The following is a 55,598-nucleotide window of genomic DNA, read 5'->3' as shown; positions in this document are numbered from 1 at the left end:
GAAGCCGAAGCCCTTCAAGTCCATGGTGACCACGGCAAAGGAGGATAGGGAGTACCGGAGGGAACTGGGACAGGGCAGCACGATGAAGACGATCCGGAAGATAGCGACGGCACCCTTTGTAGGATTGGCCTATATCGCAGCCCTTCCCGCGGCCTTTCTGTTCGCCCTTGGTGTTGCGGCAGTGAACGGACTTCTGAGTCTGGCAGGGAAGGAGGCGTCCTTTGGCTGGAGACCCGTTGAAGCCTATCTGACCGGCAGTAAGAAGAGGAAGGAAGAGAACAAAGAGCATGAAAAGAAGGAGGAGAAGTAGGCCAGAGGCCTCATTAAGAAGTGGAGAACCCGCAATCCCCGCGTTCCTGATTTCACCGGGGATTGCGGATGATCAAAGATCCGACCGCGCCTCTCTTATCTTCTCAACTGACTCGCTGAAGGACAGAGCTCCCGTTTCCGTAATCGATGATCAACTTCTTACCGTCGATTTTAAATGTGGCGTTTACAACGTAGTCTTTCGTGCTCAGAATGAGCGTTGACCCGACGATGCGATAGCGCTCCGTTGTCGTCTCTACCTTCCCGTCCAGATTTGTCTTCGTTGTTACAACAGTGCCGTCTTTCCTGAAATGTGAAACAATCGACTTATGGGACTTCGCGGGGGTAGGCACGATGCTGACGACCTGCCACGTCGTACCGGCAAGAGGCCTTAACTCCCCTTCCGTTGCCTGTTGGCGCCTTGCGGCATCCTTCTTGTCCTCTTCATTGCCGATGAGATAGCCGATACCGGCGCCAACACCCGCCCCGATCAGGGCTGTTGCACCCCACGACCCGTGCATGTTGGCAAGTCCGCCGATGAGAGCGCCCGCTCCTGCGCCCGTTGCTGCTCCTGTCTGGGCCTGCGTGGCGCATCCGGCGCCCAGTGATACGGTGACAAGCATTCCAAAGATGCAGATGATACTCACGAACTTCTTTCCTCTCTTCATTTCCGTCTCCTTTTCTATGGTTAGTGCCTGACCTTCATCAAAGACCGAATCAAAGGAAAACATCACGTCCCGGTTAAATCTACTAAAACTATACGGGTGCCGTCAAGGGCATGCCCTCCCTGAGAAGGACTCTTCGCAGATATGATAACTTCTCCTCATCGCAGTCTTTTCGGGTCTTCCTCATCTCACCGGCTGTTTGTCTTATCGAAAATCTCTCTTTCACCTTTTGTGATATAGTTAAGAGCGGCAAGGCTGTCGCTATCTCAAGATAAGAGAGGGGGGAATTGAAATGAAATGCCTTTCCAGGGTAGCAAGGTTAATCCCGCTTTTCATGGGTATGCTGACCGTTCTTTTTCCGATAACCGCACATGCCGGCGGGTATTTTCTTGTGGACAGGGACGGAAGAGTGATTTCCGAAACTTCGGAAAAGGTTATCGAAATCGGTTCTTCCGGGAAGAGAGTAGCCTACCACGACGGCGGCACCAGAGTCTTTGACGTGGAATGGGATGCGTCAAAGAGAACGTTGGTCGTGAAAGGCGACAATGTCTACCTCCGGATTTACAGCACCGGACAGATTGAAAAACTGACGACTATCTACGAAGGAGAGAAGCAGCAGATGCCTATCTTCGTAGAGCCGAATGTTAATTTTATGCCGAGACAGAATCCCCCCCGTAAGTGAAGGAGCTCATGGATGACCGACAAGCGACCATTAACTCATGAAGAACTGAAAAAGCTGCACAAGCCTGTCAGGAACGTCAATGTTGAGCATAGAAAGAGTCTGACCCCTTTGGAGCTCTTTGCAGTCTGGATCACGGACAAGGTTGGCTCAATGGGATTTTTCATTCTTATTCTTGTTTGGACCTTTGCCTGGCTTGGATGGAACACTCTGGGGCCGAAGGAGTGGAGGTTTGATCCGTTCCCGGCCTTTGTCTTATGGCTTTTTCTATCCAACATGCTGCAGATATTCTTGATGCCGCTCATTATGATAGGTCAGAATCTCCAAGGTCGTCACGCAGAGGCAAGGGCAGAATCGGATTTTGATATCAATGTAAAGGCCGAAAAGGAGATCGAGACCATTCTCCTGCATCTTGAACAGCAGAACGATCTCATCCTGAGAATCCTTCATCATTTGGAGAGTGATGGCCTGAAGCAGAAGGACTGAATTTCGAAAGACGGCTGAGCCAGGACGGTTCGAATATCCTCATCGATGGAAGCCTCCTTTGTCTCCCGTGGTCATCAGCTTTACCCCGACTTCCTGTGTCACCTGCAACCTCTCAGGCGTTCTCATCGTCTGCGTAATTGAACTTTACGGGCACGGTGTTGTCGGTAAATGACATATCAATGAGAGAAGTGCTACTATTAAGAGTAATAAGTTGATGAACACAGCCGTTGACGCAAGGGGGCAACGAGGCTCCCAACCTGACCGATGAAACAATAACGGAGGAAGAATAGAGACGACATGAACCGGAAAATCTTACATCTCCAGAGGCGCCTTTACCTCGTCCCGGCCATGATTCTTGTCGTGGGTCTGAGCAGTGCCGTTGTGATCTATCTGACATCTGAGAAGGATGGGGACAACGTTTTGGGTTATGACGTAGGAGGTGGATACGTTTATGAGAACATGCGTGAAGATTCCAAGACATATATGCGCAACATGGAGCTTTATGGCGGACGGGCGAATGTCCTTGCGAGCGAGTTAAGTCACTGGTTTGTCGGATTGTGGCATGGAAAGTCACTCGGATTGACCGTAGCCTGCATTACCATTCTTATAGCCGCCGGTGTTTTCTTTGTTGCCAAGAGAGATCTTGAATAGAACGGGCAAAATACCGGATACTTCAACTATGATACTCGGGCGTCGGGGACTTTGAACACCTGTTGATGGCTTAACCTCATGCTGCTCTTCCCTGCAGAGACTCCCGAGAAGCTGTTCTTTTTCTTTTCTTCGTTGCGGATGGCCTTCGCAGTCTTTCCTTTGTATCTCTTGAGCCTCTGGAAGAGGCCCTTTTTGTATGCCGGGCTCCTCCTGCAGATAACGTATATCGTCTCAAGGGGCTTGGGTCTCGGAAGGCTGCCCTTGGTGGGACCCCACGACACCCTCACCTTCATTGCAGCGTCTATCGTCGCCTTCTCACTTCCTTTTCGGAACATTCCGAGGAAGAATGAGCGATTCTCTTCCGCAGCTGCTCTGACGGCAGCTGCTTTTACGATATTCGGCCTCATCTCAAAACAGCATAATACTCCCCTTCCACCCGTTCTCAAAACCCTTTGGTTCGAACTCCATGTTGTCCTGGCATTTCTCTCCTATGCCCTTTTCGCCTTGGCCGCTATTTTCGGATACCTTTTCCTTCGGGGGCAGGAACCTTCATTTGAAGGCTTTCAATACAGGACGATCCTTGTCGGATACTGCCTCTTCTCTTTGTCGATGATAGTCGGGGGAGTGTGGGCATATCTTGCGTGGGGAACGTACTGGCTATGGACTCCCAAGGAGCTCTGGACAAGCATCCTCTGGCTTTATTACACCGCCTATCTCCACGCCCGGCTGAGAACGTGGTGGAATGGGAAACCTGCTGTCATTCTTGGCATGGCAGGTTTCGGAGTCGTTTTGTTCACCTATCTCGGAGTGAGTCTGTTAATGAAGAGTTCTCATACTTTTTAATCGCTCAATTGTTAAGGAGGCTACTTGTAAAACCATACACTTGTCATGCCCGCAAGCGGAGCGCGTCGGGAATCTTTCTGAAAAAGAAGAGAGATTCCGAACAGCCGGAATGACGGAATACTGCCGCACGCAGTTTCAGTCGTGACCGTTTTCGTATTATGTATAAGCTCATAAGACACACGTTAGGTTTCTTTGTATCCCTGAGGACGACTCTCTGGTCCCTCCTCTTCCTGCTCATCATGCTCCTGGGAGGAGCATGTATCATGCCTCTGAAAGAGGAATTCCAGTCGATCCATTCCCTTCCTCTTTTCGGATGGATGAAGGAGCAGCCGCTGGGCATAACCTGGTGGTTATGGGCCTCGGTAGGTCTCCTCTCTGTCCTGACGGCGAATACCCTTTTCTGCAGCATCGAATCGGTCATCAGGAAGAGAAGGAATGCTCAATGGCTCCTCCTGATCTCGCCCCAGATAATCCATATCGGCTTTCTCGTTATTCTCCTTGCCCATTTCCTGAGCGCAATGGGCAGCTTTAAAGGTATGGCAGTAGCTCGGGAGGGTGCCTCTTTCAATCTCCCGAACAATACGACCCTTCAGGTCAGGAGCATAACCATATCCGTCGACTCTTATGGTTACGTGAGTGATTGGGCAGTTGATGTCGCATACCTCTCTGAGGGAAGGATGGTGCATGAAGAGCTACTTATGCCGAACAGACCGTCTCTCCGGGAAGGACTAGGGGTCTACGTGAAGGATCTGAGGGCATCCCCGGAAAAAACGGTCCTCCTTGAGATTACAAGGGAGCCGGGCGCACCATGGGCGCTTGCCGGAGGGGTACTCTTTCTCTCCGGAACAGTGATGCTTGTTCTACTCAAAACGGGACGCGAAGGGAGGAGTGAGGCGGGCTAGAGAATCCTCCTACTTTGTCGGGGGTATGGCCGAAGTATCAGGACCTTTCACCATCGCTTTCAGGGTGAGGACCGTCCTGGGTCGATCCGTGGCGTTACTGAAGACCTCGACTGTCTTGACGAGAATGCCTCTTCTCTTGGCGGTATCGACCCTTGCCGTTATTTTCCCTTTTTCTCCCGGCTTCAGATGGCTTGAACTAGCCATCGCTGCAGTGCATCCTCAGGATGCCTTTACTCCTGAGATCATGAGGTCCGAGGTTCCTGCGTTTTCGAAATCGAAGACGTGCTCCAACTGCGTCCCCTCCTTCACCTCTCCGAAATCATGGATCTCATCTTGAAAGTGTATGGAGGGCTGGGCATAAGCCATGACAGGGAAGAGGATCGCGCAAACTAGAATAATCTTCTTCATGTCACATTATACCATATCAACGAGTCGCTCACATGCAGAGAGTCGCCATTCTGCGCGGAAATCGTCAAGAAGGATCTGCCGTCTGGTGACAGCAGCATTACAGATAACCTTCGATCATGATATCATCTCCCAGGCGTCTGACGCGCATATCCTTGAGCGAGAAGGCGTCTTCAAGTCTCCTGAAGTCTTTTCCGCCAACTGCCGGGAAAGATTCTCTGGAGCCGATAATCTTGGGCGCGATGAAGAAGATCACCTTATCGACGATTCCGTCCTCAAGGGCATGGGCATTGAGGGAGGAGCCGCCCTCAATCATTACGGAAGTGATCCCTCTCTCGCCAAGCCTCTCCATGAGCCAATGAAGAGCAAGCTTTTCTCTAAAATATAGCAATGATGTTCCTGATAGGGCGAGGTTTTCTAACTTGTGAGCGAGCACGGACTTCCTCGCCGCATCGGGCTCTTTCGCAACAATGATCGTTTCAGGAGGGACCTTGAGTATCTTCGCATCGAGAGGAATCTCGATGTTAGGGTCAATGACGACTCTTACCGGGTTCTTCCGCTTTCCCTTCAGTCTTACTGTGAGTTGAGGATCATCTGTCTTGACAGTGCCGATTGCGGTCATGACGGCGTCAACGCCGCTTCTCAGCTTATGGACGACGAGCCGTGCCCTCTGTCCCGTTATCCATTTCGATTGGCCTTCGGGTGTCGCGATCTTGCCGTCGAGGGTCATGGCGACCTTCAACGTGACAAAGGGTTTACCCGTAGTTATGTATTTGATATAGGATTCGTTTAGCCTTCGGGCCTTCGCCTCGGCTATCCCCGATATGACCTTGATGCCCGCCTCTTCTAATTCCCTGATTCCCCTGCCCGAGACCTTCGTATTGGGATCTCTCATGGCCACGATGACCCTCTTGACGCCCGCTCCTATGATCGCCTTTGTGCAGGGCGGCGTCCTCTTGTCGGTGTGGCAGCATGGTTCAAGGCTCACATAAAGCGTGGATGCCCTCGCATCCCTTCCGGCCTTTGAGAGTGCAAGGGCCTCTGCATGAGGAGTACCCGCTTTTCTGTGATAATCTTCGGCGATAATCTTCTCATCCTTGACGATGACGGCTCCGACCATGGGGTTCGGGCTCGTCATCCCCCGCGCCCTCGCTGCAAGCATGATAGCCCTCTCCATGAAATGTTCTTCAGTCAGTCTGTCGGCCATTTCTCAACTCTGTGAGAGTATACCATAGGAACGGATTCTGTTTTGCGGGCCGGCAGGAGCAGAGGAGGTATCTCTTTGCCGAAGCGATGACGGACGACTGCAGTAGAAGGCAGCCAACTCAACCTGTTCGCCGTAAGAATGACGTGACTGTGAATCGCCTCCGATAACGAGCGTTTGACAAGAAGAGTATTTCCCTTTATCCTAATACCCATGGAGAACGGAATCAGTCTGTGGCATCGGACAGTGGCAGAATGGCTGAGAGGCGCGGGTTCGTGGGCGCTCTCGACACTGAAGACGCTGGGGCGTATGTACATCTTTTTGCTCTACTCCCTTGCCTACGTCTTTGTCCCTCCTTTCAAATACAGAATCTTTCTGAGACAGATACAGTTCATCGGAACAAAATCCATGGTTGTCATCTTCCTCATGGGATCTTTTACCGGGATGGTACTTGCCCTACAGATATTCCATACCCTCAGAAAAGTCGGCTCAGAGGCAATGCTCGGTCCTGCTGTCGCCCTCACCCTCATCCGCGAGTTAGGCCCGGTGCTGTCTGCACTCACGATTACGGGAAGGGCGGGTTCAGCCCTTACAGCCGAGATCGGCATCATGAGGATAACCGAGCAGATAGACGCCCTAACGTCGATGGCGCTTAACCCGATGAGGTATCTCGTTGTCCCGAAGATCGTTGCAGCAATGATCACGTTCCCCCTCCTTACTGCCATGTTTGATTTCATCGGCATATGGGGTGGATATCTGGTGGGGGTAAAGCTCCTCGGCCTCAGCTCCGGGACCTATTTCTCGCAGATGAAGCAGTTTGTCGACATGAGGGACATTCTTATCGGATTCTACAAATCCTTCAGCTTTGGAGTTCTCGTATTATGGATATGCTGCTATAAAGGCTTTTACACAGGGTACGGCGCAGAGGGGGTGAGTAAGTCCACGACAGAGGCCGTCGTCATGTCCTCTGTCCTAATCCTCATATGGGACTATTTCCTCGGCACCCTGTTTATCTAGGAAGGGCGTATGATCGAGATTATTGAACTCACGAAGTCTTTCGGGCCGCAGAAGGTCCTCGATGGCGTCAATTTGACGATTCGTGACAAGGAATTGATCGCTATCATCGGGGAGAGCGGAGGCGGAAAGAGCGTCCTCCTCAAACATCTCATACGCCTTCTCAGGCCCAATTCAGGGAAGGTGCTTGTCGATGGCGAGGACATAACGAGACTCAGGAGAAGAGCGCTCGACAGAATACGACAGAACTTCGGCGTTGTTTTTCAGGGAGGAGCCCTCTTCGATTCCCTGACCATTTACGATAATATCGCCTTTCCCGTAAGAGAGAAGACAAGGCTTTCGGAATCGGACATTCATGACAAGGTGGAGGAAGCCCTGCTGGATGTCGGTCTTAAAGGCATCGAAGAAAAATACCCGGACGAGATAAGCGGCGGCATGAAGAAGAGGGTCGCCCTTGCGAGGGCGCTTATAACAGAGCCCAAGATAGTGCTCTTTGACGAGCCCACGACCGGTCTTGATCCGATCATGCTTCATGCTATTCATAAGCTCATCAGCGACACCCATAAAAAATACGGCTTCACCGGCGTTATGATCAGCCATGATATCCCCGAGATCTTCTCCATTGTCGACAGGATCGCCTTTCTCTACAAAGGCAAGATAGAGGTGATCGGCACGCCCGATGAGATCAGAGCCTCCGGAGATCCTATTGTGAGACAGTTCATAACGGGAAGCCTGACAGGGCCTATTGAGATTGTTTATTAAGATCGAGGACGAAAGACGAGATTACCTTTGGAAGGAAGGATAGAGGGGAGAGCGAAAATCGGAGCAGAGGAGGACGATTATGCATAGGAAGACGTTTGATCTCGATATGGCTGTGGGTCTTTTTCTGGTGATAGGGATCATCTGCCTCGCTTATATATCGATAAAGCTGGGGAGGCTTGAAGTGATCGGCACAAGGTATTATACTGTCTATGCAGATTTTGCAAAGGCAGGGGGAATCAAAGCGGGCTCGAGCGTCGAAATAGCGGGCGTTGAAGTCGGAAAGGTGAAGAGCGTGCGGCTCGACAAAGACTATCAGGCTCGGGTGGCATTGAATCTGAACACGGCTGTGAAGATCCAGGAGGACGCCATTGCCTCAGTGAAGACAAAGGGACTCATTGGAGAACGGTATGTAGAGATTACGCCGGGAGCGTCCGATGCCATGATCTCTGCGGGCGGCAAGATTCGGGAAACGGAATCGGCCATCGATGTTGAGGAGATCATCTCGAAGTACGCCTTCGGAAAAGTTTAAATGAGGAGGAAACTATGAGGACAGATGGAATGACATTCGGTTTTCTCGTGCTTTTTTGTCTCTCCCTCTTGTTATCTGCTCCTTCAAAGGCGAATGCCGGGGAGCCTACGGATCAGGTGAAGCAGACCGTCGATGCCGTCCTTGACATTCTGAGGAACAAGGAACTCAAGAGACCCGAAAAGACCGAGGAGAGACGGGCGAAGATCAGGAATATCGTCTCGGGAAGGTTCGATTTTGAAGAGATGGCAAGACGTTCCCTTGCCCAGAACTGGAAGAAGAGGACGCCCCAGGAACAGAAGGAGTTCGTGGCCCTGTACACCGACCTCCTCGAGAACACATACATAAAAAAGATCGAGCGGTATCAGGATGAAAAGGTGGCCTACCGTGACGAAAAGACCGAAGGCCCGTATGCTACGGTAAAGACGAGCATCATCACGAGCAAGGAAGTGGATATACCGATAGAGTACCGGCTGCTGAAAAAAGGGAACCTGTGGATGGCCTACGATGTCGTGATCGAAGGGGTCAGCCTCGTTAACAATTACCGGAATCAGTTCAATGAGATCATCCGCTCGCAATCATATGAGGAACTGGTGAAGAGGATGAAGAGCAAGTCCCTCAAGGAGCCGACGTCTTAAGGAGCAGGAACAAGAGCAGGAGCTGGCGCGGGCTTTTCCTGCTTTATTTTATTCCGTCGGTATTCGGTGTAAGCGTCCTTAAGCGATGTATAGGGGTCAACGGCCGATTCCTTGAGGTCCTCATATTCGCCGATCCTGAGGGAAAGGGCGTTCTCATATTCGAGGGCACGGACTGCTAGTGACGTTCCCGTAGGCTTGATATAGGTGATTGGATTGAGGAATGTGTCGCCTGCCATTCCCACGGAGTCCCTCAAGGAAGAGGGCCCGAGAATAGGCAGCATAAGGAAAATTCCCTCGCCGACGCCGTAGACTCCCAGTGTCTGTCCCAGGTCTTTGTCCGAACCTTTGAGATCGGGGTTTTGAGATGCAACATCGAACATTCCGGCGAGACCGACGGAAGAGTTTATCAGGAAACGCGCGAGTTCGACGCCTGCGTCCTTCATTTTCAGCTGGAGAAGGGAATTGACGATGCGGACAGGGGCTGTCATGTTATGGAAGGCGTTACGAATGCGGACCCTACCAAATTCAGGGACAACAAGGCTGTATAGCTGTGCTACCGGTTTGAAGATGATAAAATAGAGTTTGTCGTTGACGAAGTAGAAAAGGCGGTTCAATGGCTCAAGAGGGTCGGCCATGGGTTTCACTTCGACGAATTCTTCCTCGACCGCTTCCTGGGTTTCCGCCGACTCTGCCGGGGCTGCGTTGACCGCCGCAGAACCTTCTGTTTCGCCCTTTAAAGTATCCTGTTCGGTCTTCGAGGTATCTCGTTCGATGTTCGAGACATCCTGTTCGGCCTTCGGGATATCCCGAAGTTCATCCGCTCCTGCGGACAACGGCAAGAGAAGAAAGATCAAGAAAACAAGCCATAGCAAGGAAGACCTTCTCATCGGCACCATTCTTGTTCCGCCTTTCATCGTGGTCGTTCCCGCGAAAACCGGGACCCAGGGACACACCGGGTTTCGGATTAAGGGGACGACGAAATTGTTTTCAGCAGCCCCTGCTCAAGACCTTGACGACGCGGGCAGAGGCAGATGCTTCAACTTTTATTTTACCTTATTGCCAAAAAAAATCCAGCATTTTCCACGATACATTCTCGAGCCGTAAATTGATTATCGTCAGAAAGATGGGTTATAGTAGATTATTCATAGGAGGTAGATATGCCGATATACGAGTACGAATGCACGGCCTGCGGAAGGCATCATGAGATGATGCAGAGGCACTCTGACAGCCCCCTTCTTCTATGTCCTGACTGCGGAGGCCATATGAGGAAACTCATATCTCCTACTTCCTTTGTCCTGAAAGGCTCAGGTTGGTATAAGACTGATTATGCCTCAGGTGACAGAAAGACGAAGCAGGATGCCGAAGGGGAAACGACTCAGAAGACGGGAGCGACTTCTGAGGATAATGCCGGAAAAAAGTCTGAACCTCCTTCCAAGTCAGAGGACAAATCTGAGAAGAAACCCGAAGTCGCTGCCAAGTCTGAGTGAGTAAAGTCCATGTCCACATCCCCTACGACAAGATAGGGAAGTACCTCCCCCTTCTCAGAAAGGAGAGACTGAACCTCGAGATATACTTTTCTGCTGCATCCCTCGATTCTTTAAGAGATGGCAGTATCGAGGCGCTGAAGCATAGTCTTGAGTATAAGCCCTCTCTCTCCATGCATGCCCCTTTCATGGACCTCTCGCCGGGAGCGGTTGATTCCAAAATCAGGACAGTTACTGTCGAGCGTTTCTCACAGGTGCTGGGCATCGCAGAGGTCCTTAGGCCTGAGACTATCGTATTTCATTCCGGCTACGAAAAGTGGAAATATGCTCATAGGATTGACCTTTGGCTAGAGGGGAGTCTGAAGACGTGGCGGCCGTTCATAGAAAAGGCGGCCCGACTCAATCTTAAACTTGCGATCGAGAATATCTTCGAAGACGAACCCTCTAATCTTCAGGCTCTCATGAAGGAACTCTCTTCGCAGAATTTCGGGATATGCTTTGACACCGGTCACTGCAACCTTTTCTCAAAGGTGCCTTTGAGAGAATGGCTCGATACCCTCGGCAGCTTCATCGTTGAGCTCCATCTCCACGATAACGATAAGAGTTTCGATGCACACCTTCCCGTCGGCGACGGCACCTTCGATTTTGAGACACTCTTTGCTGCAACAAGGGAAAGGGAATGTGTTTACACTATTGAAGCACATACACCCGAGAGAGTCCTGAAGAGCATCGAGCGTCTGAAGAGGTTTACTAGAGTTTCCCCATCTGGTTTCTCAGACGAAACCCCCTGAGAACGGGTAAGCCCGCTCCTTTATACTGGACCATTACTCTGTGTGTCTCGCCCATTCCCTGGGGCATGATCAAGCCCTTGATCTGTGCAATCTCAAGGGGATCGGGCAGGCTTCCATAGAACTCTGTGATGACTTCATCGATACCGAGTGAGACGAGATACGTTCCCTGGGGGCAAAAACCGAGGGTCTTCAGACCGAATTCATCGCCCCATTTTTTCAAGGAGGAGAAATTCACATGTGCCGTGATGTCTTGCTCTCCGACATGCTGATAGGGATCTTCATTGATCTGGTGCTCATAATAACAGAGGAGGGTGCCTCTGCTTCTGTCATCGCCGTAGTAATCCCACGCAGGGTAGCCATAGTCTATCGTCAAAACGAAACCATCGGAAAGCTTCTCTCCGACCTCCTTAAGCCACGTTCTCAGTCTTAGATTCACCTCTGTCCTCATGCCCCTGGGGAGTTCAACGCCGAACTCCCTGAAGTACTCCTTCACTTCGCTGCTGCAGGGGACTCTCTTCTCGACGAGGCTCTTTCCCTCTGCAGAGACATAAATCTCCATCAGATCATCGGCCATCTCAACAAGCCTGACTGGAAAGGCGTCAAGAAGCTCATTCGAGAGGAAACAGCCCCTGACGGCTCCGATTTCCCCGATGTGAGAGAGCCAGGTCATCTTGTCCACGAAATCTCTGAGCAGTTCACGCTGCCTTTCTCCGAGCGAGGGGTTGATTTCGATGATGGTGTACTTGAGATGTTCAAAGAGACTCTTTTCTCCCTCTGTGTCTTGCCCTTTCCCGCCTTCTCCCCTGAGATATTCCAGAAGGTCCTTTGCAAGATGTCCCATCCCTGCACCCATCTCAACGACGCTGAAGAGGTCAGGACGACCCATCAAAACCCACATCTCTTCCAACTGCCTTCCTATCATAGCACCGAAAATCCTATGGAGATGGGGACTCGTATAAAAATCTCCTGTCCTGCCGATCTTTGCCGAATCCTTTGCGTAGTAACCGAGGGAAGGGTAGTACAGGGCCATATCCATGAACGCTTCAAAATTCATGGGACCCCTCGAAGCTATCCTTTCTAATATCCTTTCCTTCAGGGAGGGCATGGGAACGCACCGTGAGTCTTCACGGATTTCCTTGAGCAGATAAGAGGTACAACATACGGCTCAATGCGCAATTACTCATTGCGTTATAGAAGCCATCTCGTCACTGAGAAATATACGATAATTTCTCTCTTTTCTTAAGGCATTGTTTCCCGATTCTGGAAGAATGTGCTCATGGTAAAGCCGGAAGGGGAACGGATTTGGTCTTCACAGGAAAAAGAACCACCGCCTTTTCGGTCTGAACTTTGACAGAGACCTGTTTATTTCATTGAGGGCTTTATGGATGCCATCCTGCTGTTTTCTCGTCTCGATGACCTCGCTCGAAAGAAAGGCAAGGCTGTCTTTCATCTTTGAAAGGGTTCGGTTTATCTCGTCGAGGCTCTCCGCCAGGGAATTCAATTTTTCGTCGGGGAAGAAGGAGCCTTGCGACGCAACAGGGAGTGAGGCAGTTGCGACCTCTTCCGTGAATGTCTCAGGCTCTTGTAAAGGGATCGCTTCCTCAACGTCCAGCTCGCTCTTTTCGTGGATCCTGATCGCTATCCCTTCATCTTTGGCAGGAGCGATATCCACTTTATGCTTTCGGGCAATGTCCTTGACAAGGGTCTTTGTGATAACGCGGAAGGTCTCCATCACTCCCTTGCCTTTGACCGCTTCCGCCTCGGTAAATTCAAAGTGTCTTTTGTTCAGATCCCTCTCCAGTTCCTCAAGAGGCAGGACATTGGGAAGGTCACGTTTATTATACTGAATGACCATGGGAATGGAGTCGGGATCGATGTTGTTCGCCACAAGGTTTTCCTTCATGTTTTCGAGACTCTCAAGGTTCTGCTCCCTCATCTCCCTCTGGGAGTCTGCGACAAAGATGATGGCATCTGCGCCTTTCAGAACGAGCTTTCGCGTCGCGTTGTACCGTATCTGCCCGGGAACGGTATAGAGCTGGAACCGGAGCGTAAACTCCCGGATCTTTCCGAGGTCAACGGGCAGGAAATCAAAGAAGAGTGTCCTGTCGGCCTCTGTTGCGAGGGATATAAACTTCCCGCGGGATGCAGGATCGAGAACGGAATAGAGGTGCTGGAGATTCGTTGTTTTTCCGCTCAGGCCGGGGCCGTAGTAAACAACCTTCAGGGTGATTTCTTTTGTTACATAATTGAAGAAGGCCATTTTTAAATTATAGCATAAACACCGTTTCTCGTATAATTTTTCACCCGGTACATGGCCTCATCGGCAAGACGAAGAAGATCGTCCTTCGACTTTGCATGTTCCGGGTATGAAGCAACACCGAAACTGGCAGTTATTCTAATGGAAAGGCCCTCCTTCTTCAGGAAGACATTCTGTTCGACTTCCCTGCGTATCCTTTCAGCAACCCCTTCGGCTACGTCAGGACCGGTCTGGGGAAGGACGATGACGAATTCATCGCCGCCGTATCGTGCGACGATATCAATGGAACGGAGGTTCTTCAGCAAGAGTTGGCCGATTTCCACAAGGAGTTTGCTTCCCGTCAGATGTCCGTGATGATCATTCACCTCCTTGAAGTAGTCGATATCCATGAAAATGAGCGAGACGGATACGTGGGAACGCTCAGATCTCTGTATTTCCACTTCAATGGTCCGGTTCAGATAGCGGCTGTTGAAAAGTTTTGTCAGATCGTCGGTAACGGAAAGATCGGCCATCTTCTGATAGAGTGAAGCAACCTTTATGGCGAGGGCGGCATAATCAAGGGTCCGCATGAGGAGATCAAGATCGTCTTTGGTAAAGGGCCTTCCTGCTGCCTTGCCGACGAATTCTATTACTCCTAGGGTATGATCGGCCGTCTTGATCGGGACTGAGATGAGTGAGACTGCATGGGAGCCCTTCTGTTGAGCTGAATAATGCATGCAACGCTTGTCCTGTGAGACATCGGGGACAATGACGGGAATCCCCTCCTTAAACACCCAGCCGGCGACCCCTTCCCCGCGCCTCAATTTCTGCTCCTGCTGTTGTTTGCTTTTTTTATCATCGGTTCTTTCGAGGACAAGCTCACCGGTGTCCTCATTGAGCAGAAAAACATACCACGCTGCCGCCCCGAGGGCCTTCTTTACGTTCTTCATGATGACCCCGAGCATATCGTCGATGGCGATATCGGAAATGAGGATCTTCCCTATGACCTCGAGAAGATCGAGCTCCGACCTCGAGCAGGAGAGTTCCTCCTTCAGACGTATGCTGTCCTGGAGATTTGTCTTCTGTGAGATGAGATGTCGGGCAAGAAAAGAGAGTTCTCTGTCATCAGGGTTCCTCGTCGGCAAGGTAAGGGGCAACTTCAGCCACGGAGCGAGCCCCCTTGAGGAGCCGTCGGAGGATACGATAAGCTTCGGCACGTCAGAGAGTCGTTTCGAGAAATCCATGAAAGAGCTCTCCCTGCTCTGTGTCTTGTCGATGACGAGCAGGGTGGCCCCGCCCTTAGCCGTTATCTTAAGATCATTGATGGACTTGAGTTTTGAAAGGGTACCGTGTTTCTTAAGGAAGTCGAAGTTCTTGTTGAGGAGTTCTTTCCCTATAATGAATATCTCAGGCATTTACACCGCAACACTTCTTGTATTTCCTACCGCTCCCGCAGGGGCATGGGTCGTTCCTCCCGATCTTCTTGCCCTTGGTGACAGGCTGGTTACCCTCGGAGCCTTCACCCCTGTTATACCGTACGGTCTGCTTTCTCAGGACTTGCTCCTTTCTCACGGCCTCTTCGCGTATCTGTATCTTGAAGAGCCTGGAGAGGGTTTCCATCGAGATCCTCTCCGTGAGCGCCGCGAACATGTCGAAGGCCTCTCTCTTGTATTCCGTGAGGGGGTCTCTCTGGCCGTAGCCCCTGAGCCCTATCCCCTCCTTAAGATGGTCCATCCCAAGGAGATGGTCCTTCCACTGGGTATCAAGGACCTGGAGGAACATCATCTTTTCAAGATAACGCATCATGTCTGCGCCGATACCAGTTTCCTTCCCTCCGTACGCAGCCTTTGCGGCGGACAGAAGGGCATCCCGCAACTGCTGACGGTCCTCGGGGACCTCTTCAAGGGGCACAGAGAATATTCCGAAGAAGGCGTCTTTCAGGCCTTTTATGTCCCACTGCTCAGCATGTCGCTCTTCAGGGCAGTAGATGCCCATGAGCTCGTCAGCTACGTCCTCCAGGAGATCGATGATTCTCTCCCTGAGGTTTTCTCCCTGGAGGATTTCACGCCTGAAGCCGTAGATTTCGGTCCTCTGTTTATTCATGATATCGTCATATTCGATGAGATGCTTTCTGATGTCAAAGTTATGCGCCTCGACACGCTTCTGGGCATTCTCAATGGCCTTCGAAACCATCTTGTTTTCTATCGGGATATCCTCATCCATGCCGAGCTTGCCCATGAGGCCGGAGATCCTGTCGGAACCGAAGATCCTCATGAGGTCATCTTCGAGAGACAGGTAGAACCGCGAAGAGCCGGGGTCTCCCTGCCTGCCTGAACGTCCCCGAAGCTGGTTGTCTATCCTTCGTGCCTCATGACGCTCTGTTCCAAGAATATGAAGTCCGCCGGCTGCTATCACCTGCTCTTTATCCTTGCTGCACATCTCCCGTGCCTTCTCAAGGGCGCGCCGAGAGTCCTCCTCGGTCGGATCTTTCTTGTCGGCCAGAAGGTCTTTTACGAGACCTCCCGGATTACCCCCGAGGACGATGTCCGTGCCCCTGCCGGCCATGTTTGTCGCTATCGTGACCGAGCCGCTCCGTCCCGCCTGTGCGATGATCTCTGCCTCTCTCTCATGGTATTTTGCGTTCAGCACCGAATGGGGGATCCCCTTTTTTCTGAGCATCGCGCTCAGCACCTCTGACTTCTCTATCGAAATGGTTCCGACAAGGACAGGCTGTCCTTTCTTGTGCAATTCCTCTATCTCCGCTATGGCTGCCTTGAATTTGGCGGCTTCGGTCTTGTAAATCGAATCCTGGTGGTCGGCCCTTATCATCGGTCTGTTCGTGGGGATGACGACTACTTCGAGGTTGTAGATCTTTGCGAACTCCTCGGCCTCGGTATCGGCGGTGCCCGTCATACCGGCAAGTTTGTTGTACATCCTGAAGTAGTTCTGAAAGGTGATCGTGGCAAGGGTCTGATTCTCGCTCTCGATCTTGACCCCTTCCTTTGCCTCTACGGCCTGATGGAGCCCGTCGCTCCACCGCCTTCCGGGCATGAGCCTTCCGGTGAACTCGTCGACGATGAGGACTTCGCCGTCCTTTACAACATAGTCAACGTCCCTCTTGAAGAGGGTATGGGCCTTAAGGGCCTGGAGCACGTGATGGACGATCTCGATGTTGGAGGGGTCATAGAGGTTTGATATGCCGAGGGAGCGTTCAACCTTCATATTCCCTTCGTCAGTCAGGATCGCCGTCTTCGCCTTTTCATCGATGGTGTAGTCCGCATCCTTCCTGAGCTTCGGGATAATTTTGTCGATTCTGTAGTACTTGTCTGTCGAATCCTCGGAAGGGCCGGATATGATGAGCGGCGTCCTCGCCTCGTCGACGAGGATGCTGTCGACCTCGTCGACGATGGCGTAATTCAGCTCCCTCTGGACATAGTGGGATATATCGTATTTCATATTATCCCTCAGATAATCAAAGCCGAATTCATTATTCGTTCCATATGTTATGTCTGCGTTGTAGGCTGCCTGCCTCTCTTCGTCGGTAAGGCCGTGGACGATGACGCCGACACTCATGCCGAGGAAATTGTAAAGGGGCCCCATCCAGCGTGCGTCCCTTCGGGCAAGGTAATCGTTGACCGTGACAACGTGGACGCCCCTTGAAGAGAGGGCATTGAGGTATACCGGCAGAGTGGCGACAAGGGTCTTTCCTTCGCCGGTCTTCATCTCCGAGATCTTTCCTTCATGGAGCACGATGCCGCCGATGAGTTGCACATCAAAGTGCCTCATGTTCAGGACCCTCTTTGATGTCTCCCGCACGACAGCAAAGGCCTCGGGGAGGATTTCATCAAGAGTCTGACCCTCTTCGAGCCGCCTCCTGAATTCTGCGGTCTTGTCTTTCAGCTCTGATTCAGTGAGGGAGGCGACAGCGGCTTCGAAGGAATTGATCCTGTCGACCATGGGCCAGAGCCGCTTCAGTTCCCGTTCGTTCTTCGTTCCGAATATTTTCTTAAGCAATACTTGAACCATAAGTTAATATTATCCGATAATTCAGGATAATTGCAAGGAACTGCTTGACTTTTTTACTGTAACGTCGTTCTTATGGGCAGTGGGTTGAACCGCCGGTATTTTATTGAAGCATTCCTTCTTCGATAGTCATTCCGGCCCTGTCCGGAATCTTTCCCCCTCCGCAGTTGCCGCGTTCGCATTTTGCCTGTATACTTTGGTTGATCAGGGCTTACATATCCAAACACGTTTTTGGAAAGAAGGTTCACTGTGGAGAAGATATACGGGGCTTTCGGCTTCAAGGCTTGCGCGAACATTCTCAAATCCACCGGGAAAAGCGCCCCATTCCCTCATTACATCCTCAACGCACGATACAAAGCGCGGCGAAGACGTTAGGGCTCGGATTAATGTGCTCTCTGAAATTCCCGAGCGCTGGAGAGCTTTTCTCATGAAGGCGGCCGCGGAAAACAAGAAGAAGAAGGCCCTCGTGGACGGACAGCCCGTTCCCGACCGCAACGAAGAGTACCTCCTGTATCAGACCCTTGTCGGCGCATGGCCGATCGACCCTTCAGTCCGCGATAATCGAGGGATCTTTAAGGAGCGCGTCAAGGAATATATGCTCAAAGCGGTGCGGGAGGCGAAGGTCAATACCAGCTGGATCAATCCGGCCCCTCAATACGAGGAAGCCCTTCTCTCGTTTATTGAGGCGATCATGGAAGCAGTGCCCCGTAACAAATTCATGAGAGAGCTTGAGCCCTTTCAGAAAATGATCGCCGCCTCCGGCATGCTCAACTCCCTTTCACAGGTCCTGCTCAAGATCACTTCGCCCGGCGCACCTGACTTCTACCAGGGGAGCGAGACATGCGACCTCAACCTCGTGGACCCCGACAATCGCAGGACCGTCGACTATGATACGAGGATGGAGATGCTCTCGGAATTGAAGCGGAGGGAGTCCCTCATCGGCCAACTGAAGCTGGCGCGGGAACTGTGTGCCTCCCCCTTCGACGGCAAGATAAAACTTTACCTAGTATACAAGGCCCTGAACTTCCGGAAGCAGAAGAGGGAGGTCTTTGAAGGGGGAGAATATATCCCTCTGGAAACGGGAGGTCCAAAGGCATCTCATGTCTGTGCCTTTGCACGGAGACTGGACGAGGAGGTAGCGCTGGTGATTGCTCCCAGATTCTTTGCCTCCCTTGCTTCGGGTCCGAGAGCGCGCATGGTGAGCAGGGCCGTATGGAAAGACTCTTACGTCCTGCTGCCCTTTGATGGGAACGTGACATCATACCGCAACGTCTTTACGGGGGAAGAGATCAAGGGTTCCCGTAAGGGCGGCAATACGGTCTTGCATTTGAGAGGGGCTCTCTCGGATTTTCCGGTAGCGCTGCTCGCGGGGGGGCGCAGAGAGTCTTTTCGTGTCGGCAGGGCACCCGACTGACGGTTACTCCTTTGCATGGATCTGGCAGTAGAGTTCGTTCTCGGCGCATTCGGCGCACTCAAACTGAAGGATGATGTGGTTGATCCCCATATCCATGAGCAACGTCTCGATCGCTTTCCGAATCCCTTCAGCCTCGCTTAACTTCTGGTCATGGACCCAGATATGGGCTGTAAAGGCAATTTTCCTGTGGGCGACAGACCAGATATGGACGTCATGCACGCCCATCACTTCAGGCATATTGCAGATCTTCTTTGCGATCTCTTCTGCATGGAAGCCGGCAGGCGTCATCTCGAGGAATATGAGGAGGGCCTCTTTCACCACCCTTGTGCCCCCTGTGATAATGACGATGCCGATGATGACACTGGCAAGGGGGTCTGCGTAAGGCCATTTCGTAAAGTAGATGACGAGACCGGACAGAATGACACCGAGGGACGACAGGGTGTCTCCCAGTACATGGAGCCAGGCACTCCTGATATTCAGGTCTTCATGTCTATGGCCGATGATCAAGGCCATGGCGATGTTGCCGGCGAGTCCGAAGGCCGCGATCCCGAGCATCAGCGGGACATCAACGGAGGGTGGCGCCACAAAACGTTGGTAGGCTTCATAGAAGATGAATCCTGATATGGCGAGAAGGCTGATACCGTTTGCCACTGCCGCGAGGAGACCGACACGCTGGTACCCGTAGGTTGCCCGATAATCTGAAGGTCTTCGGCTTATTTTCATCGCGATTATGCTCAAGCCGAGGGCGAAGGCATCGGTCAGGACATGTCCGGCATCACTGAGGAGAGCAAGACTGTTGCTCAGCAGTCCTCCCGCAACCTCCGCAACGAGGATCAGAAGCGTTATCGAGAAGGATAGGGTGAGACGTCTTTCTCCATCGTGGTGCATAAGGAAATTATAGCGTATTTATCTTGTGGGCGAGACACCCGGCGCCGAAGCCGTTGTCAATGTTCATGACGGCGATACCCGGGACGCAGGAGTTCAGCATCGCAAAGAGAGCGGTGAGGCCTCCGAGGCTCGTTCCATAGCCGGTTGACGTCGGCACTGCGACGACCGGTCTATCGGTGAGTCCGCCGACGACGGAGGGCAGGGCGCCTTCCATTCCGGCGACAACTACAATGACCCTCGCTGAGGAGAGAAGGGTTCTCTTGTCGAGGAGCCGGTGAATGCCTGCGACGCCAATGTCGTATTCTGTTGCTGTCTTGCTGCCGAGAAATGCGGCCGTGACCGCCGCCTCTTCAGCAACGGGTATATCGGATGTCCCTGCTGAGACAACAAGGACAGAGCCCCTCCCCCCGATGTCTGTCCCGATTGAGATTGTGCCGGAGGCGGGATGGAAGAGGGCATCCTTCATATCGAGGCTCTCATAGATCTCCTTCGTCGCCTTTGTTATGAGAAACCTCTTGCTCTTCTTATACATGGACAGGGCGATGGCCCTGATGGCTTCGGCAGTCTTGCCCTTTGCGAAGATTACCTCCGGAATTCCCTGTCTCAGATGCCTGTGATGATCGACCTTTGCAAAGGAGATGTCTTCATAGGGAAGGTCTTTCAGCTTTCCAAGGGCCTTTTCGGGAGACAACTCTCCCGATTTGACGGCGGAGAGGATTTCCCTTACCCGGGAGCTATCCATGAAACTCGGTCTTGAGAGTACGGTTCATCAGGTCGTTTGCGGCGAGGGCGGGCGACTTGTCTTTGTAAAGGACCATATAGATCTGTTCTACGATCGGCATCTGCACGTCGTATTTTTGAGAGAGTTCGTACGCCGATTCTGCGGTGGCCACTCCTTCGGCCACGCTCATCGTCTCAGCAAGGATATCGTTCAGCTTCATGCCCTGACCGAGTTTCTTGCCGACGGTATAATTCCGGGAAAGATGAGCGGTGCAAGTGAGGATAAGGTCCCCAAGTCCGCTGAGACCCGAGAATGTCTGCTCTTCGGCACCCATGCTTATGCCCAGGCGTTCGATTTCAGCCAGACCCCTTGTCAGGAGTGCGGCCCTTGCATTGTGTCCGAGTTCAAGACCGTCGCAGATGCCTGATGCAATCGCTATCACGTTCTTCAGAGCCCCGCCCAGTTCGACTCCCAGGACATCATCATGGGTATAAACCCTGAAATAGTGGGTATTAAAGATCTCCTGCAAGAGTAAGGCAGTAGACGCATCTTGGCAGGAGAGGGTGACAGCCGTCGGGAGTTTCCTTACAACCTCAAGGGCGAAACTTGGGCCTGAGAGCACGGCGACCTGATGACTCGTCACCTCTCTTATGATGGACGAGACGGTGAGAAGGGTTTTCTTTTCTATGCCCTTTGAGGCGTTGATTATGACTGCGCCGTCCGCGATGTATGGAACGGCACTCGTGATGATTTCTCTCGTGTATTGCGTCGGTACCACATTGAGTACATACCGGGCGTTCCTGAGGGCTGTGCTGAGATCATTCGTGATGGCAACGTCATCAGGAACGGTGACCCCTGGCAGATAGGTCCTGTTGACCCTCGTGATCTTCATCTCCTCACAGAGGTCCCTCTCATGTACCCAGAGCGAGATGTCATACCCTTTCTCTGCAAGGAGGCAGGAGAGGGTAGTCCCCCAGCTTCCGGCGCCTATGATAGATATGTAACTCATCGGACAGAATCCTCCATCTGAAAGAACGGTTGAATATAACAGATTCGTAGATAGGGATGCAATCGGAAAGGGCTTGTTTCCTTCTTTTTAAACGCTCGACACCTCATGGGAAGAAGTCTGATAACAATTATGAAAATATCGGTGGACAGAAACAGGGGATATTATTTTCAAAGTGAAAGAATGAAGCACAGTGATAGCTCATCATTAGTGATAAGAGAGTTAGAATTATTTTTTGAAACCGCCTCTCCCGGCGATATATTTGTTACGCATATTGAGGTAGCGGTTGGGTAAACTTCGTCTATTGTCCGGGAGAGAGGTCTGTGCGATTCTTGCCCGGCATGGCTTCACCGAGGTGAGAAGGAGAGGAAGCCACATCGTTATGCAGAAGACAGTACGATTACTATTCCAGTCCCTGGCACATCATGAGATCAGAATTGGCACCCTGCAGTCTATCATACGGCAGTCCGGCATCCACCGCTCTGAATTTGAATGATGAAATGCCGCCGCATAACGACTGCCATCCGCACGAGTGATTTGTTAGCAGCCTAATTTTTTGCCTCCACCAGTTTTCCAGTCACAAATTTATGAATTATACTGGAAACATATGTCTGATAAGGCAAGCCTTCGCTCACCGCCTTCTTTTGCAATTCAGTCAGGTCTCTTTCGGAAATTCTTATATTCAGCCTTTTATCTTTTTTAAGAGTATTCCGTGCATACTTCATCAGTTCGGCTTTTCTTTTTGAAAGGTTCTTAACCGGAATCCATTCGCCTTTCTCAAAACTGTCCAAAATTTCCTGTTCTTCTTTAGTTAATTTAGCTTTCATTTCTCTCCTCCGAAATAAATATCTGTTGCCTTTCTACTGGGGATAATGGTTTTCAGAAATATTTCTTCTGCATCCTCGACATATGGGACAAGATAAGCATAATTATTTATTCCGATTACCATTATCCGCTGTTCCGGATACCTTTTCCGATTCGGGTGTAGATAGTCATCTAAAATGTCGCCTTTTTCAATATAGAAAACAATATCCTCAAAACAAATGCCTCTTGATTCTTTAAGTTTCAGACTCTTTTCTGTATTCCAATTGATATGCTTCATCTATTGATAGAATAGCACATTGTGTGCCTTTTGGCAACGGACGATTTCATTAACGAGTTATTATAACTCGATAACTCCGGCATTCTTCATCCTTCGCAATCCACCATAGATGTCGTGTCGGGCGTAACTACTCGATGTCTCGTATAATCGCGGTCGGCTAATATAACTTTTGTAATGCTATCGAGTTTTCCGTCTAACATGAGTTCCCCCCAAAAAACATATTTTTTCTACTCTGACTATCCGACCGCTGTCAAGCAGAAACACTCTTTTGGAAAAAATGAATCCAGGCAGCAACATCATCTTCTCTGCTCATTAGCTATGATATACTGAAGAAAACCTTAAGCCGGCCATGATCACCACGGTGAGGAGAGAATGCCTGGGATAATAAGAGGTAATCAGGATAATAGGAGGTAATGATGCATAATCGGAAGTTGATGGGTGGCATCATCTTCTTGTTGCTTGTCTTTGCATTTTGTGCGTCGCTAGTCGGAGCATATGATAAGAGAGATCTTGAAAACTGGCTAAATGAGGCTGAGTCGACACTCGAAGGAACGGACAGCTATACTGCAATTTTTCATAAACGGGAGAGGATACAACAGAGACTGACTGACGAAGAAACTATCTTTCTTAAATTTAAAAAACCTTTCAAGGTCTATATGAAATGGATAAAAGAACCTTATAAAGGGCGCGAAGCGCTCTATGCCGAAGGATATAATGACAATCTCATAAAGGTTCGCGAATGCGGCATTGCAGGGATGATAACGCTAAATATCGATCCCAAAGGTACTTTAATTATGAAGGGCAGCCGACATCCTATTACGGATTCCGGGCTTGAAAACCTTGTCAAACTCATGAGAACGAACCTGAAGAAGAGCACAAACGCCCAAGAGGTTAATATTAAAGAGCACGGCGAGGAGAAAGTATACGGAAGGACTACGAGAAAGGTTGAGATCATCTTTCCCAAGGATAAGACAAAATATTATTACTGTTATCGGGCCTTGATGAATTTTGATGTGGAGACAAAAGTGCCGATCAGGGTGCACATCTATGATTGGGATGACTCCCTGCTGGAGAGTTACGGATATGAAGCTGTAAAGCTTCATGCGGGACTCACCGAAGCAGACTTTGATCCGAACAATTCAGAATATAGATTTTAGGCATGATAGGTTAAGCTGCGATTCTTGGAGCATTGTCTACTTCCTGAGCGGCCCTCTTGCGATAAAAGAATGTACCATGCGAAATATGGGTTTCGAAAGATTATCCGAAAGTGCTTGATTGTGTATAATATGAAACAACACAGATCAATCGTGACGTCTTAAGGAGAGGTGAATGACTCTTAATAGTTATGATGTACAGGCCTTACAAAGGATGAAAGGAATGGTCTTCCTGTTACTATCCTTTCTCCTTGTTCCAAGTCTTCTCCAGGCCGGCACAGAAGCCTATCCATATGGTAACGGCAGTACGGTTATCGGTTGGGTGAGAGATCACAGAGTGAGGGATGGGGAATCGTTGATCGAACTAGCGAGGGCATCAGGAATAGGTTATAACGAGATTGCTGATGCGAACCCCCTCCTTGACCCCTTTGTCCCGGGAACGGGCGCTCTGGTGACGGTACCTCACTCATGGATACTCCCTGATGAGGAATCCTATGACGGGATCGTTATCAATCTTTCTGAATTGCGACTCTACTATTTCTTCCGGCAGGGAGCGTCCCGACTCGTCATGACATTTCCCATCGGGATCGGCAGCGAGGGAAACGACACCCCTACCGGGGAGTTCAGGGTTGTAGAGAAGATCGTCCAGCCGGCCTGGCACGTTCCTGAATCTATCAAGAATGAAAAGCCGTGGCTGCCAGCCGTAGTCCCTCCGGGGCCTGATAATCCCCTTGGTTCTCACGCATTAAGGCTTTCATTGGGAACTATTCTCATTCACGGAACGAACAAGCCCTGGGGTGTCGGGAGAAGGGTCAGTCATGGATGTATAAGGCTCTATCCCGAGGATATCCCGAAGCTTTTTCAGGTTGCCCCCGTTGGTGTTAAAGTGACGATTGTTCGTCAGCCCGTAAAGGTGGGCCTCAGGAACCACAGGGTATATATCGAAGTTCATGATGATCATCAGGGAATGAATTATTTTCAGGAGGCCGTTCGTCTGCTGATAAAGAAGGGGTTTCTCGGACGTATTGATACCGGAAGACTCTATCTTGCGGCAGAAGAAAAGCGTGGTATACCTGTTGATATCTCGGGTGAAAGCATGGCCCCCCATGACGGAGCAAAGGACGTTCTTTCGGGAAGACGGAAATGAAAGGGGCCCGAAGGCCCCAATTCGCCGTTTGACTATAGCAGACAGTTCTATTTCTTCTGTTGCAGCTCAAAGGACTTTGCTGCCTTTGCGGCAGCTGCTTCAGCCCTGTTTGCAGCGGCTTCAGCTCTCTTTGCTGCATCCATAGCAGCGCCGGTGTCCCCTCTGTCACAGCATTTCTTAGCTTCCTCAGCCAGCGCTTTTGCTTCCATGGCCATCTTCTTCGCATCCTGCGCTTCGGCAGACGTCATGGGCATTGGCTCGCCTCCCTTTGCCATCCTGGCCTCAAGAGCCGAAACCCTCGCCTCAAGTTTGCTTATTCTGTCTACAAGAGGGTCAATCTGTTGTTTGACATAATCTTTTGAAGCGCATCCGAAGACGAGGGAAAACAGGACAAAACATGATACGAACAATGGTATCACCTTTCTCATGATATCACCTCCTTTCCGTTCCGTATTTACTCTCCGAGTACATTATATCACCAGAAGGCAACATTGCAAGAGGAAGAAGTCATGAGAAAAGAGGTCGCCTTTTCGAGACTTTTTGGTAAAATAATTTGGTAAAATAGCAGGTAAGGATTCCTGAAGATGAAGGAGGTATGGAATGGTTCCTATATGCAGCAAGTTTTCCGGAAGGGTTTTGGTGTCCGTCGCGCTTTTGATAGCAACGATATCTCCCATGACGGTCTCGGCGTCGGAAGATATGCGCGAGATTACGGAGGACCTCAATAGCAAGGACTGGAAGGTTCGTTTGGCAGGCGTCGAGAAGCTGGGCGCTTCCCGGGACGAAAGGTCGTTGCCCATGCTGATAGAAGTGGCCAACTTTGGAGGAGAGCATACCGAAGTCAGGGTCAGGGCAATTCAATTGCTCGGCGAGACCGGAGATCCAAAGGCACTGGAGAGTCTTCTTGACATCTTTAATGACAGTATGCTGAGCTGGGAATGTCCGGCCATAAAGTCTTACACTGCCACGGCCCTCGGCAACTTCAGGGATGACAAACGACTCGATGAAGCCCTCATCGGCGGCATCAATGACCGCGAACTTCTCACGAGAGAGGCGTCAATAAGGTCGCTTGGCAAGATCAGGAGTTCAAAGTCAGTTCCGTACTTGCTCAATGTGCTGGATGACGAACGTGTGAGCATAAAATTAAGCGCGATAAAAGCCCTGGAAGAGATCGGAAACCCTCAGGCAATTCCCTATCTGGAGCGTATAGCAGAGAAGGACAGTGATACGGTGGTGAGGAATCAGGCAAGGGCCGCATTGAGCGTCTTTCGTCATCATTCACAGCAGAATTAAGGACTGCCAGGTACATGGGCCGCTGGTGGCGACCCTGTTTTTGAAGGGATGTTCAGCTGCCAAAGGCCTCTGGAATTGGGGACGTTTTTCCCTGACGAATTTCTGGCTAACGGAGATGAGAAGTTAGGTATGGACCAGATCAAGGATATTCAGGAAATCGACGAGATCGAAGAGATAAAGGCTCGATTGGATGAGATTATGAAGATGCAGGAAACGATACTGAGCAGAATCGATGATATCGCCCGGCTGCTGGGTCGCCTTCTCAGTATGAAAGAACGGACAGAGGGAAAGAGTAAGGCCGGCAGGAAAGCAAGAAAATAAGTCGCAACGAAGAGAACGTCTGAGATCGGGCTCTCTCGTCCGGTCCGAACAGACATCTTTGTTCGATCAAAGGTATCGCAATACAAGGCTTCTCACCATACCCGCCTTCCCGAACATGTCAGTTTTATGCAAATGGAAAGTAACCTTACGGCTGCACTACGAGAATCTTTTGCACAATCTTAGGGTAGGTCGCGATGAACCGCAGTTCATCATCGGTCAGAGGTTTCTGGGTGTGGAGGTTAGCAAACTGGACGAGTTCGAGGATCTTTCGAGCCTCTTTGTCGTTGGGGAAGCTGATGCCGAGCTTGTCGTATACATGTCTGAAGCCCTTTATGCCGCCGTATTCCCCGGTCGTGATGATCCTTCCCGTCTCGATCAACTCAGGTTCGCCCCGCCCCACATCTTCTGGATCAAAGAGCTCATAGCTCCGCCTGTCCTTCAGGGCGCCATCTGCATGGATCCCTGATTCATGGGCAAAGGTATTGGCGCCGACACCGGGCTGGTTTATCGGTATGGGAATATTGAAGGCATAGGAAGCATATTTCGCGATTTTCCAGGCTGTTTTGAGGTTGATGTGTTCGTCTAAGGGTATCTTACCCTTTAATGCATGGGAAAACTTCAGCGCAAGGACCGTTGATACCAGGTCGCAGTTCCCAGCCCGCTCCCCGTAGCCATTAATTGTTGTGTTGATGTAGGAGGCAACATTGCTTTCTATCGCGCCCTGGGCGCCCGCCACAGAAACAGCCTCTGCCATGCCGAGGTCATTGTGGCAATGCATTTCGATGGGGAGTTTGGTAGCCGATGTGAGCGCCTTTATTCGCTCATAGAGGGTAATCGGATCATCGACCCCAAGGGTGTCACAGTATCTCATGCGGTCTGCACCGGCCTCTTTCCCTGCCAGCCCGAACTCAATGAGTTTGTCCAGGTCTGTCCGGGAGGCGTCTTCAGCATTCACCGCCACCGTTGCCGCTCCCATCTGCCTTGCCAGCCTTGTGGACTTGTACATCGATTCCACAACGTCCTTCCATGTCTTTCTGCCCTGGAACTTCCCCTGTATCATGAGAGGTGATGTGGATACGGAAAGATTGAGGTGGCGAAGATCCGGACAGTTCCTGAAGGAAAGTTCAACGTCATCAGGCAATGCCCTGCACCACCCCTGAAGATGGAGCCTTTTGATACCGCCTGCTCCTGCCAAATCGAGATTTGCGTTGATATAGTGTATCTCGTGCTTCAGCGTGGGGAATCCTATTTCGCTCTGATAAACCCCCATTTCGTCAAGGTAGATGTTCAGCATCGTTTTGGAGAGCTTCGGGAGCATAATTCTTGACGTCTGGACTCCGTCCCTGTTCGTCACATCGATGAGATAGACTTTGTTTTTCACGGAGCATTCGCAAGTGGTCATGTGCAACTGCCGCCGCATGAAGGTGCTCGTCAAACGGGGATCCCGCTCGTTCTGTTCCTCTCACCCCGAGTCTTACAGGAGGAGTTGAACGTCTCACGGATCTGCGTCGAGGTCCTTTCCGGCCCGACGAGAATTTCCACTTCGGGGCTTACAGGCTCGGTCGAGACCTGCTCCCACGAACCGGTCTGCAGGATCCTTCCGTGAGAGTACACAATAACCCTGTCCCCGAGAAATGCCGCTTCATTGCAGTCGTGGGTCACAAGAATGACGGGTATTTCGAACCGCTGTCTCACCTCCTTAAGAAAATGCCTCATCTCTGTGCGGAGGGGCTGGTCCAGGGCTGAGAAGGGTTCATCAAGCAATAAAAGGTCCGGATGACGGATGAGCGCCCGAGCAAAGGCAACCCTCTGCTTCTGGCCTCCCGATATCTCGGAGGGATAGCGGTCTTCAATGCCGGCAAGTTTGAAGGCCTCTATCATTTCCTGAGCCCTCAAGAGCCTTTCCTTTTTGAGCACCGCCGGCGCGCCGAAAAGAATGTTTCTCATGACGGTCATGTGGGGGAATAAGGCCAGATCCTGAGACACATAGCCGAAGGAGCGGGCCTGGGGCGGGGTGTCAATCCCCTCTTCGCTGTCAAAGTAAGTCTTACCGCCTGAGCGGATTCTGCCTTCGTCGGGTCTCAGCAGACCCGTGATTAGTTGAAGCGTCATTGATTTTCCTGAGCCCGAATAGCCGAAAAGCACCCCAAGCTCGTTGCCGATCTCCCACGCCACATCGAGTTTGAAACCGTTCACGTTCTTCTTGAGTCTGAGCGAGAGCCCCATTATATGCCTCTCTTTGAATATGTGTTCGCGAGATAGAGGAAGAAGCCGGACATGGCCGTGAGCAGGGCAACCATTGCGTGGGCCTTCGTCCACTCGCCGCTGCTTGCAAGGCCGTAGATGGCGAGCGGCATGGTGTCGGTCCTTCCCGGAATATTCCCGGCCATCATCAGGGTCGCTCCGAACTCCCCCATGGCCCGTGCAAAGGAAAGCACGGTGCCGGCAAGAATTCCTCTCTTTGCGAGAGGGATTATTACCTTGAATGCTGTGGAGGCCTCCCCGTGACCCAACGTGTAGGCGGCGTTGACGAGATTACGGTCCACCGATTCTATCGCAGCCCTCGCAGTTTTTATCATGAGCGGCAGGGCAACGACAAACGAGGCCAGTGCGGCCGCATACCACGTGAACATGATCGTAAAGCCCGTCAGCTCATAGACGGTCCTGCCGATCAGGCCATTCCTTCCGAAGATGACGATCAGGTAGTAGCCGGTCACCGTCGGGGGAAGCACGAGGGGCAACGTGAACAGCATATCGAGGAATTCCCGTCCCCTGAAGTCCCTCCGCGCCAGGAAGTAGGCAATGGCTGTTCCGGCAAGGACCACAAAGAACGTTGCGACCGCTGCCACCTGAAGCGAGAGCCTCATCGAAAAAAGCGTGCCGGTCTCCATGCTCACTTCATCCTTTCATGTCTATTGTTTCTTGAAACCGTACTTCTCAAGGATCTTCTGTCCTTCGGGTGACAGCACAAGGGCGATGAAGTCCTTCGCCGCCGCTTCGTTCCTCGTATCTTTCACGACCGCTATAGGATACACCACAGGCTTATGACTCTCCTCGGGAGCGGTCGCAACGATGCTGACCTCTTTCGGCCTGGTCATCGCATCAGTCGCATACACAACCCCTGCGTCAACTTCACCGCGAGCGACGTAGTCCAGGGCCTGGCGCACGTTCTCGGTGAGGATGAGTCGATCCTTTATCGTATCAAAAATTCTGTAATAGTGGAAAACCTCCTCGGCGTATCTCCCTGCGGGCACGGTTTTGGAGTTGCCGACGGCGATCTTCTTTATGCTGTCCGTCTTAAGATCCTCAAAGGATTTTATCGGCATTTTTGCAGTTGCGGGAGCCACAAGCACCACGGCATTAGCAGCAAAATCGGCCCTCGATCCTGAAAGGATAAGCCCCTTCTTTTCCGCCTCGTCCATATCTTTTTGCGCGGCCGATGCAAAGACATCAACAGGAGCGCCGCCTTCAATCTGTCTCATTAAGTCTCCAGAAGCTCCGAAGTTGAATGAAACTCTTAATCCTTTATGCTTCGATTCATAGAGCCTGCCGATCTCCTCAAAGGCTTTCTTGAGACTTATGGCTGCCGAGACGGTAATCTCCCGAGTCCTTTCGGCTACTGCAACGTGTTGCAGCATGAACGATACCGACATGAAAAAGAAAAGAACATAAAGATATTTGGCTTTCATAGGTCTCTCCTATCTTTTGATCTATCTGCAAAGTTATACGCACTCATAATGTTGTTTCCCCTCGGCTATCCCTTTGTAAATCACATCCCCGCATATTTTACACCCACCGTCCCTTTTAATCCTGAGTTTCCTGAATTCCATGTCAACAGTATTAAACAGAAGCACCTGGGAGGCAAGCGGTTTTCCAAAGCCGGTGAGCAGCTTTATCGCTTCCAGCGCCATGATGCAGCCTAACATTCCGGATACCGCCCCGAGAACGGGGAACCCTAGTTCTTCCCAATGAGGATCGTCTTCAGCATAAAGACAGTTCAGGCAGGGTGTCTCTCCGGGGATGACATTGAAGAGATACCCCTCCATGCCGTTCATTGCGGCCTCCACCATGGGAATATTTCTTCTCACACAGGCTGCGTTCAGAACGCGGCGTTCCGAAAAGTTTGGTCGTGCAGAGAGTGCAAGATGCACGCCTGAAAGAAGCTCCTCAACATTCTCCCCGGTTGTCCGTTCATTATAGATCTCGATGGCCACATCAGGATTTATTTCACGAATACTTCTCTTTGCCTGTATGACCCTGCTTTTCCCTATCCAGTCGTCTTTCATGAGTATCTGTCTGTTCATATTCGAAAGGGTGAGATTGCCATAATGGGCGAGCTTCATTTTCCCGATTCCCGCCACCGCAAGATAGACTGCGGCAGTCCCTCCCAGTCCACCGATGCCGGCAATGAGTACAGTGGAATCTTTCAGTCTCTCCTGGTGTTCATGGGTAAACCCACCGAGGATCAACTGTCTCCGGTACCGCTCAACTTCCCTTTCGCTCAGTTTTCTATCCATGACATCTGCCCCGTTGTTATGCTGGGTGCCTCAGGCAACCATTTCACAGTACTCCTCTCCAATTCTCGCGTTCAGGGCCTCCAGTTCCATGTCTCTATCCTCTCCCAGGACGCCGAAGGCATCAGCCCTGCATTGCCTGCAGTGGGTCATCTGGGGGATATATCTCGTGCACTCAGCACGCATCCTATCCACCATCCCACGGGAAGGCCCCTTAATATCCGCAAAATCGGCCTGGGGAATAAGAGGAAGTACATTCATGATTTCCGCTCCTCTCATCCCGGCGAGCCATGCAACGAGGGGTAGGTCAGCATTGTTGATCCCGGGGATAAAGACGCTATTGACCTTGACCATGAACCCCGCGTCAATCGCATTTCTCAGCCCCCGCGTCTGGTTGGCGACAAGACACGCAGCCGCCTCTTTACCAATATATTTTTTCCCCCGGTAAGATACCCATGAATATATTTTCTCTGCTGTCTCGGGAGTCACAGCATTCATGGTAATGGTGAGACTCTTCACGCCACATTTCATGAGTTCCGGCAGCCTGTCGGTGAGAAGAAGCCCGTTTGTGGATACACAGAGGGTAAGTTCAGGGAACTCCCGATTGATGGCGCCTAAGACTTCAAAGGTCGTATCGTTTGCGAGAGGATCTCCGGGGCCTGCGATGCCGATGACAGTGATCCGGTCGTTTCTTTCCATAAGGAGCAGCACCCGCTCCACCGCCTCACGCGGTGTCATGACTTTGCTGGTAATGCCAGGTCTTGATTCATTGGCACAGTCGTATTTTCGCACACAATACTTACACTGGATGTTGCATGCGGGGGCAACAGGCAGATGTATTCTTCCGAATGTGTGATGCGCTTCCTTTGAGAAGCACGGATGGGTCTTCCCAATATCCGGGTTCTTCTTGGTTTTTGTATTGCTGACCCCAATTGGTATCATGGTTCACCTCACTTTCGCGTTTCCTCCGACATGAGCAAGATGGATGCCTTCTCTTTAAGCCCTTGATTTTGCTCCACTACCAAACCGGAACATGATATACAGGGTGGACAGTTCTGTATTTAATGTAACAATTTTGTATGATCGCGATAGATGCATAACATAACCAAACTCCTGCCCGTTGTCCCGATTTATTCTCACATTGCATTTGTCCGCCCCCAGGCGTACAATGTGCGTATGGGAAGGGAAGTGCACAGAGATGGCATGGCAGTCTGTCATTCCGCGAAGGGCCGCCTCCGGATAAAAGTGCCCTTTATCCAGAGGCATGGAGAGAAGGCCGCCGACTTCAGCAAGAGGCTGGGAAGAGAGACTGGTGTGGTGCGGGCGGAAGCCAGGCCTCTCACAGGGAGTGTCATCATTTCCTACGACAGCGAGAAGACCACTCCGGTAGTCATTATCGAACTGCTGGAGAAGGTTCTCAAGGTCTCTGAGGAGAGCAGAAGAGATAACCCGGTCCGGGAATCTCGGCGGAAGATTCAACACGACCACGCTATTCACGGAAACCTGTTGCATTTTGGTGCTATAACCGGTTATTCGGTATATCTTCTGGTGAGAAGGCTTATCTTCAGGGCAACGGTGCCTCAGGGTCCGCTCAGTCTTACGGGCCTGGTGGCTGCCGCAGGTTCATTTCCCCTCATGCGACACGCCTGGAACGACGTTCGCGCTGGAGGAAAAGGCATCAGCCTCTTCCCGTTCCTTGCAGGTACCTGTCTCCTTGCCATTGTCATGGGTGAGGCTCTTACTGCCCTTGAGGTGATATGGATCAGCGGTTTGAGCATGCTCCTTGAGGACTACATAACCGACAGATCTCGAAGGGCAATACGGGATGCCCTCCAGGTCACCACAAGGAACGCCTTTATTCTCGTTGAAGGCAGAGAAAGGGAGATCCCGGCAGAACAAGTCCGACCTGGGGACACGGTCGTAATTCATACGAGCGAGAAGATCCCCGTGGACGGCGTCGTAGTGAAGGGAGAGGCCCTCGTGGATGAGGCATCCATAACGGGCCGCGCAGGACTCGAACTCCGCTCCATTGACCATAAGGTCTACGCCGGCACTATTGTGCACCATGGAGTAATTTACGTCCATGCAGAGAAGGTGGGCGAGGAAACCTATCTCAACAGAATACTGCGGCTCGTGCAGGAATCTTTGGCCAATCGGGCGCCTACCGAGAAAGCTGCGGATCTTCTCGCTGCCCGGCTGGTGCGCCTCGGTGCACTCGCCACAACAGCCACGGCCGTTCTCACAGGGAGTTTCATCAGGGCGTTCACAGTGTTGCTCGTCGTATCGTGTCCATGTGCGTCGGCCCTTGCAGCATCCACGGCGGTATCCGCCGCCCTCGCTAATGCCGCCCGCAGGCGAATACTCATCAAGGGAGGGCTTTATCTTGAAACCGCAGGAAAGACGGACTGCTTCTGTTTTGATAAGACAGGTACCCTTACCATCGGTCACCCCCAGGTGGTGAAGATACTTCCTAGAACACCAAGACAAAACCCTAACAGGCTCCTTGCCATGGCGGCTGCCGCCGAGGTACATAATATGCATCCTTTGGCTATTGCTATCGTGAAGGAGGCAGAGACCCGGGGCATCACCGTCCCTACACACGCGGTCTGTGAATTCGTTCTGGGCCGCGGAGTCAGGGCCAGGATGCAGAGAGAGACCATCCTCGTAGGTAACGCCCAATTCATGGAAGAGTCAGAAGTTGATATCACCTACTTCACCAGTGAGATGATGAGACTTGTGGATGCAGGTCATACGGTCGTCTATGTTGCACGAAACGGTGCGGTCCAGGGGATCATCGGGGTTGCAAATGCGATCCGGCCCGGCACCGTCGATGTGCTTAACTGGCTGAAGACAGATGGCGTCTCTCACCTCGTCCTCATTACCGGGGACACGGAGGCCGTGGCAAAGGCTCTGGCTCGGGACTTGGGGTTTGACGATTATAGGGCCGAGCTTCTGCCTGAGGAAAAGGCAATGTTTGTGGAAGGACTCGCGAGAGCCGGCCGCCGGATAACCATGGTGGGGGATGGAGTGAATGATGCTCTAGCCATTTCAAAGGCACATGTAGGGGTAGCCATGGGAGCCGGGGGCGCGGAGGTGGCGATAGAGGCGGCAGACATCGCGCTGCTGGACAGTAACATAGGGCGTTTGATCACCCTGAGACAGATGAGCATGCAGACACTCAGGGTCATAGAGCAGAACCACTGGCTCGCGGTCTCCACAAACATTGCGGGAGTCGCTCTGGGAGCGGCAGGTGTGATTACGCCGATCATGGGCGGCCTTTTGCACATCGTCCACACCGTGGGCATCATGCTCAATTCCAGCCGCCTCCTGAACTGGCAGCCCCCTGAGAAGATCGGGTCGCAAGGCGCCCTTTCGCCTGAGTAGAAGCGTCAGGAGAAATGGTCGATATTTTCCTCAGAGCACTCGAAAACGACGGAGAGTCCTGAGAAACTTTCTTTTGGCAACAGGCATGTTCTGCAGGTGAAAATGTGATCACCCCGGCCGCGCTCACAACTCAATATGGAGATGGCATCTTTTCGTGCAGACCCTGGAACATGCCTCACAACCGATGCAATTGCCCGGATAGGCAACGGACATTACCTTATTGCCCATATCGTCGCCATACTCATCTTCTCCTTCAAAGGGTTTTTCGATAAGTTCAAGGACCTCCCTGCTGCAGACCTTGTAGCAGCGGCCGCAACCGATGCATTTATTTGCATCGATTGATTCGATGAACCGCGGGGACCATGTCTGTCCCCCGCGCGTGTATCCTGTGATTGACATATCTTCCTCCTTCCAGATGAGCGCTTCATTCCCCTCCCTCGAAGGGCGGGGCATGGACGACCCACCCCTGCACCCCTCCAAGGAGGGGAATTACTAAGAAGTACATAGATAAGGGAGCATTGATATGAAATCTCCCCTCTTTTAAACTCCTTAGTGATACTCCATTATTCACTTCACGCTATTGCCTCTCCACCAGTCTCTCCGGTTCTCACCCTGAAGGCGCCTTCGATGGGTGAGACAAAGATCTTTCCGTCCCCCGCCTTTCCGGTCTGATTAACCTTGATGAGAGATTTGACAATCTTTGTAACAACATCATCGGGCACCACAATAGTGAGAAGCCTCTTGGGGACAAAGAGGGCCACCTTTGGCAGGGTGTGCTCGAGGGCGTAGGATGAGGGTGTCGGTGTCAGTTTGACTGCCGTACAGAAGCTGTCAGGCATTTCAGAGTCCATCTCTGCACACATGGCGCCCTTCTGCCTCCCTCTCCCCTCAACGCTCTGGATCGTTAATGACGGATATCCCAATTCCTCAATCACCTTCTTTGTCTCGGGAAGCTTGTCCCTTCGTATGATTGCCGTTATCTCTTTCATAGGGCAGCCTCGCCGGTCCTGACAGTATAGGCAGCCTCCACGGGGCTGACAAAGATCTTTCCGTCACCAATGAAGCCTGTCCTCGCCTTTTCCTTGATGATGGTAATCACTTTGTCGGCGTCGTCATTTGCCACGACAGTCATGATCATGATCTTTGGGAGCTCGTCATAGTGCACAGGTCCTACGGTCAGTCCTTTCTGTTTCCCCCGTCCGAAGACCGGTACCTTGGTGAGAGAGGGGAACCCTGCACCCTCAAGGGCAAGCACAACTTCCTGTTCCTTTTCAGGTCTGATAAAAGCTCTGATCATCTTCATCTTTTGTTCCTCCTTTGTTTGCTGTACGTACGCTTTTTTCCAAACAATCGCCGGCCTCTATTCCTGACCTTTACCTTGGAGTGCCTTCCTAAGCCACGGGGGCGGTGAGGTCTTGATCGTATCAAGGAGCTTCTTGAGCGATTCCTGAATTGAAACGATCTCCTTCACCTTGACGGGCATAATACCCTTTCTTATGAGACGAGATGCGGAGGGACCGCCGATTTCGGTGAGATAGATTATTTTGCAATCAGAGAGTTTATTGACTTTCTTCTCAACGATGTCATCGTGCGGTCTTCCCATGCCCTTTGTGTCCTCGACAGCGGTGTCCCTGCCGTCTGCGAATTTCCGCATTTCGAGGAAGCGAAAACCTTCAGCGGTGAGGTCGTAAACGGCAAAGGCGCCTGCCCTGCCGAAATGTTCATCTACCGCGACGCCATTTGTTGTCGCAAATGCCACTTTCATCGATGCACCTCCTTTGCGAACAGAGTGGCTGCTTCTTGAATTAGGGAGAGGGTACCCTTGTATCCAATGGTTATTTTGTTCGTGTTACCGAAGATCTTGTATACCGGGAAGCCCGCCTGCAGGAGGGGCATCCCAAGTTTTTCCGCCGTATGGGTGGCATGGGAGTTCGATATAAGGAGATCGAATTCGCCCTGTATGGAAGAAAGGTCGCCCATAATGACGCGGTCTGCATGAATATGCGCCGAAGCCCTCGACGCAGTGGGAACCAAACTCAGCGGTATCGTGCCACCCATCTCCGTTATCCATCGTGACGTCTGGAGTGCATGGTCCGCTTCGAGAGCAATACAAACCCTTTTCTTCGCAAAGACACCATGGCAGTCGCCCATGGCGTCAACAAGGATACGCCTCTGCCTCTCGTAGCGTAATGGTACAGGTCTTCCACTGAGCAGGCCCAATGTCTCCAGAAAAATGTCGGTATCCTTTATACCCGAGATGCCTTCACACACCCTGTATTCAATGCCGAAGCGTTCTTTTAGTAGCTGCGCAGCGGGCTCCATGGACATGCCGATTCCAATGGTGAATTCTGACGAACCGACGGAAATTATATCCCATATTTCCGTGCCACCTGTCGCAAGAGGTGACATCTCAAGCCTGCTTCCGTCGAGTGAGGAGAGATCGGGCAAGATGATCGGCCTGAGACCAAAGGACTCTGTTACTTCCCTCAGCTCGATGCAATCAGCAGGGGTCAGGTGTGGTCCTGCAAGGACATTGATCTGCCCTCTTGTGACCTCCCTTGCATGGCGCGGTGCGTCGGCAATGCTCAGGAGCGATGAGACTGCCGCACAGTAACCTGCCTCAATCCCTCCCTCATAGTCAGGGGTGGATACAAAGACAACTCTCGTTCCCGAGGGGTTGGCATTGAGTTCTCTCACTGATGCCGCGACATCATCTCCTTTGATTTCGGTGAGGCCCGATGTCAGAATACCGATAACGTCGGGCCCGTCTTTCTCGACGAAGCCCTTGACGGCTTTTGACAAGTTCTCATCGCTCCCCATGACAACGTCCTCCGCAAAGAGCTTGGTGCTTGCAAGGGCTATCGGTTCCCTGAAATGCTTAGTGAGGAGCACCTTTGCCAGGAACGTGCAGCCCTGGGCTCCATGGATTATGGGAAGGGCATTATGGATCCCCTGAAATGCCATGGCAGCACCAATGGATGGAGAATGTTTCAAGGGGTTCATGACAACAGCTTCTTTATTGTGGTGAACATAAGTCGTATGAGACTTATGGGACTTATTTTTTTCGTAGAAATGTATGCTGTTGCTCATCTGCTCCGCGAGGTTGACCAGGCCATCATAGCCTGCATAGGCGATATGCCTTTCCTGGTTTACATCAACAAAAGGGTACCCTTCTTTTATGGCAAGGTACTGGTTCCTGCCCCCTGCGACCAGAATGTCCGCGTTCCTTTCCGTAAGGAGTCTCTTAAGGTTTTTCGGCGTTATGTTCTCCACGAGAGGGGCGTCCTGGCCGAGGATATCCCTCATCTTCTCCTCGTCCTCATGGGTGCTCTTTTTTGTACCCACAGCGACGAGCTCGATACCGAGGTCCAGGAGGGCTGAGATGAATGACCAGCTCTTTACCCCACCGGTGTAGAGTACTGCCTTCTTGCCTCTGAGATGCCGGTAAGGCAAAAGCTTCTTCTCAAGGGCGCGTTCCTTGGTCTTGATTACTTCTTCAATCGCTTCCCCTGTTCTTCCATCCCACACTCCATGTTCCATACCCTTTTCCGCAATTGCCCTGAGGGCCTTTGCCATTTCGGTTTTCCCGAAGAAGGATACCTCAACATAGGGTATGCCGTACTTCTTCTCCATTCCTTGTGCAACATTGATAAGGGCCCTGCTGCACACGACTGCATTCAGGCGCGCCTTATGTGCATAAGTTATTTCCTCAAACGTCGAGTCGCCCGTTATCCTTGAAAGTACCCTGAAGCCTGCTTCTTTGAGCACGGGCTCGATGAGCCAGAGGTCGCCTGCAATGTTATACTCTCCAATAAGGTTAATATCATGGTCCGACATATTCTTTGCCGTGCCTGTGCCGATCACGTGATCGAGGAGCACTTCCCCCGCGATCCTGTTGCCAAGGTTCTTGGGTCCCACAAAGCCCGGCGCATTCACCGGGATGACGGGTATCCTGAGTTTTTTTTCGGTCTGTCTGCAGACAGATTCCAGATCCTCTCCGATCAGGCCGCTTACGCAGGTCGCATAGACAAAGATAGCCTTGGGATGCACCTTATCGTGGGTCTGGAGTATGGCGTCATGGAGTTTTCGCTCACCGCCGTAAACGATGTCCATTTCTCCCATGTCCGTAGTGAAACCCATCCTGTACAGGCCCCCCTTTCTGGAGAGGGTTCCCCTCCCTTCCCAGGAGTTGCCGCAGCAGGCTATGGGTCCATGAACGATGTGGGCAGTGTCGGCGATAGGCTGGAGAACGATCATGGCACCGTCAAAGGCGCACGACTCTCCTCCCCGGGATCTGCATATCCGGCCTTTTTTCTCTGTGCCACATCCGCTTTCGGTCAGCCTGTCTAAATTAGTCATCATTCCCATATCTCTCTTTCATATTTTCCAGTTTTGCTGGCGCGCATCTGGTGGATACAGCCTTCTCGGTATCTATCTGATTACATCAAAGCTGGTCGTATTCATGGTCTTCCTGTCCATCTCGTCAAGGATGGTATTCACCACCCAGTTCACCAGATTGATCACGCCCTGGTAACCAATGATCGGATACCGGTGCAGCTGGTGCCGGTCAAAGAGCGGGAAGCCGATCCTGATGAGTGGCGTACCAGTATCCCTCCAGAGGAACTTGGCATAGGAGTTTCCGATCAGATAGTCAACAGGCTCCGTGAACATGAGGGACCTCAGGTGCCACATATCCTTGTTTATATAAACCTTGCCTTCAGCGCCAAAGGGACTTTCGTTGAGAAGGGTGATCGCTTCTTCCTCAAACTTCTTGTCCCCGTTCGTACAGACGATATGTACCGGCACCGCTCCCATCTCAAGGAGGAAACTGATCAGACCGAGAAGCTGGTCGAGGTCGCCCACCAGGGCAAACCTCTTGCCATGGACATAGGCATGGGAGTCGATCATCGCATCCACTGCGCGGCCCCGCTCTTCCTCGATCTCTTTGGGTATAGGCTTGCCCGTGATCTTACTCAGCTCTTCAAAAAAGTTGTCCGTGTTCTTCACACCTATCATGGGCAATACCTGAGCATTCTGTCCCCATTCCTTATGGATGTATTCCATCGTCTTCATGGTCGAGTATTTTTGGAGCGATATCGTCGCTCTTGCATTGATGGAATCAGCTGCATCAGCAAGGGGAGTCCCTCCCGGATACAGCTTGTACTCGCCGGTATTGGGCGAGTCAAAGGTGGCGCTTGCGTCGGAGAGAAGCGTAAAATCAACACCCATCGTCCTCATCAGCCTCTTGACCTCATGATAGTCTCCGGTATAGGTGTCAAAGCCCATGATGATGTTGATCTTCTCCTTTGGCTCATCTTTCTTGCCTGCTATAAGAGCGGTAAGGATGCCCTTCATCATGACATCGTATCCCGTGATGTGTGATCCCACAAAACTCGGTGTATGGGCAAAAGGTACGGGGAGATCCTTTGGGATAAGCTCCTTCTCCCGGGCAGTCCTTATGTATGCATTCAGGTCATCACCGATGACTTCAGCCATGCACGTGGTACAGACCGAAATCATCTTCGGTTTGTAGAGCGTATAGGCGTTCTCGATTCCTTCGAGCATGTTATTCAGTCCACCGAAGACCGCCGCGTCCTCAGTCATGGATGTGGAAACCGCCGTCATGGGTTCCTTGAAATGGCGATTGAGATGGCTCCTGAAGTATGCTACGCACCCCTGGGCGCCCTGCACGAAGGGCAGGGCGCCATCAAATCCCGACGAACAGAAGATGGCCCCCAGCGGCTGACAGGCCTTGGCAGGATTGATCTTGATGTTCTGACGCTTAAAGTTGAGTTCCTTATATTCCTCGGTCTTGGTCCATTCGGCCACCCGGTTAATCTCCTCTTCGGTCGGACCGTTCTCGAACTCTTTCTTGCCTTCAAACTGCTTGCAGTAAGCCTCTTCCTGGAACAATTCGTTGTGGTCTTTTATTTTCAGTTTCATCTCTTCCTCCGTATGAGACTCCATGTCGGACTGTTCACCGTCATGTCCATATCCCGCGCAAAAACCGGGAAGCCGTCAAACCCGTGATAGGGGCCTGAGTAGTCCCAGGAGTGCATCTGCCTGAAGGGCACGCCCATCTTGTGATAGGAGTACTTTTCCTTGATGCCTGAGCCAACCATGTCAGGCCTGAGCCTCCTCGTAAACTCTTCAAGCTCGTAGAGGGTCGCATCATCCATGATGACGGCGCCTTCCTTCATCTCTGGGTAGGTCCTCTTGTAGTCATCGTTGTGACCGAACTCATATCCCGATGCGACAACCTCCATGCCCAGGTCTTCATAGGCGCCGATCGTATGCCTCGGCCTCAACCCACCGACATAGAGCATCACCTTTTTCCCCTCGAGCCGTGGCCGGAATTCCGCGATGACCTCATCCATATGGGGCTTGTACTTCTCGATCATCTTCTCTGTCCTCTCCTTGATGGCGTCATCGAAATATGAGGCGATCTTCCGTAAGCTCTGGTATATCTTTGTCGGGCCGAAAAAGTTGAACTCAACCCAGGGAATGCCGTACTGTTCTTCCATGTGCCTGCAGATATAGTTCATGGAACGGTAGCAGTGGATGAGGTTCAGCTTTGCCTTGTGTGCGATTCCGAGTTCGTTTATCGATGCGTCCCCTGTCCACTGGGCAATGACCCGCAGCCCCATCTCCTCCAGCATCTTTCTCGAGGCCCAGGCATCTCCGCCGATGTTGTAATCACCGACGAGTGCAACATCATAGGGAGTCGTCTTTTCGAGAGTGCCCTTGCCCAGCACATAGTCCCTGATGGTGTCATTCGCAATGTGGTGGCCGAGGGACTGACTCACACCCCTGAACCCTTCACAGCGGACAGGAACAATGGGACATCCGAACTCCTTTCCCACCTTCTTGGAGACGGCCTCGATGTCGTCACCGATGAGCCCAACGGGGCATTCGGAGAGAATACCTATGCTTTTTGCGAGAGGGAAGAGCTCCTTCAGTTCGTGGAGCGCCGCATCGAGGTTTTTATCCCCGCCGTATACGATGTCTTTCTCCTGGAAGTCGGTGGTGATATGCATCGTGCCGAAGGTGTCGATGCCGGTCTGGCCGTTGTAGTAATTCCTTCTCGACCACCAGCTGTATTGGCCACACCCGATGGGACCATGACTGATCGTTATTTGATCCTTTACCGGCCCCCAAACCACTCCCTTTGCACCTGCGTATGCGCAGCCCCTCACGGTCATCACTCCCGGACGGGACTTTATGTTCGACTTTACCTGGCAGGCACTGCACTGGCCGCTGGGATCATTGGCTGCGAGGTGCTTTGCCCTGTCCTTCTTCGCCTTCTCAGGGTATGCATCGAGAACCTCCTCTATCATATTCTGCGTATCTTTTATTGCGCTGCTCACTGTCTCCTCCTATTCTTGATCAGCCTGTGCGTGAGAACGGTTCACTTCCCTGATCTTGTTATGCCGCCGCCGGTTCGTTGTCCAGGATGCCGAAGTCCATGAGAAGGGCTTCAAGTTCGTCCATGCTCAGAGGTGTAGGGATTACGAGATTCTTGTTCTCGGCCATCTTTTTTGCGAGGGCCCTGTACTCATCGGCCTGTGGATGGTCCGGCGAATACTCGATGACCGTCATCCTTCTCAACTCAGCCCTCTGGACCTGATTGTCCCTTGGCACAAAATGGATCATCTGGGTGTTCAGCCTCTTGGCAAGCTCTGAAATGAGTTCATATTCCTTATCTGTTTTTCTGCTGTTACAGATAAGGCCGCCGAGTCTCACCCCGCCGCTCTGGGCATACTTGAGAATTCCCCGCGAGATGTTGTTGGCCGCGTACATCGCCATCATCTCTCCTGACGTGACGATGTAGATCTCCTTTGCCTTGCCTTCCCGTATGGGCATGGCAAACCCACCGCATACAACATCACCCAGCACGTCATAGAAGACAAAGTCTGTTTCAGCATCATACGCGCCGTTTTCCTCAAGAAAGTTGATTGCGGTGATAACGCCGCGTCCTGCACAGCCAACACCGGGCTCAGGACCTCCCGACTCAGCGCACTTCACACCCTTGAAGCCATGGAGAAGCACTTCGTCGATTTCGAGATCCTCCACCGTGCCGCGCTCCCGGGCCATATCCATGACCGTTGACTGGGCCTTGCGGTTCAAAATGAGCCGTGTGGCATCCGCCTTGGGATCACATCCCACGATCATGCATCTATATCCTGCCTCTGCGAGCGCGGCTACCGTATTCTGTGTCGTCGTTGACTTGCCTATTCCGCCTTTTCCATAAATAGCTATCTGTCTCATCATCTCCTCCTCGAGAAATTTGTATTTCCATTTGAAAAGCATTTGGCATGCCAAGCAGAAAAACCAATAAAACGGGGACTTAAGAGAAGCGGCGGAAATTCACTGAGAACATAATTGTCTTGAAACGAACATTATTGTTTTAAAGTCACAGGAGATAACGGAAACTCTTCAGAGGAGGGGTGGAGGCCATGAAGTCTTGACTCCATGGCGAATGTGTTTTCTTATCCAAGTGTTTCCAAGGAGGTCACGCACTTTCTCGTGATCGCTGTAATGCGGTCAAAATTTCTGCTCATGTGCCAGGCTATCGTCTTTTTCGTCTTTCCATAGGAGAGGGCATAGAGTTGGGTCCCCATTCTTGCATAGTCCCCTGTCTTCATCATCCTCCAGTTTCGTCTCTCTTCAAAGAAAATACAGAGGATGCAGCAGAGGTCAGCCCCTTGCTGCATGATGAGAGGATCATCCTCCTCGAAACCGCGGAGGTAGTAGTCAGTCGCATAACAACTTTCGATCTTCCTCGAAAGGGCTTCGGTCAAGACATGTGATACATATAAACCGCATCGGAAGAGGTCGGCGTTCATGAGCTTATGTTCTATGATAAAAGAGCCGATCTTTGCCTTGAGGAAGTCCTCAAAACTTACGGCGAGACGGAAAATGCCATTCTCTTCACTACAAAGGGACTTCCTCTTGACCTCAACCACATCCTTCAGGATCTCTGTGAAATCACTTTCGAATGTCTGCCTTCTCTTTTCCTTTCTTACGAAAGGGATAACCTCACCCATGCTTCCTTCCTTCTCTTTGGCTTCATCTTCACTGAAGGTCTCCCCCTTTACTGGTATTCCATCTCTCTTATCGGATCTCTTAAGGATTTGATTAATTGACAAGTCCCTCTTCATCTGATATAAGGAAGGAAAAGAGGGCGAGGGAAGCTTACCGAGTGAGTCAAGGCCTTCAGTCTGTACTCTCGTGAGGTGTTATTTTTTTGTCTTTTTTCGATATATACCAGATGGCCGCCGCTCCTGCCACGGTAGCTGCACCGGCACCAAAGCCGATCTGCCACATCTTCCTCCTTTTTTGCATTCTCCGTTTCCGGACCTGAGAGTACCTCTCGGCCACGGTTTCACAATGCCCGACGTCATCTCCGGTGAAGGCGAAGATCTGGGTGAAAAGGTTTATCCTCTCTTCTATCTGGTATTGGAGAGCGGACCAGTAACGGACTTTGTCTGTAGCCCCCTTATGGTCCCTTATGCCCTTTTCTTCGATAATAGTCTTTATGAACCTGTCAAGGAGCGCCTTGTCGGCGCCCCGGTAGATGGAAAGATCGGGATCGGCAATTTCTTTCAGAACAGGCCACTGACATGTCTCTTCAAGTTTAAAAAGTTCGGGCCAAGCCCGTTTGCCGAGGTGTAACAGTATTACGGACTTCTTTATCGAGGAATAGAATTTTCGCAGCTCCTTTTCCCTGAAGGCCGTTTTCTTAAAGATGTTCAAAAAGTCGTTCATGCCGATCATAGTTCCTATCCTTTCAGAGTCTCATCTATTTTACCATGTCTACGCTACCCTGTCAGACCTTCCTGAAGGAAGAAAGAAATTGTAAGCTGCCCATCTTCCTTTGAGATCCAAAGCAGTTCAGAGAGAATGACGGATCATGGAAAAGGGGCTGCTCTCAGGAGCAGAAGAGAAGCGGAGTCACGCCTTCCGGGTGGGTCCTACAGTCTCCTCCTGAAGAGGACAAAGAATCTCTCCTTGATCTTTTCACGGAGAGGTCTCCCGGCCCAATCCTCTTCACGTATTTCCGTGGAGCGCGTAAGATCATCTTCAAAAACCGCATTCATCTTCCTTCCGAAACCTTCGTCGAGGATGCCGACATTTCCCTCGTCATTGCGACGGAGGGACAGGAAATCAAGATTTGCCGATCCAACAATGCTCCAGTAACCATCGAAGACCGAGGTCTTTGCGTGAAGGACTTCACCTTGGTAGGTAGAGATCTTCACACCCGCCCTGAGGAGACGTGAAAAGGAGGCCCTTCCTGCGTAGCGGGCGGCGGGGACATCACTGATCCCCGGGAGGAGCAATCTGACGTCCACTCCTCTCTGAACAGACTCTTCGAGGGTGTCGATCATTCTTCTGCTCGGAGTGAAATATGCCGTTGTCAGGCGTATGCTCGCTCTCGCATTCCTGAAGCTGTAATAGAGCAGTTTCCGCATCTTTCTCCTGCCCTTTGCCGAAGAGGCAAAAATCGGGATGACAGGCAGGTTATTATCAGGGGAGGGGGGGACTCCTTGAGAAGGAACGACATCAGGGAGTGGTATGTTACCTCCTCCCCACGTCTTCCATGTGGCCATGAATATTCTGAATAGTGCGGGAGCGATGGGGCCTCGAAGCATGATGCCCGTATCTCTCCATCCCTCTTTCATCCTCAGATGGAAACCACGGTATTCGTTGGCTATGTTGAGTCCACCCGTAAAGACCTTTCTTCCGTCTATGATAAGGAGCTTCCGGTGGTCGCGCTGTACGTAATGAAAGGGTGATGACCATTTAAAGGGCCTCGAGGCCCTAATGCTTATCCCGGCCTTTTCGAGGCCCTTCCAAAAGGAGGCGGGAGTCCCGAAAGAACCAAAATGGTCATAGAGCAGATAGACCCTTACTCCCGCCTTGGCTTTTTCCTTGAGAAGGTCGGCTACTTCGGTGCCGGTTTCGTCATTTCTGAAGATGTAGAACTGAAGACAGATAACATCCCTCGCCTCCCTGATGGCGTCAAAAATGGCGTTGAAAGAATCCCGGGTTTTATGGAGAAGCGTGACGCTGTTGCCCGGCACGAAGGTATTATCAGATATGCTTTCTATGGAGCGTCTGTCAAAGGCGAGCGTCACAGACTGAAATCCCACTTCCCCTTTCTCGTCGGGGTTTGTAGGGCATCAGTCAGCATTGCGAGAAATCTGCTCCGCAAGACCTGACGGGCCCCGAAGCTCGTGAGATGCCTTGTGGTCACCTGGCAGTCGATGAGCGTAAAGTTCCAGGCCTTCAATTGCCGCACAAGTCTTGTGAAGGCGACCTTTGAGGCGTCTGAGATCTTTGTAAACATGGATTCTCCGAAAAAGGCGCTGCCAAGGGAGACGCCGTAGAGACCTCCCGCCAGTTTGCCGTCATGCCAGCTTTCGATGGAATGGGCGTACCCCGCATGGTGGAGGGCTACATAGGCATCGGCCATGTCATCGGTAATCCAGGTCCCGTCGTCTTCCTTCCTGTGCACATCCGAGCAATTCCAGATCACCTCCTCAAAGGCCCGATCCATGGTCGCCGTGAAAAAGCCCTTCCGGATCGTCTGTTTCAGACTCCGTGACACTCTCAACTCCTCAGGGATCAGGATAAGACGGGGGTCTGGAGACCACCAGAGAATAGGCCAATTATCGGAGTACCACGGGAAGATGCCCTTTGAGTAGGCAAGGAGGAGGCGTTCGACTCTGAGATCGCCGCCAATGGCGAGGAGGCCGTCCCTTTCTGAGAATTCAGGCGGCGGGAAGATAAGCTCGTTGCACAATTGAAAGACAGTCATGTTTTCATGTTGCTACGTAATCCGTCGATTGAGTCGATGAAAGATTACGGGATTAAGAGAATGAGGCGCCTTCTTCCCCGGAGCCTCGTACCTCATTGACCCTCTTGCGTTATCTCCGGATAATCAAAGACGATTGTGCCGTCTGTGAGGTCGATCGAGACGGTGCCGCCGTTCTTCAACCTGCCGAAGAGGAGTTCATCCGTCAGGGGATCTTTCAATTCTGTCTGGATAAGCCGTCCGAGGGGTCTCGCCCCGTAAAGGGGATCATACCCCTTGACTGCAAGCCGGTCACGGAGGCTTTCCGACACGTGAAGCCGTACCTTACGGGAATTCAGCTGTTCTTCAAACTCCCTGATGAACTTGTCGACGACCTTCTTCATAATGTCCTTCGTGAGGTGTCCGAAGTTTATCGTGCCGTCGAGACGGTTTCTGAATTCAGGGTTGAAGAGCTTGCCGACAGCCTCAGCGCCCTTTGCATGGGTATCTTTTGTCCTATCGCCAAAGCCGATGACGTTCCTGTCCATATCCCTGGCTCCTGCATTGGAAGTCATGATAAGGATCACGTTTCTGAAATCTGCCCTCTTGCCCGTATTGTCCGTCAGGGTCGCATAGTCCATGACCTGGAGCAGGATGTTGAAGATATCAGGATGGGCCTTCTCGATCTCGTCGAGCAGAAGAACGCTGTACGGGTGCTTCCGGATCGTCTCGGTCAACAATCCCCCCTGGTCAAAGCCGACGTACCCCGGCGGCGCCCCGATGAGGCGGGCCACGGCGTGTTTCTCCATGTATTCGCTCATATCAAAACGGGAGAAGGAAACACCGAGGACGACGGCCATCTGCTTTGAGACCTCTGTCTTACCTACGCCCGTGGGCCCCGTGAAGAGAAAGGAGCCGATCGGCCTTTCGGCAGAGCCGAGGCCCGCGCGGGACCTCTTGATGGCCGAAACAAGAGCGTTGATGGCATCGTCTTGGCCGAAGACGACCTTTTTCAGTTCATCTGCCAGATTCTTCAGCCTGTCCGTATCTGAAGAGGATACATTTCTCGAAGGGATCCTGGCTATCTTTGCCACGACCTTCTCGATCTCGATATGGGCGACGGTCTTTTTCTTTCCATCCACCGCCGAAAGCTTCGTCATGGCGCCTGCCTCATCAATGACATCGATCGCCTTGTCCGGAAGATACTTGTCATTTATATATTTTGCCGAGAGTTCAACAGCAGACTTCAAGGCGCTCTGAGTGTATTTCACGCCATGAAATTCTTCGTAGTATGCCTTCAGGCCCTTGAGAATGAGGAGGGTCTCCGGAACCGTCGGTTCCTGGATCTCTATCTTCTGAAAACGGCGTGATAGAGCACGGTCCTTTTCGAAGTAATTCTTGTATTCTTCATAGGTTGTTGCGCCGATGCATCTCATCTTCCCCGTGATAAGGACAGGTTTCAGGATGTTCGATGCGTCCATGGACCCGCCGCTCGTCGCCCCGGCCCCGACAATCGTGTGGATCTCGTCAATAAAAAGAATCGCTCCAGGAATCTTTTCAACACCCTTGATCGTCGCCTTCAGGCGCGCTTCAAAGTCTCCGCGATATTTTGTTCCCGCAAGCATCCCGCCCATGTCGAGAAGGAAAATCTTCGCGCCCTTCAAGGCATCAGGCACCTCTCCCTGAAAGATCTTCAGGGCGAGTCCTTCGACAATGGCGGTCTTGCCGACTCCCGGTTCACCAACAAAGACGATGTTGTTTTTCCTCCTCCTGCTCAGCACCTGCATCGTCCGGGCGAGTTCCAGGTCGCGGCCGACAAGGGGATCGATATCACCCTTTGCCGCCCTTTCATTGAGGTTTACGGTGAAGAGCGAGAGAGGATCTTTCGCCTGATGGGAGTCGTTCTGAGGGACAGACAGCTCTCCTTCGTCATTCTTCTCCTCTCCCTGTGCGTGAGGCGTGCGCGGGATACCGTGAGATATGTAGTTCAGGACGTCGAGGCGGGAGATGCCTTCTGTGTGGAGGAAGTGAACGGCGTGGGAATCTTCCTCAAGGAGGAGTGCAGCAAGGATATCTCCTGCGTCGGCCTCACTCTTCTCCGCAGCCCGGACATGGTTCAAGGCCCTCTGGAGGACGCGCTGAAAACCGATCGCAGGTTGGGGATAGATCTCCGATTCCGCCTTGCTCTTGGGGACATTCTCCTCAAAGAATCGTTCGAGAGACGCCTTGATTCTTCCGATCATCCCGCCGCAATTAGCGATGATCTCGATGCCGCGGTCATCGTGGATGACAGCATAGAGAATATGTTCGACGGTGAGGTATTCATGGTGCCGTGCCTTTGCATCCCGTATCGTCGCTTCGATAACCATCTCGAGTTCCTTGCTGATCATTCCTTCTCCGTCCTGCATTTTAGAGGGAAATTCCTTTCCCGCGCGAGTTCATGGACCAGGGCAACTTTTGTCTCTGCGATTTCCCGGGTATAGACCCCGCACAGACCGGCGCCTTTCTTATGGACGTGGAGCATGATCTGCGTGGCCTCGGTTGTGGGCTTGCCAAAGACGCTCTCGAGGATGTACACGACAAAGTCCATCGTTGTGTAGTCATCGTTCAGGAGAAAGACCTTAAAGAGAGGGGGCTCCCGCGTCTCCTGCTCGGTCTTTTCAGCAGGCCTTTCCTTAACCCTTGTTCCGTTCTGCGCCATCGCCTACGCCTTCAATTAAGTCAACGCCATTCTCTTAAGGTTATTCTACCACAGGATCCTTTGACAGAGGAATCTACGTGCTATAACCCTGACTCCTGCCTGGGACGCAGATGTTGATCGCCGACATTATGAGCTATTGAGGCCAAGGCACATGAGAGAGTCGCGCAAAAAAAGAACCCCGCCCTATCGGCCGGGGTTTTCAAAAGGTCAGCCTTATGATTTCTTATCAAACGCCGGAAGCGGCCATCATCGTATGAGCCGACTCCTTAAGCCAGAGGAGTCTCGACCCGTCGATGACAGGGGCGTTCATCGATTCAATGATCTCATCAACCTTCACGTGAAGCCCATCAGTGCGTGTGAAGGGATTGAGGGAGACCTTCGGCTTCATCTTTGCGAATTTCTTCGCATTGTTCTCCCCTGCCTCCTTCACGTCTGCCCCCATGGCCTTTGCGATCTCAGCAAATATTGCCCTGTGCGGTTTGGCACCGCCTGCTGGCTCAACGGCTTTGACGACTCGCCGCATCCTTCCCAAATAATCGACGATGGAGCCATCCGCTTCGAGGTATGCTGCAGAGGGTAACACCACGTCCGCCTGCCTGGCGAGTTCTGTGAGATGGGAGCTCTGTACTACGAGAAGACCGACTGAAGGTTTCGTTTTCAGGGGCACTTCGCCTACTGTATAGAGGAGTTCCAATCCCCCAATGGCCATGTCCGAATAGGTCTTGCCGTCGCCCTTGACTCCCATGAGAAGGACACCCTTCGCATTGGCCTCGGCAGGAACGGAGACCACAGAACCCTTCAGGAGGGCCAGATTGGCTGCTGCTTTATACATCGCCGGAGATGTCAGGACGGACACACTCTTCGCCTCAGCATAGATCGAAGCCGCCTTGTCGACGGCTTCAGTAAGTGTTGCCTGGGAAACGGCCGATGCGAGATTTTTGTCTGCAGGTATACCCTTGTCGATAAGCGCTTTTGCGAGACTCCTCAATGTCTCGGCACAGTCTCCGGGAAGGTCGACTTCCGCAACGGAGGAAGTCTTTGTCTCAGAATCATGAATCGTGATGAGCTTTGCGCCCGCATTGATCCGTCTCCTTATGATCGCGTCAAGGGCGGGTAATACGCGTGTCCATTGATTCGGAGCGAGATCAACAAGGACAAGGAGATCCGCAGTATCGGGATCTACGTTATCCGAGAGCAGTGTCTCTGCGTTACCATAAAGGCTCACGGTGCTGTCGATGTTTTCGGTCTTCACCGCCTCAGAGGCAAGCGTTCTTAAGGTAAGGACATCCTCGTTGAGGATCCCTCCCGTCGTAAGGAACCCTGAATTGCTGCCCGCCTCTTTTAACGCCTTAGCAACAATATCCAGGGCATCTTCCCAGGACGTCTCCCTGAGTTCGCCGCCTACACGTTTGAGAGGGGCCGTCACCCTTGTGTCGGCCTCTATGGAGTCGAACCCGAATCTGCCATAGGCGCAGATATACTTTTCCGCGGAACCTTCCAGGGTTTTTGCACCGATTCTCATCACCCTGCCGTCCTTTGTGCTCACCCTAATATCACAGGCATTGCCGCAAAGAAGGCATGTCGACTCGATCTCGTCATAGTCCCAGTTCCTCCCCCTGCGCCACCGGTCTGCCTCGAGGATTGCGTTCACAGGACAGACGTCAACGCAACTGCCGCAGAAGGTACAGTCCGATTTATCGAGAGGTTTGTCTCCGGCTGTCGTAACTTTCGAGCCCACACCCCTTCCCATGAATTCGAGAACGTTCGTGCCCTGGTTCTTGCAGACCCTCACGCACCTTCCGCAGAGGACACAGTAATCAGGATCGAGTTTTATAAAGGGATTTGCGTTGTCCGGAGCAAAGCCGAACTTCTTTCTCGTGAAGCTCGACTCTTGTATCTCAAAATCATAGGCATAGTTCTGGAGGTTGCATACCCCGGCCTTCGTGCAGGTCATGCAATCGAGGGGATGCATGGAGAGGATGAGGTCAATGACGAATTTCCGCGTCTCCAACACCTGATCGGTCTTCGTCTTGACATGCATACCTTCCTTCACCTTTGTCGTGCAGGCGATCATCGGCGCCTTCAGTCCCTCAACCTCTACCATACAGAGCCTGCATGCGCCGATCCCCTTCATCCCTTTCAGGTAACAGAGATTCGGTATATGAATGCCGGCCACTTCAGCGGCATCGATGAGGTTCATGCCCTCTGACGCCTGAATCTCCTTGCCGTCTATTTTCAGTTTTACTGTCTTTGCCATAAAAGCCTCCTGAATACCGTTATTGATTTATGAGGGCGTTGCGATCGAGTCATCGGTATGCTCTCTTGATCCTCTATCCCTCAATGACCCGCTGAGGGAATATTTTTCTCTATACACCTGCTAGCTCCTTTTTCTTTGCGCCGGCAATGAGTATCGCTTCTGTAGGACAGACCTTCCGGCAGGCGTCGCACTTCATACATCGCTTCTGCCGTATCTCGAAGGGTACATAGCCGCTCAAAAAGGGCTTGCTCTTTTCGCCGAGGATTGCATGGTACGAGCAGGCGTCGAGGCAGAGACCGCATGACGTGCATCGTTCAGGTATGACACGGTATTCGATAAGGGCCGTGCAATCCTTCGCGGGACAAATCCCGTCGACATGTTCGCGGAACACATCGGTCTCCATCCAGTCGATGATAAACCTCGCGGTGTCCTTTCCCTTCTTGCACATCGACGACACGAGCATATCTTCGGCAACCCTCCGGAGGGTCCGGAGGTCTGCCTCCTCTCCCCGACCATTCGCAATCTTCTCGAGCCTCATCCGCGCCTCATAGCTGCCAAAGGAGCAGGGGAAGCACCTGCTGCACATAGGCCCTGACAGAAACTCGGTGATATAATAGAGGGCCTTCTGGACGGGACAGCCCTTCTCCTCGGCCAGTGCCTTGATCTCCTCAACCTTCAGCTCTTTCATTTCTGTGATGCTCTCACCGGTCATAGTCACCTCTGCTCTAATAGATATCTTCTGCCATGTAAATCACTTCAGGCAGCAGATATGATACGAGGTCCCTGTATGAGACCATGCCGATTATCTTCCCGCCTTCAAGGACGGGCAGATGTCTGATCTTCTTCTCAGACATGACCGTAACAGCCACGCTGATGTCCGTCGAGGCATCGAGGATCACAGGATCACGACTCATGACCTTCTCCATTGTCTCTTCCTTAAATGAGACGTTCTTCGCAAAACAGTGCATGATATCTCTCTCGGTAAAGATGCCTGCGAGCTTCTTGTTCTCATCATAGACGAGTATGGAACCGACGTTGTTCCCGTCCATGATCGTCACCGCGTCGGCCACGATACACGATGTGTTGCACGTCACGATCTTCATCGGCTTGGCCGCAATAAGGTCTCGTAATGTCATCTTTGCTCTCCTTTCAAGAATCTCAATCTTATCTATCGGTACCCGGAACTGCTCCTCAAGCCGGACTATGCTCTGTTTCCGTATCTTTACGGCACCGATCGGGCAGGCGGCGTAACACGCCTTGCACTTCGCGCAGGCATCCTGATCTATGAAATACCTGCTCCTTGTCTCCTTGACGGCCCCATAGGCGCAAGCGGCCTTGCAGAGTCCGCAGCTGAAGCACTCGGCAGAATTGATCGTAAAGACCCCCATGCCGCCGCAGACGTTAGCCCTGCAGTATTTGCCATAGATGTGCTCCTCGTATTCGTCCCTGAAATACTTAATGGTGCTGAGCACGGGATTCGGAGCACTCTGTCCCAGACCGCAGAGCGATCCCCTCTGGATCTGTTTCCCCATGTTATAGAGCCTTTGGAGGTCGCCGTCCTGACCCTTCCCCTGAGTGATCCTTTCGAGGATCTGGAACATCTGATAGGTCCCGAGCCTGCAGGGAGGACACTTCCCGCAGGACTCCGACAGGGAAAAGGAGAGAAAGTATTTTGCCACATCAACCATGCAGGTCTCCTCGTCCATCACTACCATGCCGCCCGATCCCATCATCGATCCTGCCTTTGTGAGCGAATCAAAGTCTGCCGGCAGGTCAAGCAAATGTGCCGGTATGCAACCGCCCGATGGTCCGCCTGTCTGGACGGCCTTGATCGCCTTATCATGCAGTATTCCACCGCCGATGTCGAAGATGATTTCCCTCAGGGTCATGCCCATGGGGACCTCCACGAGTCCCGTATTCTTCACCTTCCCGGTGAGCGCAAAGACCTTGGTGCCGGGCGAAGTCTTCGTGCCGATGCTCCTGAACCATTCGGCGCCTTTTTCGATGATCGGCGCCACACAGGCGTAAGTTTCTATGTTGTTCAGATTACTCGGATACCCCCAGACGCCACCCCCCGGTTCCGAGAGCCTCGGCGGACGGGGCCTCGGAAAACCCCTTTCGCCCTCAATAGAAGCTACGAGAGACGTTGACTCACCGCAGACAAAGGCTCCTGCACCCTCCCTAACGTCCAGATGGAAACTGAAGTCCGTTCCGAGGATATTTTTGCCGAGGAGGCCGAGCTCCTCTGCCTGTTTTATCGCGTGCTTGAGGTTCTTCACCGCGAGGGGATATTCGTGCCTCACGTACACGAAACCATATTGAGCCCCTATTGCGTAAGCGCACAGGAGCATCCCTTCAAAGAGACTGTGGGGATCGCCTTCCATGATCGATCTGTCCATGAATGCACCGGGATCTCCCTCATCGCCGTTGGCAATGACGAATTTGATCTTGCCCGGTGCGCTCTTTGTGTGATGCCACTTCTTTCCGGCCGGGAACCCTGCGCCTCCTCTTCCTCTCAGGATCGCATGGTCAACTTCGTGGAGCACATCATCAGGAGTCATGGAGGACAGGGCCTTCTCGATGCCGGCATATCCTCCGACCGCTATGTAATGGTAAATATTCGTGGGGTCAATCTTGACATTATTCCTCAAGGCGATCCTCACCTGTTTCTTATAAAAGGGGAGGTCAAGCATCTCCGTCGTCGGCTCACTCAAGATATCTTCACGGTATAGAGCCTGCCGGTAAGGCGTTCCGCTCAAAAAGGTATGGTCTATGAGAGGGGGAACCTGCTCTGGCCTTACCCTCTCGTAGAAGATTTCATGGGGCTCGACTTTCATGATAGGGCCCCTCTGGCACATGCCCTGGCAGCCCGTCTTTATAATTTCGACATCGACTCCCCTCTTCCTTGCTTCGCCCACCAGCGCATCAATGACCCTTGCGGAGCCGGATGCGGTGCAGGCGGTACCGCAGCAGACCCTCGCCCTGTCTTTGCCCTGCGGAAAGACCTCTGACGAGAGTTTAACCCTCAACGTTCTCAGATCGTCTATATTTTTCAATCTCACCATGACAAGCTCCCTGTTATTTTTTTACCGTCGACATAATCTCATCGACCTTCTTTGTGCCGACATCACCGAAAACCTCTTCATTTACCGTGACGACGGGTGCGAGACCGCAGCATCCGACACAGCCGACAGTTTCGAGAGTCACGGACATGTCAGGAGTCGTCTCTCCAGCCTTCACCTTGAAATCCTCTTCGAGTCTATTAAGCACCTTCGAAGCGCCCCTTACGTGACATGCCGTGCCCATGCAGACGCTCACGATCTTTTTGCCCCGGGGCTTGAAGTAAAAATGCTTGTAGAATGATGCCGTGCTGTAAACCTCAGCCAGAGGTATTTCGAGCTTAAGTGACAGTTCCCTGAGTTTTTCCTCTGGAAGATAATTGTATTCCTTTTGCATCTCCTGGAAGGCGTGGATAAGAAGGCCTCTCTTCTTCTGTCCTTCTCTAAGGATATCTCCAATCTCTCTATAATGTCCATCAATACTTACCTCGTCAAGCTTCATGGAACCTCCTCAGCGTATAGTTTACCGTTACTTTATTTCGCACCTTCCTGAGTTACAAAAGGTAACCGCATTACGAAAAGTTAAAGTCATAACTGCGTGAGCGAAATCGGCAGTTGTGAAAAATAGCATAACTGCAAACCTTTTTGCTATTTTTTTATTTTATAGCTTAATAAATAGGCTTTACTTTTCTCCACAAGAAAGCAGGATGATCTTTACTGACGCTCAAGCTTCTGAAGCCTTGGATTGAGAGATGGGATTCTAAAGGGTCGCGGCGGCATCAAGAAGACTGATTGTGGGATACTGCTCCAACGTCGTCATCTTCGGACATACTCACAGCTGTCGTCCTAAAAAGCTGCACCATTCCGATGACTGTGACTGCATGCATATTGCGGCAAATTTGCGAAACATGGTTTGATTGCGATTGACGGGAGAGGCCCTCCATCGTCATTGAACCTGAAGAGACTGAAGATAAGCATCACGTAAAGCTGAATACCTGAGACAGGAAAGACTTCAGGCCGGCAGGGTTGAGGCAGAAAGAATTTGTGGACCTCTTCTAATGTTTTATCACGGTGTTGATATCCGTCCCAAAATCCGCGATTGATTTATACAGCCCATGTGAATACGTCTGATGAGCAGCTTTTTGAAGGGACTCTTCGCTGGAACAAGGTGATATAGTTGCACGAAGAGCTCAAAAAGATGATTTTTCATCAATCAGGCCATAGA

At 51.8% G+C, this 55,598-nt stretch carries 56 protein-coding genes; 18 read left to right on the top strand and 38 right to left on the bottom strand.

The window, feature by feature from the left end; all coding sequences use genetic code 11:
• Positions 1 to 310: hypothetical protein (locus VFG09_10355; protein HET6515550.1), on the top strand; the 310-nt coding region annotated here is incomplete at its 5' end.
• Positions 311 to 413: 103 nt separating this feature from the next.
• Here the strand turns inward: VFG09_10355 and VFG09_10350 are convergent.
• A complete protein-coding gene (locus VFG09_10350; GenBank protein ID HET6515549.1) occupies positions 414 to 974 on the bottom strand; it encodes a glycine zipper domain-containing protein in 561 nt (186 codons plus the stop codon).
• Positions 975 to 1,263: 289 nt separating this feature from the next.
• On the opposite strand from VFG09_10350, the gene VFG09_10345 reads away from it, so the two are divergent.
• From VFG09_10345 to VFG09_10325, 5 genes are all read left to right on the top strand, one after another.
• Positions 1,264 to 1,653: a hypothetical protein gene (locus VFG09_10345; protein ID HET6515548.1), complete on the top strand. Its 390-nt coding sequence runs from the start codon at positions 1,264 to 1,266 to the stop codon at positions 1,651 to 1,653.
• A gap of 12 nt (positions 1,654 to 1,665) precedes the next feature.
• The gene (locus tag VFG09_10340; GenBank protein ID HET6515547.1) at positions 1,666 to 2,136 is read left to right on the top strand and encodes a DUF1003 domain-containing protein; all 471 of its coding nucleotides are present in this window, start codon (positions 1,666 to 1,668) and stop codon (positions 2,134 to 2,136) included.
• A gap of 297 nt (positions 2,137 to 2,433) precedes the next feature.
• Positions 2,434 to 2,787: a hypothetical protein gene (locus VFG09_10335; GenBank protein HET6515546.1), complete on the top strand. Its 354-nt coding sequence runs from the start codon at positions 2,434 to 2,436 to the stop codon at positions 2,785 to 2,787.
• 78 nt (positions 2,788 to 2,865) lie between these two features.
• Positions 2,866 to 3,630 (top strand): cytochrome c biogenesis protein CcsA, encoded by a 765-nt coding sequence (gene ccsA, locus VFG09_10330; GenBank protein HET6515545.1) that lies wholly within the window; start codon positions 2,866 to 2,868, stop codon positions 3,628 to 3,630.
• 263 nt (positions 3,631 to 3,893) lie between these two features.
• A complete protein-coding gene (locus VFG09_10325) occupies positions 3,894 to 4,532 on the top strand; it encodes a hypothetical protein (GenBank protein HET6515544.1) in 639 nt (212 codons plus the stop codon).
• Between the two features lie 9 nt (positions 4,533 to 4,541).
• Here the strand turns inward: VFG09_10325 and VFG09_10320 are convergent, their stop codons facing one another.
• Together VFG09_10320 and ribD are read right to left on the bottom strand one after the other, a co-directional pair.
• Complete coding sequence (locus tag VFG09_10320) at positions 4,542 to 4,898, bottom strand: DUF1573 domain-containing protein (GenBank protein ID HET6515543.1); 357 nt, start codon at positions 4,896 to 4,898, stop codon at positions 4,542 to 4,544.
• Between the two features lie 139 nt (positions 4,899 to 5,037).
• Positions 5,038 to 6,144, bottom strand: coding sequence for a bifunctional diaminohydroxyphosphoribosylaminopyrimidine deaminase/5-amino-6-(5-phosphoribosylamino)uracil reductase RibD (ribD, locus tag VFG09_10315; GenBank protein HET6515542.1), 1,107 nt, complete (start codon positions 6,142 to 6,144; stop codon positions 5,038 to 5,040).
• Positions 6,145 to 6,318: 174 nt separating this feature from the next.
• Between ribD and VFG09_10310 the strand changes: the two genes are divergently transcribed.
• The 4 genes from VFG09_10310 to VFG09_10295 all read left to right on the top strand — a co-directional run bounded on the left by VFG09_10310 (position 6,319) and on the right by VFG09_10295 (position 9,081).
• Positions 6,319 to 7,158 (top strand): ABC transporter permease, encoded by an 840-nt coding sequence (locus tag VFG09_10310; protein ID HET6515541.1) that lies wholly within the window; start codon positions 6,319 to 6,321, stop codon positions 7,156 to 7,158.
• Positions 7,159 to 7,167: 9 nt separating this feature from the next.
• Positions 7,168 to 7,917, top strand: a complete 750-nt coding sequence (locus VFG09_10305) for an ABC transporter ATP-binding protein (GenBank protein ID HET6515540.1) — start codon at positions 7,168 to 7,170, stop codon at positions 7,915 to 7,917.
• Between the two features lie 79 nt (positions 7,918 to 7,996).
• On the top strand, positions 7,997 to 8,446 hold the full coding sequence (gene mlaD, locus VFG09_10300; GenBank protein HET6515539.1) for an outer membrane lipid asymmetry maintenance protein MlaD: 450 nt from the start codon (positions 7,997 to 7,999) through the stop codon (positions 8,444 to 8,446).
• A 14-nt stretch (positions 8,447 to 8,460) separates the two neighbouring features.
• The gene (locus tag VFG09_10295; GenBank protein ID HET6515538.1) at positions 8,461 to 9,081 is read left to right on the top strand and encodes an ABC transporter substrate-binding protein; all 621 of its coding nucleotides are present in this window, start codon (positions 8,461 to 8,463) and stop codon (positions 9,079 to 9,081) included.
• On the opposite strand, the gene VFG09_10290 is transcribed toward VFG09_10295, so the two are convergent.
• Positions 9,078 to 9,968: a VacJ family lipoprotein gene (locus VFG09_10290; protein HET6515537.1), complete on the bottom strand. Its 891-nt coding sequence runs from the start codon at positions 9,966 to 9,968 to the stop codon at positions 9,078 to 9,080. The genes VFG09_10295 and VFG09_10290 overlap by 4 nt on opposite strands.
• A 270-nt stretch (positions 9,969 to 10,238) precedes the next feature.
• Between VFG09_10290 and VFG09_10285 the strand changes: the two genes are divergently transcribed.
• On the top strand, positions 10,239 to 10,568 hold the full coding sequence (locus VFG09_10285) for an FmdB family zinc ribbon protein (protein ID HET6515536.1): 330 nt from the start codon (positions 10,239 to 10,241) through the stop codon (positions 10,566 to 10,568).
• Entirely contained in the window at positions 10,565 to 11,356 is a 792-nt protein-coding gene (locus VFG09_10280; protein ID HET6515535.1) for a sugar phosphate isomerase/epimerase family protein, read from the top strand. The genes VFG09_10285 and VFG09_10280 overlap by 4 nt, the downstream gene beginning before the upstream one ends.
• Here the strand turns inward: VFG09_10280 and VFG09_10275 are convergent.
• The 4 genes from VFG09_10275 to secA all read right to left on the bottom strand — a co-directional run bounded on the left by VFG09_10275 (position 11,316) and on the right by secA (position 17,618).
• The gene (locus VFG09_10275) at positions 11,316 to 12,410 is read right to left on the bottom strand and encodes an SAM-dependent methyltransferase (protein HET6515534.1); all 1,095 of its coding nucleotides are present in this window, start codon (positions 12,408 to 12,410) and stop codon (positions 11,316 to 11,318) included. The two genes, VFG09_10280 and VFG09_10275, sit on opposite strands and share 41 nt — an antisense overlap.
• Positions 12,411 to 12,665: 255 nt before the next feature.
• A complete protein-coding gene (locus tag VFG09_10270) occupies positions 12,666 to 13,616 on the bottom strand; it encodes a GTPase domain-containing protein (protein ID HET6515533.1) in 951 nt (316 codons plus the stop codon).
• 2 nt (positions 13,617 to 13,618) lie between these two features.
• Positions 13,619 to 15,007 (bottom strand): sensor domain-containing diguanylate cyclase, encoded by a 1,389-nt coding sequence (locus VFG09_10265; protein HET6515532.1) that lies wholly within the window; start codon positions 15,005 to 15,007, stop codon positions 13,619 to 13,621.
• Complete coding sequence (secA, locus tag VFG09_10260) at positions 15,000 to 17,618, bottom strand: preprotein translocase subunit SecA (GenBank protein HET6515531.1); 2,619 nt, start codon at positions 17,616 to 17,618, stop codon at positions 15,000 to 15,002. The genes VFG09_10265 and secA overlap by 8 nt, the downstream gene beginning before the upstream one ends.
• A gap of 424 nt (positions 17,619 to 18,042) precedes the next feature.
• Here secA and VFG09_10255 point away from each other — a divergent pair, with 424 nt between their 5' ends.
• Entirely contained in the window at positions 18,043 to 19,029 is a 987-nt protein-coding gene (locus tag VFG09_10255; GenBank protein ID HET6515530.1) for a hypothetical protein, read from the top strand.
• Positions 19,030 to 19,032: 3 nt separating this feature from the next.
• Here the strand turns inward: VFG09_10255 and VFG09_10250 are convergent, their stop codons facing one another.
• The 5 genes from VFG09_10250 to VFG09_10230 form a co-directional block, all read right to left on the bottom strand.
• Positions 19,033 to 19,917, bottom strand: a complete 885-nt coding sequence (locus tag VFG09_10250; protein ID HET6515529.1) for a cation diffusion facilitator family transporter — start codon at positions 19,915 to 19,917, stop codon at positions 19,033 to 19,035.
• A 7-nt stretch (positions 19,918 to 19,924) separates the two neighbouring features.
• Positions 19,925 to 20,659 carry a nickel pincer cofactor biosynthesis protein LarB gene (larB, locus tag VFG09_10245; protein HET6515528.1) on the bottom strand — a complete coding sequence of 245 codons (735 nt, stop codon included), beginning with the start codon at positions 20,657 to 20,659 and terminating at the stop codon, positions 19,925 to 19,927.
• The gene (locus VFG09_10240) at positions 20,652 to 21,647 is read right to left on the bottom strand and encodes an NAD(P)H-dependent glycerol-3-phosphate dehydrogenase (protein HET6515527.1); all 996 of its coding nucleotides are present in this window, start codon (positions 21,645 to 21,647) and stop codon (positions 20,652 to 20,654) included. The genes larB and VFG09_10240 overlap by 8 nt, the downstream gene beginning before the upstream one ends.
• Before the next feature lie 545 nt (positions 21,648 to 22,192).
• Positions 22,193 to 22,471: a hypothetical protein gene (locus tag VFG09_10235; protein ID HET6515526.1), complete on the bottom strand. Its 279-nt coding sequence runs from the start codon at positions 22,469 to 22,471 to the stop codon at positions 22,193 to 22,195.
• Positions 22,468 to 22,746, bottom strand: coding sequence for a BrnT family toxin (locus tag VFG09_10230; GenBank protein HET6515525.1), 279 nt, complete (start codon positions 22,744 to 22,746; stop codon positions 22,468 to 22,470). Before VFG09_10230 ends, VFG09_10235 begins: the two co-directional genes overlap by 4 nt.
• A gap of 434 nt (positions 22,747 to 23,180) precedes the next feature.
• On the opposite strand from VFG09_10230, the gene VFG09_10225 reads away from it, so the two are divergent.
• Complete coding sequence (locus VFG09_10225; GenBank protein HET6515524.1) at positions 23,181 to 23,903, top strand: DUF1571 domain-containing protein; 723 nt, start codon at positions 23,181 to 23,183, stop codon at positions 23,901 to 23,903.
• A gap of 172 nt (positions 23,904 to 24,075) precedes the next feature.
• Complete coding sequence (locus VFG09_10220; protein HET6515523.1) at positions 24,076 to 25,047, top strand: L,D-transpeptidase family protein; 972 nt, start codon at positions 24,076 to 24,078, stop codon at positions 25,045 to 25,047.
• Positions 25,048 to 25,094: 47 nt separating this feature from the next.
• Here VFG09_10220 and VFG09_10215 read toward each other — a convergent pair whose 3' ends face one another.
• On the bottom strand, positions 25,095 to 25,475 hold the full coding sequence (locus VFG09_10215) for a hypothetical protein (GenBank protein HET6515522.1): 381 nt from the start codon (positions 25,473 to 25,475) through the stop codon (positions 25,095 to 25,097).
• Positions 25,476 to 25,647: 172 nt separating this feature from the next.
• Between VFG09_10215 and VFG09_10210 the strand changes: the two genes are divergently transcribed.
• Positions 25,648 to 26,340 carry a HEAT repeat domain-containing protein gene (locus tag VFG09_10210; protein HET6515521.1) on the top strand — a complete coding sequence of 231 codons (693 nt, stop codon included), beginning with the start codon at positions 25,648 to 25,650 and terminating at the stop codon, positions 26,338 to 26,340.
• Positions 26,341 to 26,469: 129 nt separating this feature from the next.
• Positions 26,470 to 26,661, top strand: coding sequence for a hypothetical protein (locus VFG09_10205; protein ID HET6515520.1), 192 nt, complete (start codon positions 26,470 to 26,472; stop codon positions 26,659 to 26,661).
• A 145-nt stretch (positions 26,662 to 26,806) separates the two neighbouring features.
• On the opposite strand, the gene VFG09_10200 is transcribed toward VFG09_10205, so the two are convergent.
• Genes VFG09_10200 through VFG09_10175 form a run of 6 tightly spaced genes read right to left on the bottom strand, consistent with a single transcriptional unit; the run spans position 26,807 to position 32,117 of the window.
• On the bottom strand, positions 26,807 to 28,042 hold the full coding sequence (locus tag VFG09_10200; GenBank protein HET6515519.1) for a homocitrate synthase: 1,236 nt from the start codon (positions 28,040 to 28,042) through the stop codon (positions 26,807 to 26,809).
• Between the two features lie 50 nt (positions 28,043 to 28,092).
• Complete coding sequence (locus VFG09_10195) at positions 28,093 to 28,887, bottom strand: ATP-binding cassette domain-containing protein (protein HET6515518.1); 795 nt, start codon at positions 28,885 to 28,887, stop codon at positions 28,093 to 28,095.
• Positions 28,887 to 29,552: a molybdate ABC transporter permease subunit gene (modB, locus tag VFG09_10190; GenBank protein HET6515517.1), complete on the bottom strand. Its 666-nt coding sequence runs from the start codon at positions 29,550 to 29,552 to the stop codon at positions 28,887 to 28,889. The genes VFG09_10195 and modB overlap by 1 nt, the downstream gene beginning before the upstream one ends.
• Positions 29,553 to 29,573: 21 nt before the next feature.
• Entirely contained in the window at positions 29,574 to 30,350 is a 777-nt protein-coding gene (gene modA, locus VFG09_10185) for a molybdate ABC transporter substrate-binding protein (GenBank protein HET6515516.1), read from the bottom strand.
• A gap of 33 nt (positions 30,351 to 30,383) precedes the next feature.
• Positions 30,384 to 31,178 carry a HesA/MoeB/ThiF family protein gene (locus VFG09_10180; protein HET6515515.1) on the bottom strand — a complete coding sequence of 265 codons (795 nt, stop codon included), beginning with the start codon at positions 31,176 to 31,178 and terminating at the stop codon, positions 30,384 to 30,386.
• Between the two features lie 30 nt (positions 31,179 to 31,208).
• Positions 31,209 to 32,117 (bottom strand): radical SAM protein, encoded by a 909-nt coding sequence (locus VFG09_10175; GenBank protein ID HET6515514.1) that lies wholly within the window; start codon positions 32,115 to 32,117, stop codon positions 31,209 to 31,211.
• Between the two features lie 150 nt (positions 32,118 to 32,267).
• Between VFG09_10175 and VFG09_10170 the strand changes: the two genes are divergently transcribed.
• On the top strand, positions 32,268 to 34,559 hold the full coding sequence (locus VFG09_10170; protein ID HET6515513.1) for a cation-translocating P-type ATPase: 2,292 nt from the start codon (positions 32,268 to 32,270) through the stop codon (positions 34,557 to 34,559).
• A gap of 123 nt (positions 34,560 to 34,682) precedes the next feature.
• On the opposite strand, the gene fdxB is transcribed toward VFG09_10170, so the two are convergent.
• From fdxB to VFG09_10080, 18 genes are all read right to left on the bottom strand, one after another.
• On the bottom strand, positions 34,683 to 34,958 hold the full coding sequence (gene fdxB, locus VFG09_10165) for a ferredoxin III, nif-specific (GenBank protein HET6515512.1): 276 nt from the start codon (positions 34,956 to 34,958) through the stop codon (positions 34,683 to 34,685).
• Positions 34,959 to 35,131: 173 nt separating this feature from the next.
• The gene (locus VFG09_10160) at positions 35,132 to 35,548 is read right to left on the bottom strand and encodes a P-II family nitrogen regulator (GenBank protein ID HET6515511.1); all 417 of its coding nucleotides are present in this window, start codon (positions 35,546 to 35,548) and stop codon (positions 35,132 to 35,134) included.
• Positions 35,545 to 35,862 carry a P-II family nitrogen regulator gene (locus VFG09_10155; GenBank protein ID HET6515510.1) on the bottom strand — a complete coding sequence of 106 codons (318 nt, stop codon included), beginning with the start codon at positions 35,860 to 35,862 and terminating at the stop codon, positions 35,545 to 35,547. Before VFG09_10155 ends, VFG09_10160 begins: the two co-directional genes overlap by 4 nt.
• 57 nt (positions 35,863 to 35,919) lie before the next feature.
• A complete protein-coding gene (nifX, locus tag VFG09_10150) occupies positions 35,920 to 36,324 on the bottom strand; it encodes a nitrogen fixation protein NifX (protein ID HET6515509.1) in 405 nt (134 codons plus the stop codon).
• Entirely contained in the window at positions 36,321 to 38,921 is a 2,601-nt protein-coding gene (nifE, locus tag VFG09_10145; protein HET6515508.1) for a nitrogenase iron-molybdenum cofactor biosynthesis protein NifE, read from the bottom strand. Before nifE ends, nifX begins: the two co-directional genes overlap by 4 nt.
• A 69-nt stretch (positions 38,922 to 38,990) precedes the next feature.
• On the bottom strand, positions 38,991 to 40,502 hold the full coding sequence (nifK, locus tag VFG09_10140) for a nitrogenase molybdenum-iron protein subunit beta (GenBank protein HET6515507.1): 1,512 nt from the start codon (positions 40,500 to 40,502) through the stop codon (positions 38,991 to 38,993).
• Positions 40,499 to 41,926 (bottom strand): nitrogenase molybdenum-iron protein alpha chain, encoded by a 1,428-nt coding sequence (nifD, locus tag VFG09_10135; protein HET6515506.1) that lies wholly within the window; start codon positions 41,924 to 41,926, stop codon positions 40,499 to 40,501. The genes nifK and nifD overlap by 4 nt, the downstream gene beginning before the upstream one ends.
• 58 nt (positions 41,927 to 41,984) lie before the next feature.
• Positions 41,985 to 42,830, bottom strand: coding sequence for a nitrogenase iron protein (gene nifH / locus VFG09_10130; GenBank protein HET6515505.1), 846 nt, complete (start codon positions 42,828 to 42,830; stop codon positions 41,985 to 41,987).
• A 218-nt stretch (positions 42,831 to 43,048) separates the two neighbouring features.
• Positions 43,049 to 43,606: a hypothetical protein gene (locus VFG09_10125; protein HET6515504.1), complete on the bottom strand. Its 558-nt coding sequence runs from the start codon at positions 43,604 to 43,606 to the stop codon at positions 43,049 to 43,051.
• 169 nt (positions 43,607 to 43,775) lie between these two features.
• Positions 43,776 to 44,336, bottom strand: coding sequence for a hypothetical protein (locus VFG09_10120; GenBank protein HET6515503.1), 561 nt, complete (start codon positions 44,334 to 44,336; stop codon positions 43,776 to 43,778).
• A 197-nt stretch (positions 44,337 to 44,533) separates the two neighbouring features.
• Positions 44,534 to 45,712 (bottom strand): phospholipase D-like domain-containing protein, encoded by a 1,179-nt coding sequence (locus tag VFG09_10115; protein HET6515502.1) that lies wholly within the window; start codon positions 45,710 to 45,712, stop codon positions 44,534 to 44,536.
• Positions 45,694 to 46,380 carry a leucyl/phenylalanyl-tRNA--protein transferase gene (aat, locus tag VFG09_10110; protein ID HET6515501.1) on the bottom strand — a complete coding sequence of 229 codons (687 nt, stop codon included), beginning with the start codon at positions 46,378 to 46,380 and terminating at the stop codon, positions 45,694 to 45,696. The genes VFG09_10115 and aat overlap by 19 nt, the downstream gene beginning before the upstream one ends.
• 92 nt (positions 46,381 to 46,472) lie before the next feature.
• Entirely contained in the window at positions 46,473 to 48,746 is a 2,274-nt protein-coding gene (gene clpA / locus VFG09_10105; GenBank protein HET6515500.1) for an ATP-dependent Clp protease ATP-binding subunit ClpA, read from the bottom strand.
• The gene (clpS, locus tag VFG09_10100) at positions 48,743 to 49,057 is read right to left on the bottom strand and encodes an ATP-dependent Clp protease adapter ClpS (GenBank protein HET6515499.1); all 315 of its coding nucleotides are present in this window, start codon (positions 49,055 to 49,057) and stop codon (positions 48,743 to 48,745) included. The genes clpA and clpS overlap by 4 nt, the downstream gene beginning before the upstream one ends.
• Positions 49,058 to 49,283: 226 nt before the next feature.
• The gene (locus tag VFG09_10095; GenBank protein HET6515498.1) at positions 49,284 to 51,314 is read right to left on the bottom strand and encodes a molybdopterin-dependent oxidoreductase; all 2,031 of its coding nucleotides are present in this window, start codon (positions 51,312 to 51,314) and stop codon (positions 49,284 to 49,286) included.
• Positions 51,315 to 51,423: 109 nt separating this feature from the next.
• Complete coding sequence (locus tag VFG09_10090; GenBank protein HET6515497.1) at positions 51,424 to 52,026, bottom strand: NADH-ubiquinone oxidoreductase-F iron-sulfur binding region domain-containing protein; 603 nt, start codon at positions 52,024 to 52,026, stop codon at positions 51,424 to 51,426.
• Between the two features lie 13 nt (positions 52,027 to 52,039).
• Positions 52,040 to 54,379, bottom strand: a complete 2,340-nt coding sequence (locus tag VFG09_10085; GenBank protein HET6515496.1) for an NADH-ubiquinone oxidoreductase-F iron-sulfur binding region domain-containing protein — start codon at positions 54,377 to 54,379, stop codon at positions 52,040 to 52,042.
• A 13-nt stretch (positions 54,380 to 54,392) separates the two neighbouring features.
• A complete protein-coding gene (locus VFG09_10080) occupies positions 54,393 to 54,875 on the bottom strand; it encodes an NAD(P)H-dependent oxidoreductase subunit E (GenBank protein HET6515495.1) in 483 nt (160 codons plus the stop codon).
• Positions 54,876 to 55,598: the final 723 nt, after the last annotated feature.

This window comes from Thermodesulfovibrionales bacterium (assembly GCA_035686305.1).
Classification (GTDB): Bacteria; Nitrospirota; Thermodesulfovibrionia; order Thermodesulfovibrionales; family UBA9159; genus DASRZP01.
Note: the sequence above shows the minus strand (reverse complement) of the source record. Positions and strands in the feature narration are given on the sequence as shown.

Coding starts and splice junctions, on each gene's coding strand:
- VFG09_10350 (HET6515549.1), bottom strand. CDS start 974: ATGAAGAGAGGAAAGAAGTTCGTGAGTATCATCTGCATCTTTGGAATG.
- VFG09_10345 (HET6515548.1), top strand. CDS start 1,264: ATGAAATGCCTTTCCAGGGTAGCAAGGTTAATCCCGCTTTTCATGGGT.
- VFG09_10340 (HET6515547.1), top strand. CDS start 1,666: ATGACCGACAAGCGACCATTAACTCATGAAGAACTGAAAAAGCTGCAC.
- VFG09_10335 (HET6515546.1), top strand. CDS start 2,434: ATGAACCGGAAAATCTTACATCTCCAGAGGCGCCTTTACCTCGTCCCG.
- ccsA (HET6515545.1), top strand. CDS start 2,866: ATGCTGCTCTTCCCTGCAGAGACTCCCGAGAAGCTGTTCTTTTTCTTT.
- VFG09_10325 (HET6515544.1), top strand. CDS start 3,894: ATGCCTCTGAAAGAGGAATTCCAGTCGATCCATTCCCTTCCTCTTTTC.
- ribD (HET6515542.1), bottom strand. CDS start 6,144: ATGGCCGACAGACTGACTGAAGAACATTTCATGGAGAGGGCTATCATG.
- VFG09_10305 (HET6515540.1), top strand. CDS start 7,168: ATGATCGAGATTATTGAACTCACGAAGTCTTTCGGGCCGCAGAAGGTC.
- mlaD (HET6515539.1), top strand. CDS start 7,997: ATGCATAGGAAGACGTTTGATCTCGATATGGCTGTGGGTCTTTTTCTG.
- VFG09_10295 (HET6515538.1), top strand. CDS start 8,461: ATGAGGACAGATGGAATGACATTCGGTTTTCTCGTGCTTTTTTGTCTC.
- VFG09_10290 (HET6515537.1), bottom strand. CDS start 9,968: ATGAGAAGGTCTTCCTTGCTATGGCTTGTTTTCTTGATCTTTCTTCTC.
- VFG09_10285 (HET6515536.1), top strand. CDS start 10,239: ATGCCGATATACGAGTACGAATGCACGGCCTGCGGAAGGCATCATGAG.
- VFG09_10275 (HET6515534.1), bottom strand. CDS start 12,410: ATGAATTTTGAAGCGTTCATGGATATGGCCCTGTACTACCCTTCCCTC.
- VFG09_10270 (HET6515533.1), bottom strand. CDS start 13,616: ATGGCCTTCTTCAATTATGTAACAAAAGAAATCACCCTGAAGGTTGTT.
- VFG09_10265 (HET6515532.1), bottom strand. CDS start 15,007: ATGCCTGAGATATTCATTATAGGGAAAGAACTCCTCAACAAGAACTTC.
- secA (HET6515531.1), bottom strand. CDS start 17,618: ATGGTTCAAGTATTGCTTAAGAAAATATTCGGAACGAAGAACGAACGG.
- VFG09_10255 (HET6515530.1), top strand. CDS start 18,043: ATGAAGGCGGCCGCGGAAAACAAGAAGAAGAAGGCCCTCGTGGACGGA.
- VFG09_10250 (HET6515529.1), bottom strand. CDS start 19,917: ATGCACCACGATGGAGAAAGACGTCTCACCCTATCCTTCTCGATAACG.
- larB (HET6515528.1), bottom strand. CDS start 20,659: ATGGATAGCTCCCGGGTAAGGGAAATCCTCTCCGCCGTCAAATCGGGA.
- VFG09_10240 (HET6515527.1), bottom strand. CDS start 21,647: ATGAGTTACATATCTATCATAGGCGCCGGAAGCTGGGGGACTACCCTC.
- VFG09_10235 (HET6515526.1), bottom strand. CDS start 22,471: ATGAAAGCTAAATTAACTAAAGAAGAACAGGAAATTTTGGACAGTTTT.
- VFG09_10230 (HET6515525.1), bottom strand. CDS start 22,746: ATGAAGCATATCAATTGGAATACAGAAAAGAGTCTGAAACTTAAAGAA.
- VFG09_10225 (HET6515524.1), top strand. CDS start 23,181: ATGGGTGGCATCATCTTCTTGTTGCTTGTCTTTGCATTTTGTGCGTCG.
- VFG09_10220 (HET6515523.1), top strand. CDS start 24,076: ATGACTCTTAATAGTTATGATGTACAGGCCTTACAAAGGATGAAAGGA.
- VFG09_10215 (HET6515522.1), bottom strand. CDS start 25,475: ATGAGAAAGGTGATACCATTGTTCGTATCATGTTTTGTCCTGTTTTCC.
- VFG09_10210 (HET6515521.1), top strand. CDS start 25,648: ATGGTTCCTATATGCAGCAAGTTTTCCGGAAGGGTTTTGGTGTCCGTC.
- VFG09_10205 (HET6515520.1), top strand. CDS start 26,470: ATGGACCAGATCAAGGATATTCAGGAAATCGACGAGATCGAAGAGATA.
- VFG09_10195 (HET6515518.1), bottom strand. CDS start 28,887: ATGGGGCTCTCGCTCAGACTCAAGAAGAACGTGAACGGTTTCAAACTC.
- modB (HET6515517.1), bottom strand. CDS start 29,552: ATGGAGACCGGCACGCTTTTTTCGATGAGGCTCTCGCTTCAGGTGGCA.
- modA (HET6515516.1), bottom strand. CDS start 30,350: ATGAAAGCCAAATATCTTTATGTTCTTTTCTTTTTCATGTCGGTATCG.
- VFG09_10180 (HET6515515.1), bottom strand. CDS start 31,178: ATGGATAGAAAACTGAGCGAAAGGGAAGTTGAGCGGTACCGGAGACAG.
- VFG09_10175 (HET6515514.1), bottom strand. CDS start 32,117: ATGATACCAATTGGGGTCAGCAATACAAAAACCAAGAAGAACCCGGAT.
- VFG09_10170 (HET6515513.1), top strand. CDS start 32,268: ATGCATAACATAACCAAACTCCTGCCCGTTGTCCCGATTTATTCTCAC.
- fdxB (HET6515512.1), bottom strand. CDS start 34,958: ATGTCAATCACAGGATACACGCGCGGGGGACAGACATGGTCCCCGCGG.
- VFG09_10160 (HET6515511.1), bottom strand. CDS start 35,548: ATGAAAGAGATAACGGCAATCATACGAAGGGACAAGCTTCCCGAGACA.
- VFG09_10155 (HET6515510.1), bottom strand. CDS start 35,862: ATGAAGATGATCAGAGCTTTTATCAGACCTGAAAAGGAACAGGAAGTT.
- nifX (HET6515509.1), bottom strand. CDS start 36,324: ATGAAAGTGGCATTTGCGACAACAAATGGCGTCGCGGTAGATGAACAT.
- nifE (HET6515508.1), bottom strand. CDS start 38,921: ATGATGACTAATTTAGACAGGCTGACCGAAAGCGGATGTGGCACAGAG.
- nifK (HET6515507.1), bottom strand. CDS start 40,502: ATGAAACTGAAAATAAAAGACCACAACGAATTGTTCCAGGAAGAGGCT.
- nifH (HET6515505.1), bottom strand. CDS start 42,830: ATGATGAGACAGATAGCTATTTATGGAAAAGGCGGAATAGGCAAGTCA.
- VFG09_10125 (HET6515504.1), bottom strand. CDS start 43,606: ATGGGTGAGGTTATCCCTTTCGTAAGAAAGGAAAAGAGAAGGCAGACA.
- VFG09_10120 (HET6515503.1), bottom strand. CDS start 44,336: ATGATCGGCATGAACGACTTTTTGAACATCTTTAAGAAAACGGCCTTC.
- aat (HET6515501.1), bottom strand. CDS start 46,380: ATGACTGTCTTTCAATTGTGCAACGAGCTTATCTTCCCGCCGCCTGAA.
- clpA (HET6515500.1), bottom strand. CDS start 48,746: ATGATCAGCAAGGAACTCGAGATGGTTATCGAAGCGACGATACGGGAT.
- clpS (HET6515499.1), bottom strand. CDS start 49,057: ATGGCGCAGAACGGAACAAGGGTTAAGGAAAGGCCTGCTGAAAAGACC.
- VFG09_10095 (HET6515498.1), bottom strand. CDS start 51,314: ATGGCAAAGACAGTAAAACTGAAAATAGACGGCAAGGAGATTCAGGCG.
- VFG09_10090 (HET6515497.1), bottom strand. CDS start 52,026: ATGACCGGTGAGAGCATCACAGAAATGAAAGAGCTGAAGGTTGAGGAG.
- VFG09_10085 (HET6515496.1), bottom strand. CDS start 54,379: ATGGTGAGATTGAAAAATATAGACGATCTGAGAACGTTGAGGGTTAAA.
- VFG09_10080 (HET6515495.1), bottom strand. CDS start 54,875: ATGAAGCTTGACGAGGTAAGTATTGATGGACATTATAGAGAGATTGGA.